At 68.6% G+C, this 57,671-nt stretch carries 52 protein-coding genes (2 of these 52 only partly in view); 41 read left to right on the forward strand and 11 right to left on the reverse strand.

What is annotated here, in order from left to right; genetic code table 11:
• From ABD134_RS09710 to ABD134_RS09795, 18 genes are all read left to right on the forward strand, one after another.
• Positions 1–398, forward strand: partial view of a gluconate 2-dehydrogenase subunit 3 family protein gene (locus tag ABD134_RS09710; protein ID WP_344228996.1) — the 3' portion only. The gene continues 589 nt to the left of window position 1, outside the view; only the last 398 of its 987 coding nucleotides appear in the window; its start codon lies beyond the left edge, outside the window; it ends in the stop codon at positions 396–398.
• A gap of 15 nt (positions 399–413) precedes the next feature.
• Positions 414–2,183 carry a GMC family oxidoreductase gene (locus ABD134_RS09715; RefSeq protein WP_344228997.1) on the forward strand — a complete coding sequence of 590 codons (1,770 nt, stop codon included), beginning with the start codon at positions 414–416 and terminating at the stop codon, positions 2,181–2,183.
• Between the two features lie 49 nt (positions 2,184–2,232).
• Entirely contained in the window at positions 2,233–2,661 is a 429-nt protein-coding gene (locus tag ABD134_RS09720; protein WP_344228998.1) for a cupredoxin domain-containing protein, read from the forward strand.
• Positions 2,658–3,746, forward strand: a complete 1,089-nt coding sequence (gene coxB / locus ABD134_RS09725) for a cytochrome c oxidase subunit II (RefSeq protein WP_344228999.1) — start codon at positions 2,658–2,660, stop codon at positions 3,744–3,746. Before ABD134_RS09720 ends, coxB begins: the two co-directional genes overlap by 4 nt.
• Positions 3,747–3,749: 3 nt before the next feature.
• Complete coding sequence (gene ctaD, locus ABD134_RS09730) at positions 3,750–6,257, forward strand: cytochrome c oxidase subunit I (RefSeq protein ID WP_344229001.1); 2,508 nt, start codon at positions 3,750–3,752, stop codon at positions 6,255–6,257.
• Position 6,258: 1 nt separating this feature from the next.
• Positions 6,259–6,648, forward strand: coding sequence for a hypothetical protein (locus ABD134_RS09735; protein WP_344229002.1), 390 nt, complete (start codon positions 6,259–6,261; stop codon positions 6,646–6,648).
• Complete coding sequence (locus ABD134_RS09740) at positions 6,648–7,034, forward strand: c-type cytochrome (RefSeq protein WP_344229004.1); 387 nt, start codon at positions 6,648–6,650, stop codon at positions 7,032–7,034. Before ABD134_RS09735 ends, ABD134_RS09740 begins: the two co-directional genes overlap by 1 nt.
• Positions 7,031–7,744 (forward strand): cytochrome c biogenesis protein CcsA, encoded by a 714-nt coding sequence (gene ccsA, locus ABD134_RS09745; protein WP_344229005.1) that lies wholly within the window; start codon positions 7,031–7,033, stop codon positions 7,742–7,744. The genes ABD134_RS09740 and ccsA overlap by 4 nt, the downstream gene beginning before the upstream one ends.
• Positions 7,741–8,157, forward strand: a complete 417-nt coding sequence (locus ABD134_RS09750) for a cytochrome c maturation protein CcmE (RefSeq protein WP_344229006.1) — start codon at positions 7,741–7,743, stop codon at positions 8,155–8,157. Before ccsA ends, ABD134_RS09750 begins: the two co-directional genes overlap by 4 nt.
• Complete coding sequence (locus ABD134_RS09755) at positions 8,154–10,199, forward strand: heme lyase CcmF/NrfE family subunit (RefSeq protein WP_344229007.1); 2,046 nt, start codon at positions 8,154–8,156, stop codon at positions 10,197–10,199. Before ABD134_RS09750 ends, ABD134_RS09755 begins: the two co-directional genes overlap by 4 nt.
• On the forward strand, positions 10,196–10,729 hold the full coding sequence (locus tag ABD134_RS09760) for a TlpA family protein disulfide reductase (RefSeq protein WP_344229008.1): 534 nt from the start codon (positions 10,196–10,198) through the stop codon (positions 10,727–10,729). Before ABD134_RS09755 ends, ABD134_RS09760 begins: the two co-directional genes overlap by 4 nt.
• Complete coding sequence (locus ABD134_RS09765; protein WP_344229009.1) at positions 10,726–11,661, forward strand: cytochrome c-type biogenesis protein CcmH; 936 nt, start codon at positions 10,726–10,728, stop codon at positions 11,659–11,661. Before ABD134_RS09760 ends, ABD134_RS09765 begins: the two co-directional genes overlap by 4 nt.
• On the forward strand, positions 11,658–12,131 hold the full coding sequence (locus tag ABD134_RS09770; protein ID WP_344229010.1) for a cupredoxin domain-containing protein: 474 nt from the start codon (positions 11,658–11,660) through the stop codon (positions 12,129–12,131). Before ABD134_RS09765 ends, ABD134_RS09770 begins: the two co-directional genes overlap by 4 nt.
• Positions 12,128–14,068: a bifunctional copper resistance protein CopD/cytochrome c oxidase assembly protein gene (locus tag ABD134_RS09775; RefSeq protein ID WP_344229011.1), complete on the forward strand. Its 1,941-nt coding sequence runs from the start codon at positions 12,128–12,130 to the stop codon at positions 14,066–14,068. Before ABD134_RS09770 ends, ABD134_RS09775 begins: the two co-directional genes overlap by 4 nt.
• Positions 14,065–15,036, forward strand: coding sequence for a CPBP family intramembrane glutamic endopeptidase (locus ABD134_RS09780; RefSeq protein ID WP_344229012.1), 972 nt, complete (start codon positions 14,065–14,067; stop codon positions 15,034–15,036). Before ABD134_RS09775 ends, ABD134_RS09780 begins: the two co-directional genes overlap by 4 nt.
• The gene (locus ABD134_RS09785; RefSeq protein WP_344229013.1) at positions 15,033–16,391 is read left to right on the forward strand and encodes an MATE family efflux transporter; all 1,359 of its coding nucleotides are present in this window, start codon (positions 15,033–15,035) and stop codon (positions 16,389–16,391) included. Before ABD134_RS09780 ends, ABD134_RS09785 begins: the two co-directional genes overlap by 4 nt.
• Before the next feature lie 23 nt (positions 16,392–16,414).
• Positions 16,415–17,014, forward strand: a complete 600-nt coding sequence (locus ABD134_RS09790; RefSeq protein WP_344229014.1) for a hypothetical protein — start codon at positions 16,415–16,417, stop codon at positions 17,012–17,014.
• A gap of 173 nt (positions 17,015–17,187) precedes the next feature.
• Positions 17,188–17,739: a hypothetical protein gene (locus ABD134_RS09795; RefSeq protein ID WP_344229015.1), complete on the forward strand. Its 552-nt coding sequence runs from the start codon at positions 17,188–17,190 to the stop codon at positions 17,737–17,739.
• Positions 17,740–17,742: 3 nt separating this feature from the next.
• Here the strand turns inward: ABD134_RS09795 and ABD134_RS09800 are convergent, their stop codons facing one another.
• Both ABD134_RS09800 and ABD134_RS09805 read right to left on the reverse strand, forming a co-directional pair.
• Positions 17,743–18,702, reverse strand: coding sequence for an HpcH/HpaI aldolase/citrate lyase family protein (locus ABD134_RS09800; protein WP_378108231.1), 960 nt, complete (start codon positions 18,700–18,702; stop codon positions 17,743–17,745).
• Between the two features lie 157 nt (positions 18,703–18,859).
• Positions 18,860–19,588 carry a CGNR zinc finger domain-containing protein gene (locus ABD134_RS09805; RefSeq protein ID WP_344229017.1) on the reverse strand — a complete coding sequence of 243 codons (729 nt, stop codon included), beginning with the start codon at positions 19,586–19,588 and terminating at the stop codon, positions 18,860–18,862.
• A 309-nt stretch (positions 19,589–19,897) separates the two neighbouring features.
• Between ABD134_RS09805 and ABD134_RS09810 the strand changes: the two genes are divergently transcribed.
• Together ABD134_RS09810 and ABD134_RS09815 are read left to right on the forward strand one after the other, a co-directional pair.
• The gene (locus ABD134_RS09810) at positions 19,898–21,553 is read left to right on the forward strand and encodes a thiamine pyrophosphate-dependent enzyme (RefSeq protein WP_344229019.1); all 1,656 of its coding nucleotides are present in this window, start codon (positions 19,898–19,900) and stop codon (positions 21,551–21,553) included.
• A 29-nt stretch (positions 21,554–21,582) separates the two neighbouring features.
• Entirely contained in the window at positions 21,583–21,849 is a 267-nt protein-coding gene (locus ABD134_RS09815; RefSeq protein ID WP_344230947.1) for a hypothetical protein, read from the forward strand.
• 213 nt (positions 21,850–22,062) lie between these two features.
• Here the strand turns inward: ABD134_RS09815 and ABD134_RS09820 are convergent, their stop codons facing one another.
• Complete coding sequence (locus ABD134_RS09820) at positions 22,063–22,629, reverse strand: SRPBCC family protein (protein ID WP_344229021.1); 567 nt, start codon at positions 22,627–22,629, stop codon at positions 22,063–22,065.
• Between the two features lie 80 nt (positions 22,630–22,709).
• Between ABD134_RS09820 and ABD134_RS09825 the strand changes: the two genes are divergently transcribed.
• Positions 22,710–24,293, forward strand: coding sequence for a SulP family inorganic anion transporter (locus ABD134_RS09825; RefSeq protein ID WP_344229023.1), 1,584 nt, complete (start codon positions 22,710–22,712; stop codon positions 24,291–24,293).
• A 4-nt stretch (positions 24,294–24,297) separates the two neighbouring features.
• On the opposite strand, the gene ABD134_RS09830 is transcribed toward ABD134_RS09825, so the two are convergent.
• The gene (locus ABD134_RS09830) at positions 24,298–25,209 is read right to left on the reverse strand and encodes a LysR family transcriptional regulator (RefSeq protein ID WP_344229025.1); all 912 of its coding nucleotides are present in this window, start codon (positions 25,207–25,209) and stop codon (positions 24,298–24,300) included.
• 113 nt (positions 25,210–25,322) lie between these two features.
• On the opposite strand from ABD134_RS09830, the gene ABD134_RS09835 reads away from it, so the two are divergent.
• The 15 genes from ABD134_RS09835 to ABD134_RS09905 all read left to right on the forward strand — a co-directional run bounded on the left by ABD134_RS09835 (position 25,323) and on the right by ABD134_RS09905 (position 43,574).
• Positions 25,323–26,705 carry an aminomethyl transferase family protein gene (locus ABD134_RS09835; protein ID WP_344229027.1) on the forward strand — a complete coding sequence of 461 codons (1,383 nt, stop codon included), beginning with the start codon at positions 25,323–25,325 and terminating at the stop codon, positions 26,703–26,705.
• A 146-nt stretch (positions 26,706–26,851) separates the two neighbouring features.
• Positions 26,852–27,985 carry a TRAP transporter substrate-binding protein DctP gene (gene dctP / locus ABD134_RS09840; protein ID WP_344229029.1) on the forward strand — a complete coding sequence of 378 codons (1,134 nt, stop codon included), beginning with the start codon at positions 26,852–26,854 and terminating at the stop codon, positions 27,983–27,985.
• A gap of 69 nt (positions 27,986–28,054) precedes the next feature.
• Positions 28,055–28,672, forward strand: coding sequence for a TRAP transporter small permease (locus tag ABD134_RS09845; RefSeq protein ID WP_344229031.1), 618 nt, complete (start codon positions 28,055–28,057; stop codon positions 28,670–28,672).
• Positions 28,669–30,021, forward strand: a complete 1,353-nt coding sequence (locus ABD134_RS09850) for a TRAP transporter large permease (protein WP_344229033.1) — start codon at positions 28,669–28,671, stop codon at positions 30,019–30,021. Before ABD134_RS09845 ends, ABD134_RS09850 begins: the two co-directional genes overlap by 4 nt.
• A 17-nt stretch (positions 30,022–30,038) precedes the next feature.
• Positions 30,039–30,518 carry an Lrp/AsnC family transcriptional regulator gene (locus tag ABD134_RS09855; protein WP_344229035.1) on the forward strand — a complete coding sequence of 160 codons (480 nt, stop codon included), beginning with the start codon at positions 30,039–30,041 and terminating at the stop codon, positions 30,516–30,518.
• 166 nt (positions 30,519–30,684) lie between these two features.
• A complete protein-coding gene (locus ABD134_RS09860; protein WP_344229037.1) occupies positions 30,685–32,547 on the forward strand; it encodes a thiamine pyrophosphate-binding protein in 1,863 nt (620 codons plus the stop codon).
• Positions 32,548–32,874: 327 nt separating this feature from the next.
• Entirely contained in the window at positions 32,875–34,482 is a 1,608-nt protein-coding gene (locus ABD134_RS09865; RefSeq protein ID WP_344229039.1) for a fumarylacetoacetate hydrolase family protein, read from the forward strand.
• Positions 34,479–35,225, forward strand: coding sequence for a GntR family transcriptional regulator (locus ABD134_RS09870; protein WP_344229041.1), 747 nt, complete (start codon positions 34,479–34,481; stop codon positions 35,223–35,225). The genes ABD134_RS09865 and ABD134_RS09870 overlap by 4 nt, the downstream gene beginning before the upstream one ends.
• A 17-nt stretch (positions 35,226–35,242) precedes the next feature.
• On the forward strand, positions 35,243–36,781 hold the full coding sequence (gene hpaE, locus ABD134_RS09875) for a 5-carboxymethyl-2-hydroxymuconate semialdehyde dehydrogenase (protein ID WP_344229043.1): 1,539 nt from the start codon (positions 35,243–35,245) through the stop codon (positions 36,779–36,781).
• Between the two features lie 85 nt (positions 36,782–36,866).
• Positions 36,867–38,033 carry a 3,4-dihydroxyphenylacetate 2,3-dioxygenase gene (hpaD, locus tag ABD134_RS09880; RefSeq protein ID WP_344229046.1) on the forward strand — a complete coding sequence of 389 codons (1,167 nt, stop codon included), beginning with the start codon at positions 36,867–36,869 and terminating at the stop codon, positions 38,031–38,033.
• A 19-nt stretch (positions 38,034–38,052) separates the two neighbouring features.
• The gene (locus ABD134_RS09885; protein ID WP_344229048.1) at positions 38,053–38,838 is read left to right on the forward strand and encodes a fumarylacetoacetate hydrolase family protein; all 786 of its coding nucleotides are present in this window, start codon (positions 38,053–38,055) and stop codon (positions 38,836–38,838) included.
• Positions 38,823–39,653 carry an HpcH/HpaI aldolase family protein gene (locus tag ABD134_RS09890; protein WP_344229050.1) on the forward strand — a complete coding sequence of 277 codons (831 nt, stop codon included), beginning with the start codon at positions 38,823–38,825 and terminating at the stop codon, positions 39,651–39,653. The genes ABD134_RS09885 and ABD134_RS09890 overlap by 16 nt, the downstream gene beginning before the upstream one ends.
• A gap of 22 nt (positions 39,654–39,675) precedes the next feature.
• Positions 39,676–41,571, forward strand: a complete 1,896-nt coding sequence (locus ABD134_RS09895; RefSeq protein WP_344229052.1) for an FAD-dependent monooxygenase — start codon at positions 39,676–39,678, stop codon at positions 41,569–41,571.
• Between the two features lie 57 nt (positions 41,572–41,628).
• A complete protein-coding gene (locus ABD134_RS09900; RefSeq protein WP_344229054.1) occupies positions 41,629–43,020 on the forward strand; it encodes an MFS transporter in 1,392 nt (463 codons plus the stop codon).
• A gap of 104 nt (positions 43,021–43,124) precedes the next feature.
• Entirely contained in the window at positions 43,125–43,574 is a 450-nt protein-coding gene (locus tag ABD134_RS09905) for a hypothetical protein (RefSeq protein ID WP_344229056.1), read from the forward strand.
• A gap of 12 nt (positions 43,575–43,586) precedes the next feature.
• Here the strand turns inward: ABD134_RS09905 and ABD134_RS09910 are convergent, their stop codons facing one another.
• The 6 genes from ABD134_RS09910 to ABD134_RS09935 all read right to left on the reverse strand — a co-directional run bounded on the left by ABD134_RS09910 (position 43,587) and on the right by ABD134_RS09935 (position 49,143).
• The gene (locus ABD134_RS09910; RefSeq protein ID WP_344229058.1) at positions 43,587–46,088 is read right to left on the reverse strand and encodes a heavy metal translocating P-type ATPase; all 2,502 of its coding nucleotides are present in this window, start codon (positions 46,086–46,088) and stop codon (positions 43,587–43,589) included.
• A gap of 74 nt (positions 46,089–46,162) precedes the next feature.
• Positions 46,163–46,402, reverse strand: coding sequence for a heavy-metal-associated domain-containing protein (locus ABD134_RS09915; RefSeq protein ID WP_344229060.1), 240 nt, complete (start codon positions 46,400–46,402; stop codon positions 46,163–46,165).
• 53 nt (positions 46,403–46,455) lie between these two features.
• On the reverse strand, positions 46,456–46,839 hold the full coding sequence (locus ABD134_RS09920; RefSeq protein WP_344229061.1) for a metal-sensitive transcriptional regulator: 384 nt from the start codon (positions 46,837–46,839) through the stop codon (positions 46,456–46,458).
• 78 nt (positions 46,840–46,917) lie between these two features.
• Positions 46,918–47,844 carry a cation diffusion facilitator family transporter gene (locus ABD134_RS09925; protein ID WP_344229063.1) on the reverse strand — a complete coding sequence of 309 codons (927 nt, stop codon included), beginning with the start codon at positions 47,842–47,844 and terminating at the stop codon, positions 46,918–46,920.
• A 100-nt stretch (positions 47,845–47,944) separates the two neighbouring features.
• Positions 47,945–48,724 carry an arsenate-mycothiol transferase ArsC gene (locus ABD134_RS09930; protein WP_344229065.1) on the reverse strand — a complete coding sequence of 260 codons (780 nt, stop codon included), beginning with the start codon at positions 48,722–48,724 and terminating at the stop codon, positions 47,945–47,947.
• Between the two features lie 26 nt (positions 48,725–48,750).
• Positions 48,751–49,143, reverse strand: a complete 393-nt coding sequence (locus tag ABD134_RS09935; RefSeq protein ID WP_344229067.1) for a three-helix bundle dimerization domain-containing protein — start codon at positions 49,141–49,143, stop codon at positions 48,751–48,753.
• 194 nt (positions 49,144–49,337) lie between these two features.
• Here ABD134_RS09935 and ABD134_RS09940 point away from each other — a divergent pair, with 194 nt between their 5' ends.
• The 5 genes from ABD134_RS09940 to rlmN all read left to right on the forward strand — a co-directional run bounded on the left by ABD134_RS09940 (position 49,338) and on the right by rlmN (position 56,496).
• Positions 49,338–50,717: a hypothetical protein gene (locus tag ABD134_RS09940; protein WP_344229069.1), complete on the forward strand. Its 1,380-nt coding sequence runs from the start codon at positions 49,338–49,340 to the stop codon at positions 50,715–50,717.
• Entirely contained in the window at positions 50,714–51,574 is an 861-nt protein-coding gene (locus tag ABD134_RS09945) for an oxygenase MpaB family protein (protein WP_344229071.1), read from the forward strand. Before ABD134_RS09940 ends, ABD134_RS09945 begins: the two co-directional genes overlap by 4 nt.
• Before the next feature lie 23 nt (positions 51,575–51,597).
• A complete protein-coding gene (locus tag ABD134_RS09950) occupies positions 51,598–52,815 on the forward strand; it encodes an MFS transporter (RefSeq protein ID WP_344229073.1) in 1,218 nt (405 codons plus the stop codon).
• 241 nt (positions 52,816–53,056) lie between these two features.
• Positions 53,057–54,880, forward strand: a complete 1,824-nt coding sequence (locus ABD134_RS09955; protein ID WP_344229075.1) for a hypothetical protein — start codon at positions 53,057–53,059, stop codon at positions 54,878–54,880.
• Between the two features lie 323 nt (positions 54,881–55,203).
• Positions 55,204–56,496: a dual-specificity RNA methyltransferase RlmN gene (rlmN, locus tag ABD134_RS09960; RefSeq protein WP_344230837.1), complete on the forward strand. Its 1,293-nt coding sequence runs from the start codon at positions 55,204–55,206 to the stop codon at positions 56,494–56,496.
• Between the two features lie 85 nt (positions 56,497–56,581).
• On the opposite strand, the gene ABD134_RS09965 is transcribed toward rlmN, so the two are convergent.
• Positions 56,582–57,671 carry the 3' portion of an MFS transporter gene (locus ABD134_RS09965; protein ID WP_344229077.1) on the reverse strand. Its footprint extends 317 nt past the window's final position, so the window shows 1,090 of its 1,407 coding nt (coding positions 318–1,407); its start codon lies beyond the right edge, outside the window; its stop codon occupies positions 56,582–56,584.

Genomic DNA, 57,671 nt, shown 5'->3' on the forward strand with positions numbered 1-57,671 from the left:
ACGGGGTGCGGCAGCGCAGCGAGGGGGGCGGAAGCGGTGCGGACCCCGGGGCCGATGCCGGTGAGGACACGGGGAGCAGCGGACCGTCGGAGGCCCAGATGGACCAGGCGGAGGACCTGTTCGGCGATGCCGACCCGGGCTCGTTCTTCAACACGGTACGCATCGACACGATCGAGGGGATGTTCTCCGATCCCGCGTACGGCGGCAACCGCAATCTGGCGGGCTGGCTGCTGATCGGTTGGCCTGGGGCCCAGCGTTCCTATTCACCGCAGGAGATGATGCACGGTACCGACAAACAACCGACGTCCATGGAGGGCCTCATTCCGATGAACCCGGACCGCGCCGGTGCCGGCCGTGAGGCCCTCGAACAGCCGCGCGACGGCGTGCACAGCCACTGAGCGGTCAGGAGGGCCATGAGAACACACGACCCGGTCGACATCGTGACCATTGGCGGCGGCATGACGGCCTCGATCCTCGCAGCCCGGATCCTCCCCAGCACGAGTCACCGCATGGTGTCCATCGAGCAGGGTCCGGCGCAATGGACGTATCCCGACTTTGCCCATAATCACGACAGTCTTCGGTTCAACAACCGTTACGCCCTGATGCAGGACCTGAACCGCTCCACGTGGACGTGGCGGCCGAACGCCAACGCTCCGTCACTGCCCTACCGGCAGTACGGCAGCTTTCACCCAGGGCAGGGGCTAGGTGGTGCGATGGTGCACTGGACCGCGCTGACCTGGCGATTCCTGCCCGACGACTTCCACGTCCGGAGCGTCAACGAGGAACGGTACGGACGCGACCGCATCCCCGCCGAGATGACGATCCAGGATTGGCCGATCGACTATGGCGACCTGGAGCCCTACTACGACGCCCTGGAGTACGACATGGGGGTCTCCGGAAAAGCGGGCAACTTGGACGGCCGGATCCTTCCCGGAGGCAATCCCTTCGAGGGGCCGCGCAAGCGGCCGTACCCGAACCCGCCGTTGGAGCGGACGGCCTTCGGCGAGCTGTACATGGAGGCCTGCCGAGACCTCGGCCTGCATCCCTTCCCGACGCCGGCCGGCATCCTCTCACGGGGCTGGACCGACCCATATGGAAACGTTCGATCCGCCTGCCTGTACTGCGGATTCTGCACCCGCTATGGCTGCGAGGTCGGTGCGAAAACCAGTCCGTTGACCACCTGGCTTCCTCCGGCGCTGGCCACCGGACGCTATGAGGTGCGCACGGACAGCCGGGTGCTGGGTATCGACACCGCTGACGATGGCCGGGCCACGGGCGTGCGCTACGTGGATTCGCGCGGCCGCGAGCACTTCCAACCGGCCGAGATCGTGGTGTGCTCGGCGTTCACCCTCGAGAACGTGCGAAACCTCTTGCTGGCCCGCAGCAACGCCCATCCGGAGGGCATCGGCAACGATCAGGGAATGGTCGGACGCAATTACACCTACCAGATCAACCAGGCGCCGGTCCGCGGGCTGTGGCGGAACCGGAAGTTCAACCTGTTCACCGGCAACGGATGCACCAATGCCCAGATCCACGACTTCAACAGCGACAACTTCGACCACGGGGATCTCGACTTCATCGGTGGTGCGCGCCTCCAGTCCGAGGGGGGACAGCGCGAGCCGGTCAGTTCGATCGATGGTCTGCTCGAGGGCTTCGCCGACCGGGAATGGGGGGCGGGTTGGAAGGCCATGTTGGCACAGTCTTGGGACAGCGTCGGCGAGCTCAGCTACGAGGGCTGGAGCCCGGCCTACGAGGGCAATTTCCTGGATCTCGACCCCACCTACAAGGACGAGTGGGGACTGCCCATGCTCCGAATCACCTTCGATTTTCGGGACAACGAACGCAATATGCACCGCTTCCTCGCCGACCGCTCCGAAGAGATCGTCCAGGCGATGGGAGCCGACGAGGTTGTCGTGGAACGTGAACTCGGCGATTACCGGATCGACCAGTACCAGAGCACGCACCCTACCGGAGGGGCGATCATGGGCACCGGCCCGGGCGACAGCGTCACCAACAGCTACGGCCAGGTCTGGGACACACCCAACGTCTTCGTGACCGGTGCGGCGCTGTACCCGCAGAATCCCGGTGCCAACCCCACCGGGACCGTGGGGGCCCTCGCGTTCCGCACCGCCGAGGCGATCCGTGACCGGTACTTCGACGCGCCCGGGGAGTTGCTCGTCTAGCGCAGAAGGAAGACGACGGCGGCAGATGGGCCAGATCAGGGGAGGCACGATGAGGCAACACGACTCGGTCGACGCCGTCATGGTCGGCGCCAGACCGCGAAGCCCCCTCCTGACGCTCGTCCCCGTGGCTGTTGCCGCGCTGCTGCTGGCCGGGTGTGCCACCCCCGGGGGCCCCGAGGTCGCCGTGGTGGAGATTACCGAGAACGGCTTCTCGCCGGCCACCCTCATCGTGGCTCCCGGCACCGAGGTGCGGTGGACGAACAGCGAGCCACGAGCGCACACGGTGACCAGTGGCGGAGATCTCCTGCCCGGTCAGCAGCCCGTTCCCGGCGGCGCGGCAGAGTTCGACTCTGGACGCTTGCTGGAGGGCGAGGCGTTCGCCCACGTCTTCGAGGTCCCGGGAGAGCACTACTACGAGTGTGAGTACCACGGAGACGAGGAGCAGATGGTGGGGACGATCCGGGTGGAGCAGCCATGATCGGACGCCGCACGGTTCTCCCCCTGATCGCGGCGGCGACCGGGGCGGTCTTGCTGGGTGGTTGCGCCGCTGCCGAGGAACAGCAGTCCCCGCTCAACCCGGTGGGACGCAGTGCGGAGGCCATCGACGTGCACTGGCAGACCATGCTGTGGACTGGAGCCGCGGTGTGGGTCATCGTCGTCGCCATGATGGTGGCCACGCTGGTGCGCCGCCGTCGGAGGGACAGCGCAGGCGCCGACGACCGCCGAGGTGAAGGTGGGGGCCGGGGCTCCGTCCTCTTCGTGGCCCTGGCCGGCGCGGTGATTCCCGCCGTGATCATCGTCGGAATTACGGTGCAGTCGGTGTGGGTGCTGCAGGAGACGGATCCCGGACAAGAAGTAGACGGCACGACCATCACGGTCACCGGTCACCAGTACTGGTGGGAGGTCGAGTACCCGGAACACGGCGTCGTCACCGCCAACGAGATCCATATCCCGACCGGCGAACGGGTTCGCCTGGAACTCAGCTCGGACGACGTCGTCCACAGCGTCTGGGTCCCCGAACTCAGCGGGAAGACGGACATGGTCCCTGGCCGGGCCACGAACATGTGGCTCGAGACGGACGAGCCGGGGACGTATTGGGGGCAGTGCGCGGAGTACTGCGGCATGCAGCACGCGCTCATGCGCTTCATCGTGGTCGTCCATGAGCCGGCCGAGTTCGAGGGGTGGCTCGAGGCGCAGACGCAGCATGCAGCAGAGCCGCCGACGCCGGATCCGACTGGTGAGCCCGGCATCGACCCCGAGGAGAGACCGGCTGACCAGGACGCTGAACTGGTGGCACGGGGTCGCGAGGTGTTCATGTCCTCCTCCTGCGTGTACTGCCATGCGATCTCCGGGACGGAGGCGCAGGGGCGCGAGGGGCCCGACCTCACCCACCTCGCCAGCCGGGACACGCTGGCGGCCGGAACGCTGCCGAACAATCCCGGCAATCTGGCCGCATGGGTCGTCGACCCCCAGGCGATCAAGCCCGGGAACGAGATGCCCGGAACCGACCTGGATGGTGATGAGCTGCAGGCTCTGCTGGCCTACCTAGAAAGTCTGGAGTAGCTCATGGCTCAGGACATGGTGATCAGCGCTGAAGAGTTCGAGCGCATCTATGACAAGCCGCCCGGTCTCCGGGGCTTCTTCACCAGTGTGCAGCACAAGGTGGTTGGCACCCGGTACATGATCACCGCGTTCGCGTTTTTCCTGATCGGCGGCCTTGAAGCCATGCTGATGCGCACGCAGCTGGCCCAGCCGCAGAACGACTTCCTCAGCGCCGAGAGCTACAACGAGCTCTTCACCATGCACGGCACCACGATGATGTTCCTCTTCGCCATACCCTTCATCGAGGGGTTGGCCACCTATCTGCTTCCGCTGCAGATCGGGGCCCGGGACATGCCGTTTCCGCGGTACAACGTGTTCAATTACTGGTGCTACCTGTTCGGCGGGCTGCTGCTGTACGGCAGTTTCCTGGTCGACCTCGTCCCGGATGCCGGATGGTTCGCGTACGTACCCCTCAGCGGTCCCGAATTCGCCGACAAGTCGATGGACATCTGGCTGTTCGGTCTGACCCTGGCCGAGATCGCCGCCGTCGGCGCGGCCATCGAGATCATCGTCTCCGTGCTCAAGACCCGGGCGCCCGGAATGTCTCTGGACAAGATGCCGATTTTCGCCTGGACCATGCTCTCGGTGGCGGTCCTAATCATCGTGGCCTTCGTGCCGTTGATCGTCGCCTCTCTGCTGCTGGAATTCGACCGGTCAATGGGCACCGCCTTCTTCAACCAGGAGGCCGGCGGAGATCCACTCCTCTGGCAGCATCTGTTCTGGATCTTCGGCCATCCCGAGGTCTATGTGATGTTCCTGCCCGGCGCGGCCATCATGAGTCACGTCATCCCCATCCACGCCCGTCACCGACTGGTCGCCTACCCGTTCGTGGTGGTCGCGGTCATCGTGACGGCCATCATGAGCCTGGGTCTCTGGGTCCACCACATGTATGTGACGGGATTGCCGCCGCTGACGCTGACCTTCTTCACGGCGGCGAGCATGTCGATCTCACTGGCGAGCGGAGTCCAGATCTTCGCCTGGATCTCCACGCTGTGGTCCGGCCGGCCGAAATTCACCGTGCCCATGCTCTTCGCCCTGGGCTTCATCGTCACCTTCGTGGCCGGAGGGATCACCGGGGTCATGGTGGCATCGGCCTCGTTCGATTCCCAGGTCCACGACACGTACTTCGTCGTGGCGCACTTCCACTACGTGATCATCGGCGGCCTGCTCTTCCCGGTCTTCGCTGCCCTGTACCACTGGTGGCCGAAGTTCACTGGTCGCATGGTCAACGATATGGCGGGGTATGCCAGTTTCGCGGCGATCTTCCTGGGCTTCCATCTGACGTTCTTCCCCATGCACCTCACAGGCCTGTGGGGTCTGCCGCGCCGGGTGTACACCTATGACGCGTACATGGGCGTTGATGTGGTGAACCTCCTCTCCACCATCGGGGCGTTCGTGATGGCCGCCGGAGTCCTGACCTTCTCGGTGGCGCTGGTGTACGCGTGGCAGCGTGGCCGCCGCGCGCCGCGGGATCCCTGGGGTGGAGACACCTTGGAATGGGCGACGGAGTCGCCGGCATCCTCCTCGAACTGGCCCTCGATCCCGGTCGTCACGGACCGTCACCCGCTGTGGGCGCCGGAGCAGGACATCACCGAGTCCCAGCGGAGCATGCGGGACGCCTTCGACCACCGGCCGGCCATGGTCCGGGTCTCGCCGCTGACCACGGTGCTCACGGCATCGCCGGACGGGGCGATGCGGTTGGCGTCCCCGACCGTCTGGCCGTTGCTGCCTGCCGGAGGGCTCCTCATCATCGCCCTCGGGTTGTTGCTCGAGATATACCCCATCGCCTTCCTGGGCATCGCGGTCGTTGCCCTCGGCCTACTGGGCTGGGCGCGAACGGTGGAGAGCGACAACGACGAGGCCTCCACCGTTCCGGTGGGAGGACGCTATCCCATCGAGGCCCGAGGGCCCCGGGCGATCGGCTGGTGGGCGGCCTGGTGCCTGGTGGCCGTGCTCGCGGTCGGGATGGCGACCATCGTGTTGAGTGCACTCTTCCTCCAGGTCAACGCAGGTAATTGGCCGCAGGACCCGCTCGGTGTCCCCGTGCCGACCGCGGCCGTGGGACTGTGTGCGATCGTGGGACTGCTGGCGTGCCGCCAGGGGGCGCGCCACGGCATGGCGCAACACGCGCCCGCCGGGTCCCGGCGAACGCATCTGGTGACCGCCGGGATCGCTCTGGTGGCCGGCGTCGTGATTCTGGCGCTCCTCCTGACGATCTGGGCGCAAACTGACAAGGAACCGACCGCTCATGCCTACGACTCCTCCGTGATGCTGCTGTTGTGCACCCAGGCACTGGCGGTGCTGTTCGCGGTGGGAGCCACGGCCGCCGCGGTGTTCTCCAGGGTGCGGCAGGCGCGTGACCTGCGGCCAGCATTGCTGCTGCAGAACGCGGCCATTGTGTGGGTCGCCGTCCTGATCACCTGGGTCCTGAGCTGGGTCGCCACGGACCTGCTTCCGGTGGCGGTGATCTGAGATGCCGACTCCCACCTTCCTGCACCAGCCGGACGAGACGACGCGCGGGACCTGGCAGGCCGTCCTCCCCCTCCTGATTCCGCCGATCGCTTGGCTTGCCTCACTGGGCCTGTCCTGGCTGGTGCAGGACTTCACGTGCACCGCGTCGGTAACAGCGGGGGCACCAGCCCCGGAGCGGGCCCTGTTCGTGGTGCTGCTGGTGATGAACGCCGTGTTGCTGCTGATCACCGTCGTCAGCGGCCTCTTCAGTGCGCGGGCGCTTCGTCATGGACGTCGCGCGGGGGCACCGCTCCTGTCATTCCTGGGACTCAGCGGGTGTGCCCTCGCCATCCTGTTCGGCTTCGGCATCGTGCTGATCATGGCCATGCCCCTCGTCCTGGAGGTCTGCTGATGAAAGCCCGAAAAGTCGCCATGGCCGCGGCTGCAATCGCCACCGCAATGTGTGTGGCCGCCTGTGATGGCGGGCCCGGCGGCGCGGACGGTTCCGGCCCGGTACCGGGAGGAGATCCGGAAGCCGGAAGTGCGGCGATCATCGAGTACGGCTGCGCCTCCTGCCACACCATTCCGGGAGTCGAGAGTATCTCCCGGACCATCGGCCCCGACCTCACTGGATTCGATGACCAGATCTACATCGCCGGCCAATTGCCCAACCGCCCCGAGGAGCTCATCCGATGGCTACAGAACCCGCAAGAGATCGTGCCGGGCACGGCGATGCCGAACATGGGGGTCACCCAGCAAGACGCCCGGGACATCGCCGCCTACCTCTACGACCAATGAGTCCGGGGCAGCAGAAGGTGCTGGCGGCCGGATTGATCGTCTGCGTCCTCACTCTCCCGTTCGCGCTGCTCGTTGTCCCGGCCGATGCCGTCCAGGGTGAGGCGCAGCGGCTGATGTACCTGCACGTGCCCGCCGCCTGGAGTGCCTTCCTCTGCTTCGGAGCCGTCCTCGTGGCCAGCCTCCGGCACCTGTTCGTCCGCAATGAGCGGCCGTGGGCCATGGCCCGAGCCGCGGCCGAGGCCGGCGTCCTCCTGACCGTCCTGACCCTGCTCACCGGCAGTCTCTGGGGCGCCTTGACGTGGGGAACCTGGTGGGCCTGGGACGCGCGCGTCATCACCACCGTCGCTATGGGACTGGTGTACGTGGTCTACCTAGCGGTGAGCGGGCTGGTCCGGACCCGCCGCGGCCGCCAGCTGGGCTCCGTCATCGGCATCGCCGGATTTCTCACCGTCCCGCTCGTCCACTTCTCGGTCCTGTGGTGGCGGACCCTGCACCAGCCGCCGACGATCCTGGCTCCGAGCCTGAGCCCGCCCATCGACGCGCTCATGGCCGTCGCCCTGGCCGCGGCCCTGCTCGGCTTCACCCTTCTGACGGCGTGGGCCGTGGGATATCGCGCTGTGATACTGCGGGAGGCGGCCGCACGGGGCGCTTCCCTGCCCGAGCCGAAGACGTCAGCGCCCGCTCCCGGACGGGAGTTGCTGCGCCGATGACCGATCAGCCCAGGCCCTCATGGATCACCCCGCGGACAGTGCGGCTAGGCGTACTGCTCGCCGCCTGTGCCGGCCTGGCCGGACTCGGCGTGGCGGCTGCTGACGAGGGCATGTCCTATTTCCGGACACCCAGCGAACTGGTGGGAACCACGCGACCGGGGGATTCAGTGCGGCTGGGTGGGATGGTCATGCCGGGGTCAGTGGTCGAGGCCGTCGAGGAATCGACCGTGACACTCACCGATGGGGCCACGGATGTCACGGTCAGTTACCCCGGTCGACTGCCAGACGTCGTGCGTGAGGGGGAGGGCGCGGTCGTTGACGGAACGATGGGCGAGGACGGCGTGGTTGCTGCCGACCACATCGTGCTGCGCCACTCCAATGAGTACCGTGCGCCTGGCGAGGTGACACCATGATGTTGCTGGGTACCGTCCTGTTGGTCCTCGTGCTGGCCGCCTCGCTGACCGGTGCCGTCGTCTGGGCCGCTGCTGCCCGGGCGGTTGCCGCCCCCAGGGGAGGCAGGTCAGAAAACCGCGCGGGACACCGGACCCAGTGGGCGCGGGCCGGGCGGTGGGCTACCGGACTGGCCCTGGCGGCTGCGGTCGCCGCGGTGGTGATCGTCGAGGTCGCCTTGGTATCCCATGACACGCGCTTGAACTTTGTGGCCATGGTGTCCGGGCCGGAATTGCCGGTCTACTACCGCATTACCGCGCTGTGGTCCGCGCTGGAGGGATCGCTGCTGCTCTGGCTGCTCGTGTTGGCCTCCGTCTCCGCGCTGGCGGTCCGTGGCGTCGCCGGCACGTCGGGGCGCACCCGTGGCGTCGTCGGATCGGTCCTGAGTATCGCCACCGCGGCCTTTGCCGTCGTGGCCCTCATGGCCTCCCCGTTTGCAGTGGACGAGAGCGCCGTGTCCGCCCGGCCCAGCCCGCTGCTGCAGGACCACGTGGCCATGGGCGTGCACCCGCCGCTGCTCTACGCCGGCTTCCTCGGCCTGGCCGTTCCCTATGCGCTGGCGCTGGGCGGCTTGGCCACCCGGGAGATGGATGCCGCCTGGGCGGGCCGGTTGCGCCGGTGGACCCTGGCGTCGTGGATCCTGCTCACCGCGGGGATCGCCTTGGGCGCCTGGTGGTCCTATGCCGTCCTTGGCTGGGGTGGCTACTGGGCCTGGGACCCCGTGGAGAACGCCTCCCTGCTGCCCTGGCTGACCGCCACCGCACTGTTGCACGTGGTGGCTCCCCGGTCCCGGCTCGGCCCCTGGCGCCTGTGGGCTGCAGGGCTGGCCGGGGTCAGCTTCGTGCTCGTACTGCTGGCGACCTTCCTGACCCGGTCCGGCTTCGTGGAGAGTATCCACGCCTTCAGCACGTCGCCGCTGGGCCCGGTGCTGCTGGGGATCGTGCTGGCAGCCTTCGTGCCTTGGGCGGTGCTGGTCCACCGGCGCCGCCACGAGCTGGGGAGCACCGTGACGCCGTCGCCCGTGTCCCGGACCGCCGCGCTCCAGGCGAACCGGGTGCTGCTGGTCCTCGTCACCCTCGTGGTGTTGATCGGCACGACGCTCCCGTCGATCCTGCTCGCCCTGACGGGCGAACGGCTGTCGGTGGGCCCGCCCTGGTACCACCGGACGCTGGCGCCGCTCGCATTCATCATCCTCGTCGTGATGGTGCTCGGTCCCTGGCTGCCAGTGCGTGGCGGGACGTGGCGCTCCACGGCGCGCCGCATACGCGTGCCCGCGCTCGCCGGCCTCGCCGCCCTGGGCTCAGTCGCCCTGGTTTTCTCGGAGGTGTGGCTTGCCGTGAGTGCCGCCCTCGCCGTCTTCGCTGTCGTCAGCCTCGCAGTGGTGTCCTTGGACCGACGACGGCGCGACCGCCTGGCCATCGGCGCGTGGGTCGCGCACACAGGCATCGCCGTGGCTGCCGTGGCCGTCCTCGGCGGTGGCCTGGGCACTGTCACCCAGGAGAGCGTCCCGATCGGCGGGACGGTGACAGCTGGACAGACCACGGTCACCGTGATCGGCCTCGACGGCAGGGACGAAGGACGCCGCAGCGTGGCGGCCGCCCAGGTGGCGCTCGGCCAGGGGCAGAACTTCGTCACCGTCGTCGAGCCGGAGCTTCGCTGGTATGAAACGGAGCGCACGATGCTCGCGGGGCCGCAGATTCGCAGCGAGCTGCTGCGCGACGTCTACGTCACCCTCCTGGACGTGGATGAGGCGTCCGGGCTGGTCACCCTTCGCCTGGCGATCAACCCCCTGGTCAGCTGGCTCTGGGCTTCTGCCGGCATCATCATCCTGGGCGCCGTCATCGCCGGGTGGCCGCGCCGCCGCGGTACCGCAGCCGGAAGCCGGCTCACGTCGTCAAACCCCGAGCCGACAGGACAGTGGGCGAGCGCCACATCGTCGGTCCTCTCGATCCCGCCACCGGACCGCCCTGTTACCTCCACACGGTCCAGCGAGGCAGGGGCATGACTCGCCGCAGGCCATCGGTGCGCATCGTGTTGACAGCCGTCATCGGGACGCTCGTCCTGGCCGGCTGTGAGGGCACCGCGGACGACGGCCCCCGGCAGGCTCCACCATTGTCTGGCCCCGACCTCCAAGGGAACCCCCAAGACATCGAGGATCTTGCCGGGGAGGTCGTCGTTGTCAACGCCTGGGCTTCCTGGTGTGGCCCGTGCCGGGACGAGATGCCCGTCCTCGAAGCTGCCCTGGCTACACACGGGGATGATGGCCTGCACGTGCTGGGGATCAACACCCGGGACCAACCCGACGCCGCTCAGGGGCTCGTGGCGGAAACGGGAGTGACCTTCCCCAGCGTGGTCGATACCGAGGGGACCATCGCCGTCGAGTGGGGTGTGAGCGGTATGCCGCAGACCTTCGTGGTGGACCGGGACGGGACCATCGCAGCACACCGGTTCGGCGCGGTCGACCGGGAGTGGATCGACTCCACCATCGCCCCGCTCGTCCACGATGTCTCCGAGGCGGAGGGGGATGGACCATGAGGCGGGCGCTGACGTGGGTGGTGATGGTGGCCGTCGGGATCTTCGCGGCCGTGGGGCTGTGGTCGGCCGCGGTGGACCCTGCCCCGGTGTCGGCCGAGGAGACGGCCCGCGAGGTCTCCCAGTCCCTGCGTTGCCCGACCTGCGCCGGGGAAAGTATCGCCGATTCGTCCGCGATGCTGTCCGATGCAATGCGGCAGACGGTGGATCAGCAGGTCAGGCAGGGCAGATCAGCGGACGAGATCCGGGCCTGGTTCGCCGAGCGCTACGGGGACCAGGTCCTGCTGGCGCCGCCGCGCAGCGGCTACGGCTGGGTGCTATGGGTCGCGCCCCTCGCGCTGGTCGGCGCCGCCGCCGTCGTCGTGCTCCTGGTCGGCGGCACCTCGACGCGCCGTCGGTGGTGGGCCGCACTGCTGGTCCTGGCGGTCACCTCGCTCGCGGGCGTGTGGCTGTTGGTTCCGCAGACGACGCCGGACCCGCAGAGATTGAAGCAGGAGGACCCACCGCAGGTCAATGCCGTCGCAGTGTTGCGGGACGCCGTCGACCATGCCCCCGGGAACGCCGGGTTGCGGATCGCCTTCGCGGGCGCCCTGGAGGAGGTTGGGCAGGATGCCGAGGCTGTCGAGGCGTACGCGGCCGCCACGCGACTGCGGCCCCTGGACTCCGATGTCCGCTACCGGCATGCCTTCGCCCTCGTCCGCAGCGATGATCCGGGGGCAGCACGCGAGGTCCTGGAGGAGTCCCTGCACGTCCGGCAGGACCACGCTCCCAGTCTGTTGCTCCTCGGCGCCCTGGTGCACGGTGAGGATCCCGACCGGGCCTCCGCGCTGCTTCAGCAGTTCGTCCAGTTGGCTCCGGAGCATCCCGCCGTCGACCAGGTCACAGCCTTCCTGGCGGGCCAGCTCGACGAGGTGCCGGCGGAGGCACTGCCGTGACCCCGTTCCCGGCTCGTGGGGAGCGTCGCGGACCGGTGCTGCCCCAGGCGTCGTTGTCGGTGCTGGCCGCGATGCTGGGTTCGGCGCTGGTTCTGGGATCAGTCCTCGTCGGGTGTGGACCGGATGAACCGGTGCCCGCGCCCTCTGCCGCACCGCCCTGGACCGCACCCCCTGCCGCGGACACCGATCAGCTGCGGCTGGGTCTGACTGAGTGGAGCATCGAGACCGGTGGGGCACGGTTGATCCCCGGCGAGGTGCTGGTTGAGGTGACCAACACCGGAGGGGCCAGCCATGATGTCGTCATCCATGGTGAACAGGGTTCTTGGGCATCGCCGGAGCTCGACCCGGGCGAGACGCATGTCATGGCGATCACTGTCTCCGCCGGTGAGGAGCTCGAATTGATCTGCACGCTCGTCGGACACCACGCGCAGGGCATGCACACCACGATCACCGTGGCGGAGTCCCCATGAGCCAGATCGCCCTGCGGCGCAGCCGGCGCCAACTGTCTGCCGGAACGGCGCGGTGGCCGGCCGCCTCACTCCTGGCGGCAGCCCTGCTCATCACTCTCATGGCGGCCGCAACCGCCACCCTCCTCAGCGGTGTTGCGGTGTCCGGGCAACTCGTGGACCCCGGCGCGCTGGTGCGGTGGGGGCTGCCCCTAATCAACGCCCTGGTGCACCTGGCGGCCATGGTGACGCTCGGCGGCCTCACGCTGTGCGCCGTCGTCCTGCAGCCCGGCCAGCCACCATGGCAACGTGCGGCCAAGCTCAGCGCCGTCGCCGCCATCGCCTGGACCCTCGCGCAGGCGGTCCACCTGGTACTCGTCCATGCCTCCATCATGGGATCGGGCATCGGCGGACCCGGCTACCCGGCGTTGGTAGTCCAGTTCATCTCCGGCATCGACCTCGGCGCGACGCTGGCCTGGGCGGTGGTGCTCTCGGCCGTGACCGCAGCCCTGGCTGTGATGAGCACGACGTCGGCCGGTGCCTGCTGGGCGGCCGTCGCCGCCGGCGCGGCACTGGTCCCGCGTGCCGGCCTCGGCCACGCCTCCAGCGCCGGAGACCACGAAGTCACTGTCTCGGCGCTGTGGCTCCACCTGGTGGGAATCAGCCTGTGGGCCGGGGCCCTGGCCGTGCTGGTCTTCGCGATGCTGGGCACGAGGGACTATCTCGGGCCGGTGGTCTCCCGGTTCTCCAGGATCGCCGGCTGGGCGGTGGTGATGGTCGTCCTATCCGGTGCTGCCAGTGCCTGGATCCGACTGGAGAGTCCGTGGCAGCTGCTGACCACGACCTGGGGTCGACTCTTGACGGTGAAGCTCCTGGCCTTCACCGCGCTGGCGGCCGCCGGCTGGTGGCATCGGCGTTCCACGATCCCGCTCGTCGCGGCCACCGGTCGCCCGAACTGGCCCTTTTGGCGGCTGGCTGCCGTAGAGGTGCTCATCATGGCGGCGGTGGTGGGGGTCTCCGTCGCGCTGGGGTCCTCCTCCCCGCCCATACCGCAGGCCAGGATCACGGAGGGCGCGGATCTGGCCGGGTTGCCCGCGCCGTGGTTCGCCGGCCTGGTCACGCAGTGGAGTCTCGATCCGCTCTTCCTCCTCCTGGCGGGTGCCGGGGCGTGGGTTTACCTGTCCTGGGCGATGCGGCTCCGGCGTCGTGGTGACGCCTGGCCGGCGGTCCGCATGGTGTGCTGGCTCCTCGGCATGGCGCTGTTGGTCTGGACGACCAGCGGCGGGGTCGGTGTCTACGGCCGGGTTCTGTTCAGCGCGCACATGATGCAGCACATGATGTTGCTCTCGATGTTGCCGATCTTCATCGTGCTCGGATCGCCCCTCACCCTGGCCCTGAGAGCACTTCCACGTCGACAGGACGGAACGAGCGGACCGCGGGAATTGCTGCTGGCGGTCCTGCACGCCCGGTGGGCGCAGTTCTTCGCCCATCCGGTGGTCGCCGCGCTCCACGTGCCCATCTCGATGGCGGTCTTCTACCTGACCCCACTGTTCGAGCTGGCCATGCGGAGCCATGTGCTCCACGTCTTGATGATGGTGCACTTCTTCCTCGTGGGGTATCTGTTCACCAACATGGTGATCGGCACCGACCCCGGCCCGCAGCGGCCCTTCTTCCCGCTACGGCTGGCATTGCTGCTGCCCTCCATGGTTTTCCACACCTTCTTCGGGCTGTTCTTGCTCAGCAGCACGTCACCCCTGGGCGGAGCCTTCTTCACGGGGATGGACCTGCCGTGGACAGACCCCGTGACGGACCAACAGGTCGGTGGTGCCGTGTCCTGGGCCATGGGCGAGTTGCCGGCCCTGGTCCTGGCCATGATCGTCGCCACGCGATGGACGGCACACGATGAGCGCGCCCAGCGGAAACGAGGACACACCGTGCGCCTCGATAGCATGGGCGCATGACCGATGACCCGCGGCAGGCACCGCAGCACGAGCCACACCGCCCCGCCCACGGTCACGGGTCCTCGCTGCAGGGCCAGCCGACCATTCCGGCGGGCTGGCCGAAGCGGGGCCGGGACTACGGCCGGCCGCAGCAGGGCCAGCTCCAGCCCGCCGGGGCCGGAGCCGCTTCCCATGGTGCCGGCCCGGGTTCCGTCCCGCCGGGGTGGCCGGGCCGCCGCCCGCAGGACCGGATCGTCCTCGACCCGGGCATGCCCACCTGGATGGACCTGGTCACGGTGCTGGCCTATGTCCTCATCTTCATCCTGGGCGCGGCTGTGCTGGTGACGCTCATCCCGGGTTTCCGGGAGCAGTTCACCGAGGCGGACGGCACGCTCAACGAAGGTTCGTTCACGTTCAGCATCAACCTGATCTCCTACTCGGTCCTCACCGTCCTGGCACTGATCGCGTGCTGGAAGCCGTTCATCGCCTCGTTCCGCACGTTCAAGCAGTACGGGTGGCTCAAGATCGGGCTCATCCCGGTGATCTGGTTCGTGTGCATCATGGTCAACGCCCTCGTGGTGATGGCCGCGGGCCAGCCCATCAAGAGTGCCAACCAGTTGGCCATCGAGGAGATGACCACCCAGGTCGCGTTCCTGCCCATGGTGCTGGTGACCGTGTTCATGGCGCCGTTCGTGGAGGAGTACATCTTCCGGCACCTGATGATCGGCAAGCTCTCCCGCTGGATCAACGTCTGGGTCTGCGTGGTGATCTCCATGGTGCTGTTCGCCCTGATCCACTTCCTCAGCACCGGCTTCAACTTCGACCCCGTCCAGGTCATCCCGTACCTGACGCTCGCTGCGGCCATCACGATCGCCTACGTCCTGACCGGCAAGTCGTTGGCATATGCCACGATCCTGCACGTTTTCAACAACCTCGTCTCCATCATCGTGGCGTACACGCTCCTGCCGCTGCTGCCCGAGGGCATGTGACCGCAGCACCCCGGGACGCCCGCCCGATCTCACGGCAGATCCTGGCCCTCGCCGTCCCCGCATTCGGCGCCCTGCTGGCCGAACCGATGTTCCTGCTCGCGGACACGGCGATCATCGGCCACCTGGGTGTGGCCGAGCTGGCCGGCGTCGGGGTCGGCACCACGGTGCTGCACACCGTCACCGGACTGATGGTCTTCCTGGCCTATTCCACCACGCCGGCCGTGTCCCGGTTCCTGGGTGCCGGCAACCTGGGCGCGGCGATGGACCGCGGGCGGGACGGCGTGTGTCTGGCCCTGCTGCTCGGCACCGTCCTGGCGGTGGCCGGCTGGGTTGCCGCTCCATCGCTGGCCGGACTGATCGGTGCCGACGGTGAGGTGCGGGACCACGCGGTGGCCTACCTGCAGTGGTCCATGCCAGGGATCCCGGCGATGCTCGGCGTGCTGGCCGCCACCGGCATCCTGCGGGGGCTGCTGGACACCAAGACCCCGCTGCTCGTGGCCGGGGTGGGCTTCGCCGCGAACATCGGGCTGAACTTCGCGCTGGTCTACGGCGCGGGCCTCGGGGTGGCCGGTTCTGCGATGGGCACCTCGGCCGTGCAGTGGGCCATGTTCGTGGTCTACCTGGCCGTGCTGTACCCGAGGTTCCGCCGCGCCGGGACTCACCTGGCCCCGTCCGGGTCCGGCATGCGCGCCACCGCACAGGTCGGCTCCTGGCTGCTGTTGCGCACGGCCACCCTCCGTGCCGCCATCCTCTTCACGGTGGTGGTGGCCACCGGCCTCGGCACGGCAACGCTCGCCGCACACCAGCTCGTCTTCACGGTCTACTCGACCCTGGCCTTCGCCCTGGACGCCCTTGCCATCGCCGCCCAGGCCCTGATCGGCCGCGAGCTCGGGGCCGGCCGGAAGGAGGAGGCCCGCGCCCTGACCAGCACCATGGTCCGCTGGTCACTATGGTTCGGTGTCATCACTGGACTGCTGCTGGCCGTCCTGGCGTGGGTGCTGCCACCCCTGTTCACCCCGGAGCCCGCGGTCCAGGCCGCCGCGACTGCCGGACTCCTCGTCCTGGCCGTCTCACAGCCGTTGAGCGGTTACGTCTTCGTCCTGGACGGGGTGTTGATCGGAGCCGGCGACGCCCGCTATCTGGCGCTGGCCGGCGTGGTGAACCTGGTGGTGTACCTGCCGGCGCTCGCCGGACTCGGGTGGCTCGCCACCGGTGCCGGAACCGGTCAGGTGCCCGAGGCCGGCGCCCAACTGGCGCTGTTGTGGGCTGGCTTCGCGGGGATCTTCATGGGGGCCCGCGCGCTCACCCTCGGCTTGCGGGCGCGGTCCGATGCGTGGATGCGGACGGGCGGTTGACGGCGCCCACCTAGAATGGTCGGGTGCCTGCAGCAAAAGCCCCCGCCGAAACCGCCGCGATCATGTGGAAGCCGATCATCATACGCGCGCTGATCGCCGCGATCTTCGGCCTGACCACCGTCTTCCTCCAGGACCCCGGCCTGCCCGTGCTGAAGTACGGTCTGGCGGCCTACTTCGTGTTCTCCGGGTCCGGCCTGTGGGAGTACCTGCGCCGGGATCCGGTACCGGAGAAGATGCGCGGACCGCTCTCGATCGCCGCGGCCGTCTTCATGGCCGGTGCCATCGCCCTGCTGTTCGCCGGGACCGAGTTCGTGGCGGGAATCATCGCCGCCGCTGCCCTCATCGGCTCGGGTCTGGCCGAATTCGTGGCGTGGCTGCAGTACCGCAGGGTCTTCGTGCCGGCCCGCGACCAGCTGTACACGGGCGCGGTGGGCGCGCTGTCCGGCGTCGGGCTGTTGCTCTTCCTCCACCTGGACGCGCACGGCCTGCTCGGCATCGTGGGTGGCGGGGCCATCATCATCGCCGTGCTGCTCGCCATCTCCGGCTTCGGCTTCCGGCACGACGCCGGCCCGGCCGCACTGGCTGCCCAGAAGGACGAGGGCCCGCGCGCCCCCCGCGGCTGACCGGTGCTCTTCACGTAGCGGTCTTGCAAGGCGGTCGGCGTGGTTCTCTACAACGCGTAGAATGAAAGGGTGCGTGCCGGTCCGAGGCCCACGCACCACCACACTTTGAGCAGGTCAGGCCCTAGTTCTTCTCTCGAAACGGGCCCGGCCACCCGCAGTACAGGAGATGGTCAGTGAGCACGCCCAGCGCCGGTCAGCAGCCCGAGACGCCACGTCCCGGTGATGCCCGGACGGGCCGCGCCCCGGGACAGGCTGCCGGGACGCCGGCAGAGAAGACGTCAGCCGGAGCGTCGGGGACGGCGGCCGCCCAGCCTGCCGCGCCCGCTCAGCAGAAGGCCGGGTTCCTGGAGTCGATCAAGGGGCCACTGTGGTTCTCCTTCGTCCTGGCCCTGGTGGGCGGGGCGGTGGCCACGATGACCGCCTCCGGAGGCTCGGACAACCCGCTGCGGCTCGACCTCGGGTTGATCGCCTTCGGGATCTTCTTCATCATCTCCCTCGTGGTCGTGGCGATGCTCCAGCTGGCCGCCAAGGACAACCCCAAGCACCTCTCCCAGGGTTCCGGGGTGCACCGTTCCTCCGAGGAGCTGCACCGGCAGTCCGTCGCCCGCCGCAAGGCCGAGGCACAGCGCAAGCGGGATGCAGCCGGCCAGGGCGACCAGTCAGCCGATGGTGACCAGCCCGGCTCGGGTGACCAGCCCGGTGCAGGTAAACCGCAAGGGTCCTGACCGTCAGTAGTGGAAGGTGTCCGAGGGCGCCGGGGCATGATCGTCCTCGTCCTCGCGGATCCACTGCACCCCGAAGGCCTCGGCCAATTCCAGGATCCGGTCCGCGCGGGCCTTGCGCGGCAGGTCGGAGCCGTTGCGGATGACCCCGCCGTCCGCGGCGAAGTCGTCCAGGAACTCGTGGGCCCACGTGATCTCGTCCTGAGACGGGCTCAGACCCTCGTTGACCACGGCGCACTGCTCGGGCAGCAGGCAGATCTTCCCCGTCATGCCGAACTCCGCCGTGGTGGCGGCGGCCTCGGCCAGCTTCACGCCCGTGGTGCCGACGGTCGGGCCATCGATCGGGCCCGGCAGTCCGGTCGCCTTGGCGGCGATGGTGAACTGGCTGCGCGCGTAGGCAAGTGCCAGCGGCGACTCCCCGAATCCGGTGTCACGGCGGAAGTCGCCGATGCCGAAGGCCAACCGGTAGGTGCCCTTCGCCGCGGCGATCGAGTTGATGCGCTGCAGCCCTCGCGCCGTCTCCACCAGTGCGACCACCGGGATGCCCGGCAGCCGGGCCGCGGTCTCATTCACGTGGTCGGTGGACTCCACCATCGCCAGCACGACGCCGGCCAGGCCGCCCTCGGGGACCGGCCCGCCCGAGGCGCGGGGCAGGGTGGCGGCCAGCGCCGCGACATCCTGTTCCCACCACCTGGAGCCGTAGCCGTTGAGGCGCACCCAGGCCGAGTGTCCGCCGGTCAGCCACTCCACCGCATTCTCCCGCGCGGTGCCCTTGTCCTTGGGCGCCACCGCGTCCTCGATGTCCAGCACCACGATGTCCGCCGGGGAGTCCTCGGTCGCCGGGAACTTCTCGGGGTGGGCGGCGTTGACCAGCAACCACGAGCGGGCCAGGACCGGGTCGATCCTCTGGCCGGGAGTGGGCGTGAACTGGTGCGGGATGGCGGGGATCAGGGGCGTGGAGCTCACGGTATCTTCCTCACGTGGACGGCGATCAGGGGCCAGCCCACGGGTCCGGTCGGGGGACCGGCCAGTGGCGGGCAACAACGGTCGACGGGTCAGTCGGGCCTAGACGGCACCGTCCGGGTGAGACGGGAGCAGTGTCCCGGGTGGGGACGTGACGAGCCTACTTCTTCTTCTTGCCCTTCTTGGACTTCTTCTTCCCGGGCTTGTCCTTCCTCTCCGACGCGTCCTCCAAGGAGCCGTCCTTCGAGGACATCCCGTCCGGTTCGGTCTCATCATCAGAGTGGTCACCGTGGGGAGAGTGCTCGCCGTGGTCCGGGAACTCGGCGGCACGGCGGGCACGGTAGGCCTTGACGTGGGCGCGGTTGGCACAGTTGGCCTCGTCGCAGAACTGCTTGGAACGGTTGCGCGTCAGGTCCACGAAGGCATTGGTGCAGTCCTCGCCGGAGCAGGTCCGCAGCCGTGTCAGCTCGCCTGCCAGGGCCACCTCGGCCAATGCCAGGGCCAGAGAGGTGGAGAGGGTCTTCTCCGGGACGTCACTGTCCTGCCCGGCAGTCAGCACCGCGGGGGTGCGGGCCGTGGCCGGTTCGGGTGCGACCACGTGCACGGGCCCCGCTGAGGCCAAAAGATGGTTGATGCCCTCGAGAGCGGCATCGATGTCCAGGGCATGGGCGTCCTGCCAGATGCCCGCGACGGCGGCGCGCAGCTTGCGGACGGAACGCAGGGTGGCGCTGGAAGGATCGTCGTCGAAGTCCCAGCCGGGCAGGGCGGCAGGGAGCTCGGCCGGCTGGTCGAGTCGGTCGGGGAGGAGGCGACCGCCGCGGGGACCGGGGGCCGTGTTGGCAAGCGTCGCGGCCTGGGCCAGGCGACTGGTGGTGGTTGCTGAGAACATGATGCGTTTCGTCCTTTTGAGGCTGTCCGGAATTCGGGGATGAATACTTCGGACGGTGACAGCACTGTACGTCCGCTTGGGGGTGCTGGTCTGCCGGCTGGCCCCGAAACGGGTAGTGGACAGGAACTCACCAGATGGCGTTCAAGGAGGACCGCGTGCTCGGTGCGGACGACATATCGTGCCACAGCGCGGGATGGGGCTCTACAGCTGGGGTACTTTGTACAAAGTTTGACCTGCGCGCCGTCCGAGGACCATCTCGGGCCGCGGAGTCGGCATGTCCGGCACCGCCCACAGTCCAAGGAGTACTGCATGAGCACTGAACAGACCACGGCCACCACGAAGTCGGCCGGACACGTCATCGTCGACACCCTTGAGGCGCACGGCGTCAAGCGGATCTATTCCGTTCCGGGTGAGAGCTACCTCGATGTGCTGGACGGCTTGCACCACTCCTCCATCGAGAACATCATCTGCCGCCACGAGGGCGGTGCCGCGTACATGGCCGAGGCCGACGGCAAGATGAACTCTGTTCCGGGCATCGCCATGGTGACCCGTGGCCCCGGTGCCGCCAACGCGCATGTGGGTCTGCACACTGCGTGGCAGGACTCGACCGCGATGGTCCTGTTCGTGGGCCTGATCCCGTTCGAGCACCGTGGCAAGGAGGCATTCCAGGAGTTCGATCCGCAGATGTGGTTCGAATCCGGTGCCAAACGCGTGATGATCCTGGACCACGCCAGCCGTGCCTCCGAGATCGTGGCCGAGGCCATGTTCGCCTCCACGTCCGGCCGTCCCGGGCCGGTGATCGTGGGCCTGCACGAGGACATCATCAAGGAGCAGGTCAGCTCCGAGCTGCACCCGAACATCCCCGTGGCCACCGGCGGCATGACCGTGGAGGACTGGAAGGCGCTGAACGAGGCCCTGCAGGAGTCCGACAAGCCGTTGTTCATCACCGGTGGCAACGACTGGACCACGGAGGGCGCCGAAGCCCTGACGACCTGGCTCGAGGAGCACAACATCCCCGCCGCGGCCGAATGGCGCACCGAAGGCACCGTGCCGTTCACCTCCCCCTCCTACGTGGGCCCGATCGGTTACGGCCGCCCCAAGCCGACCTATGATCTGCTCGAGGAGACCGATCTCATCGTCTTCGTTGGCACCGTCCCCGGTGACGTGGTCACGGACGGCTTCACCATCCGTCAGAATTGGGACAAGAAGAACTTCCTCGTCACCATCGACCCCTCGCTGCGCGGCCGCTCCGGCCCCGTGTCTCACCAGATCGTGGCCAAGCCGGACGTGTTCGTGAGGGATCTCGTCCGCATGGACCTGGCCGTCAAGGACTCATGGAAGGAATGGACTTCCCGCATGCGCGGTGAGCAGGAGAAGTTCGCCGCCCTGCCGTCTGCCGAGCCATCCGAGGGTCAGGCCCGCATGGACACCCTCATGGCTCACCTGGTGCCGTCGCTGCCCGAGGACGCCATGATCACCCTGGGCGCCGGTGAGCACACCAACTGGGCCCACCGTTACTTCCCGACCAACTCCTACGCCGCCATGGTCTCGGCCCGCAACGGCTCCATGGGCTACTCGGTGCCCTCCGCCGTAGCCGCGTCCCTGAACCACCCGGGCCGCCGCGTGGTGACCATCGCCGGTGACGGCGAATTCCTCATGAACGGTCAGGAGCTGGCCACCGCCGCCCAGTACGGTGCCACCCCGCTGGTGGTCGTGATGGACAACCAGGAGTACGGCACGATCCGCACCCACCAGGAGCGCGACTACCCCAACCGGGTCTCCGGAACGCAGTTGAAGAACCCGGACTTCGCGAAGATGGCCGAGGCCTTCGGTGGCTTCGGCGTGCGCGTGGAACTGGACGCCGACGTTCCGGCCGCAGTCGAGGCCGCCCTCAAGGCGATCGACGAGGAGGGCAGGTTCGCGCTCATCCACCTGATCGTGGACCAGCGGGTCAAGGCCTACTGAGCACCAGGGCCGTCGAGGCCCGCCGGCAGTTGGGGAATCTGACGCTCAAGACCGATGGTCTTTGGCGTCAGATTCCCCAACTGCCGTTAACGGCCGCCGCCATCGGTGCCGTGCTGAGCTCGGACCCACTGGACCCACTGGACCCGGATGGGTACCCGGTGCTGCACGTGGCCATCCATGCCGCCGGTAGTGACGTGGGCCACGGGCGGGAGAACCACAAGATGATGCTGGACCACTACCAGCAGACCAAGAACCTGCTCGTCTCGTACACCGAGAGCAAGCAGGGCTTCTTCTAGGCCGAACCGGTCGCCGCGGGCATGACGAGACCCCGGGTGATCCGGCTGCGTGAGGGGGACGCTGTATGCCGGGGCCCGGGGCCTCTTCCTGTCATCACTCGCACCTTGATGAGGTGCTTCCCACTGTAGGGAGCAGACCTGTTCATGGACTTGGTCGCCGCTGTGAAGGGGCTGGCAATCCGGAGGGGCGCTGGCAGGGGGTAACGGCCGGGGTTAGAGGTACCGGCCGGCCAGGCGGGTGAGGGAGGCGCGGATTCCGTTGGCGTTGTCCTGGGGGCGGCGCGTCAGCTCGAACACGCGGGCCACGGCGGGCCGGGTCCAGGAGTAGTCGAAGGTCTCGGTGACCACGGTGCTGCCGTCGCCCTGGTCCTCGAACTGCCAGCGCCAGCGGTGCCCGCCGGGATGCTGCCATTCCACCAGCTCGTTCTCGTCGGCGGCGGTGACCACGAGCTTCATGGTGTACGGGATGCCCATCATCTTCATGGCCACCGAGAACTGGTTTCCCACGGACACCAGTGAAGGCCCGCTCTTCGTGTATTGCACCGTGGCCGAGCCATCCACCTCGTGATGCCGGTGCGGGTTGGCCAGGATCTGCCACAGTTCTGCGGCGGGGGCCTGGACGCGGATCCGGTAGCTCACCTGCCGCGGCCCGGTCTCCACCGGCTCCGGCCAGCCGGCCTGCGGGGCCGACGTCGGAAGGCCGGTCTCCGTGTTGACGGCGGCTTGGGCGTCAGCCCGGCTGGTGTTCGGCTGCGGGGTGTTCTGTGGCTGGTTGCTCATGTACCCAGTGTAGGAACACCTCCGGGCTGGCGCCGCGGCTACTGTGGAGGCGTCACCCTCGAACACCCGGAGTCCTTGCCATGCCCGACGACGTCCCCGCGCCACCGCTGTTGCCGAACCATCCAGAGGTGGCCCAGAACCTCGCCTTGGGCCACGGCGGGGCGACCCCTGAGCAGCGCCAGTCGGTGTGGCTGACCCTGCGCCGGCCCGGGTGGCTCAAGACCGAGGTGCTCTCCGGGCTCGTGGTGGGGCTGGCGCTCATTCCCGAGGCCATCGCCTTCTCGCTGATCGCCGGGGTGGACCCGGCGGTCGGGTTGTTCGCGGCCGCCATCATGGCCATCTCCATCTCCTTCCTCGGGGGCCGGCCAGCCATGATCTCGGCGGCCACCGCCGCCACGGCGCTGGTCATCGCCCCCGTGGTGGTGAGTCACGGGGTGGAGTACCTCTTCGCCACGGTCATCCTCGCGGGCATCCTGCAGGTGGCGATGGGCCTGCTCGGCGTCGCCAAGCTGATGCGGTTCATCCCGCGCAGCGTGATGACCGGATTCGTCAACGCGCTCGCGATCCTCATGTTCCTGTCCCAGCTGCCGGATCTGATGGATGTCCCCTGGCTGGTCTACGTCCTGGTGGCCCTCGGCCTGGCCCTCATCTTCCTGTTCCCGCTGCTGACCAAGGCGGTGCCGGCGACCCTGGTCTCGATCATGGTGGTGACGGGCCTGGTGATCGTCACCCAGATGGCCGTGCCGACCGTCGGGGACAAAGGTGAGCTGCCACAGGCCCTGCCGGTACTGGTGCTGCCGGAGGTGCCGTTCACCCTGGAGACGCTCCAGGTGATCGCCCCCTATGCGTTCGCCATGGCCGTCGTCGGACTGATGGAGTCCCTCATGACCGCCAAGCTGGTGGACGATGTCACGGACACCGGTTCCTCCAAGACCCGGGAGTCCCTGGGTCAGGGCGGGGCGAACATCATCTCCGGGTTCTTCGGCACCATGGGCGGGTGCGCCATGATCGGCCAGACCATGATCAACACCAAGGCCAATGGGGCACGCACCCGGCTGTCCACGCTGACGGCCGGCGTCATGCTGCTGGTGCTCTCCGTGGTGCTGGGCGAGCTGGTCGGGATGGTCCCGATGGCCGCCCTGGTGGCGGTGATGGTCTATGTCTCCTGGGCCACCTTCGACTGGCACTCGATCCGTCCCTCCACGCTGCGGGCCATGCCGCTGTCCGAGACGCTGGTCATGCTGGTGACCGTGGCCGGTACCGTGGCCACCGGAAACCTCGCGGTGGGTGTGGGTCTCGGCGTGCTCGCCGCCATGGTGCTCTTCGCCCGGAGGGTGGCGCACTTCGTGACCGTCCGGCGGAGCGTCGGCCCAGAAGACCACACGCACGACGGCGGCGGGAGGGTCACGTACACCGTGGACGGTGAGCTGTTCTGGGCCTCCTCGAACGACCTCTACACGCAGTTCGACTACCTCGCGGACCCCGATCGCGTGGTCATCGACCTGACCCGGTCCCACCTGTGGGATGCCTCCACCGTGGCCAGCCTGGAAGCCATCACGGAGAAGTACGCGCGCTACGGCAAGACGGTCGAGGTGGTGGGTCTGAATGAGGCCAGCAGGGCCATGCGCGCCCGCCTCCGGGGCAAGCTTGAACGGGGTGGGTAGGCGATCACCGCCCCGTGGCCGGTCCGAGGTCGGCGACCACCTCCGCCACTGCTCGGTGACGGGCGGTGGCTTGCGAGCCCAGGGCCCGGGCCAGGACGACATCGGTGGCCGGGACCGGGTCTGCGAGGGGGAGGGGCACGACGGCATGCCCGTCGTAGGAGGTGGGCATGGCTGCTACCTGGAACATCACCGCATACCCCAACCCCCGGCCCACCAGGCCACGGGCAGTCTCGAAACCCGGGGTCCTGAAGCCGATCCGCGGTTCCAGCCCGAGGGTGGAGAAGAGTTGCTCGGTGTTGTGCAGGGTGGGTTGGACGTCCAGTGCGATGAGCGGGTCGGCGGCAATGTCGGCCAGGTGGATCCGCCCTCGCCCGGCCAGCCGGTGGCCTGCATGCACCAAGACGCTGGGCCAGTAGGCATGAACGGTCTCAATGTGCAGTTGCGAAGAGACGTCAACCCGGTACATCAGCGCGGTATCAATGCTGCCCTGTAGGAGCCGTCGGTGTAGTTCCGGGGCCGGGGCCTCGACGATCTCGAGTTCCAATCCTGGATACCGCGTTCCACAGGCGTCCATGACGGCGGGGACGTAGAACGGCGCGAGGGTGGGGAAACAACCCAGTGTAAATCGACCTGTCAGGCTGTCGCTGGTGTTCGCTGCCTCCTCGGCCAGCCGTTCTGCGCCGGAGAGTACGCCTTGGGACAGGGCAAGCACGCGGGAGCCGGCCCGGGTGAGGGTGGCGCCGTGTCCGCGGCGGCGGACCAGCAGTTGCAGACCGAGATGCCGCTCGAGGTCATCCAAGGCGAGGGCCAGAGCCGACGCGGTGACGTGGCTACGTTCCGCGGCGGCCGCCATCGAGCCCTCGCTGGCCACGGCATGGAAGTACTCAAGCTGGCGCAGGGTGAATCCAAGGGGCATAACCAATTTCCTCTGGGGTGGCTAGCGTAGAAAACATGCTAGGCATGTGAGGTGGGCCACGTCCACACTGGAGGTAAGCCGTTCCGCGCGGTCCGCATCCATTTGGAGGAACCATGCCCGAAAACCTCGAAGAAGCCATTGCCGCTGCCGGTGGAGCGGTCCCGCTGCTCTGGGAATCGCAGACCCCGCCGTCCGTGGTCCCTCGGTTGGCCCCGGAATTCACCAACTGGCGTGACGAGCAACTGGCCTGGCGGCGCACAGCGGTCATCTATGACCAGTCCCACCACATGGTGGACTTGAACCTCGCGGGCCCGGACGCGCTGAAGCTCATCAGCGACCTCGCCATCAATAGCATGAAGAATTTCCCGGTGGACAAGGCCAAGCAGTTCGTGGCCGTGAACCACCAGGGTCAGATCATCGGTGACAACATCCTGTTTCACCTGGCCGAGGACGAGTACCACGCTGTCGGGATCCCGCCGTCGATCAATTGGATGCAATATCACGCCGAGACCGGCGGGTACGACGTGACGGTCCGGCGTGACGACAGCTCTGCCGTGCGCTCCGGCCCGCCGAGGCTGTACCGCTACCAGGTCCAGGGCCCCGGGGCAATGGACGTCATTCGGGACGCGACCGGCCAGGAGCCGCCGAAGCTGAAGTTCTTCGGCATGACCCGGTTCACCATCGGTGGCAAGGAGGTCAGGGCGCTCCGCCACGGCATGGCGGGTGAGCCCGGCTTCGAGCTGTGGGGCCCGTGGGAGGAGAACGACGCCGTCCATGGCGCCCTGCTGGAGGCGGGCGCGGCCCATGGGTTGGTCCAGGTGGGGGCCCGCGCCTACCACACCAACGCCCTCGAGTCCGGGTGGCTGCCCCGCCCGCTGCCGGCCATCTACACCGACGAGCGGTTGGCCGACTACCGCCGCTGGCTGGATATGAACGCCTATGAGACGATCTCCCCGCTGGGCGGCAGCTTCCGATCGGAGAACATCGAGGACTACTACCTCACGCCGCAGGAGCTGGACTACGGCCGGATCATCGCCTTCGACCACGACTTCATCGGCCGCGAGGCCCTGGAGAAGAGGGCTGCCGCGGGAGCCGGCGGGGACCGTCGCAAGGTGACCCTGGTCTGGAACGGTGACGATGTAGCGAAGGCCTACGGATCCATGTTCCAGGAGGGGCCCGGGGCCAAGTTCATCAACCTGCCCATGGCCCTGTATGACACCTTCCACTACGACCGCGTCGAGGCCGATGGCCGGACCGTCGGGCTGTCCACCTGGACCGGCTACTCGTCCAACGAGCGGGCTATCCTCTCCCTGGCCGTGGTGGACCCCGCCGTGGCCGAGCCGGGCACCGAGGTGACGGTGCGCTGGGGCGAGGACACCCCGTCATCGAAGGCCCAGGTGGAGGATCACGTCCAGGTCTCCATCCGGGCAACGGTCCAGCCGGCACCGCTGACGGAGTATGCCCGCACGGCCTACCGGGACGACGCGACGTCTTGACCCGGCTGCCCCCGTGCCAGAAGCGGCCCGGCCCCGCCACCGTGCCGGGGCCGGACCGCTGGGGCTGTGATCCACATCACTTGTTAAGTACAATCGTCCTGGACGTCAATCACTCGCATCCGTTCACCGTCTGAAGGAGCACCGTCATGCCCGTCCGCCGCACCGAGGGGACCCCCCGCCCTCGTCGAATGCTCGCATCCGTGGCCGGAATCGCCGCCGCCGGACTCTTCCTGACCGCCTGTGCCGGCGGCGAGGCCGGGGGAGGTGGGGACGGCGAGGAATCGGTGAACCTGACCGTGGCCTCCTGGGCCAATCCGGGCAGTGTGGACGAGGCCGTCATGGAGTACTGGACCGGGGAGGTCGAGAACCGCTCGGAGGGTCGCATCACCTTCGACATCTCTTATGCGGCGTCTCTCTGTAGCGCCGACGAGATCCCCGAGTGTGTCCGTGACGGCCGTGCCGACGTCGGGCAGACGATCGCCGACTATGCCCCGCAGCTCTTCCCGCAGACCACCGTGGTGAGCATCCCGTTCCTCACGCAGAACAATCAGGCGTTCACCCAGGCGATCTGGGAGTTAAGCACCGAACACGAAGGTGCGGCGGGCCTCTGGGAGGGCAACGGTCTGAAGATGATCGGCCACAACCCCGCCGGCCGCCTGTTGCTGGGCAGCAAGGAGCCGGTCGAGTCGATGGACGACATCGCCGGCAAGCGGTGGCGCATGGCCGGGCCGTACACGCAGATGGCGATCGAGTCGGCCGGCGGGAGCAACGTCGCCCTGACCGCCCCGGAGACGTATGAAGGCGTCGAGCGCGGCATCGCCGACGCAGCGGGGTTCCCCATGGACGGGTTGATGTCCTTCCAGCTCAAGGACATCCTCCCCAACTGGACCGACCCCGGCCTCGGCCAGTACACGAGCACGGGACTGTGGATGAACCTCGACACGTATGAGGGGCTTCCGGATGACCTCAAGCAGATCGTCGATGAGGTGAACGAGGACTATAACCACGGAGGTGTGGCCACCGTCTTCGAGGAGATCACCCTCGAGCAGTGTGACCCCGTCCTGGAGACGATCGGGCAGATCGAGGAGTGGGACGACGCCGAGTCCGAGCGCTGGCGCGAGGCCTTGGGGACCGCACCCGAGGAGAAGTGGATCGCGGATGCCGAGGCCGCTGGCCTCGAGGACGCCGAGGGCTACCTGGAGATGTACAAGGAGAAGATGGACTCCTTTGAGGGCGAGACCCCGAAGGACCCTTCGCTGGTCTGTTCAGACCGCGCCTGACCACTCCACCCTCCATGCGGGCGTGGACGCCGTCCTTCGGTGCCCCCGTCCGTTCCGGGAAGGAACGCCATGCCGACCACACCCACCGCCAGACGTCCGGGCGTTCTGCGCAGGATCGCCCGGGGCATCGCCGTGCCCCTCGGGGCACTGGCCTCACTGTCGACGATCGCGATCATGATCGCGATCGCCATCGACGTCATCGTCCGCAACACCAGCGGGCAATCGGTCCCCGGATTGCTCGAGATGAGTGAGAGCGCCCTCGTCGCCACGGTCTTCCTCGGCCTGGCCTATGCCGGGGTCACCAACTCCCATGTCGCCGTCGATCTGCTCACCGAGGCGTTGCCCCGGGCGGTGTCCCGCGTCCTCATCGGTGTCGCCTGGATAATCGGAGTCCTCGTCTCAGCCGGGTTCGTGCTGGCGACCTTCGAGCGGGCCGTCGAGAGCACCGTGTCCAATGAACTGCGCCAGGGCCTGGTGGACTGGCCCCTCTGGCCGTCGCGTTGGCTGGTGGTCATCGGTTTTGCGGCCTTCCTGGTGGTCGCCGTCGTCAACGTCGTCCTGATCGTGCGCGGGGAACCTCTGCTCGGCGAGGACCGGGTGGACCCGGACCTCGCCGCCGCCCAGCAGGCGCGGCAGCAGGTTCCCGAGCGGGGACCCGAGCAGGCTTCTGAGGGTGGGCAGTCATGACCACTGGATTCATCGTTCTCCTGGTCCTGGTCCTACTGGTGGCCCTGTTGGCGATCCGGATGCCGGTGTGGCTGGCCCTGGCCACTTCTGGGGGCGTGGGCCTCCTGCTGCTCCGTGACGAGGTCTTCGTCACCCGCACGCTGGCCTCGGTCCCCTTCGAACAGACCTCCACCTTTTCGCTGACGATCATCCCGATGTTCATCCTGATGGGCATCTTTGCGGTCAAGGCGAGGATCGCCGGCCAGGTCTTCGAGATCGCCCGGCGGGTTTTCCTGCGTGTTCCCGGTGGACTCGGGATCTCCACCGTGGCCGCTTGTGCCGGGTTCGCCGCCGTTTCCGGTTCCAGCATCGGCACGGCAGCCACCATGTCGCGGTTGTCCATCGGGGAGATGCGGAAGGCGGGCTACCCGCCGAGCCTGGCCGGCGCCTTGGTAGCGGTGGCGGGGACGCTGGGCGCGATGATCCCGCCGAGCGTGTTCCTCGTGCTCTACGCGATTCTGTCCGGTGAGTCGATCGGCCAGATGCTGGCCGCCGGAATCATCCCCGGCGTCCTCTCCGCCGTGGCCTACATGATCTACATCCTGTTCCGAACCCGGAACTTGGCCTTGGGTGCGGTCGAGACCGGCGGGTTGTCCACCGAGCTGGAGGCCGCGGCGGCCGATCGGAAGAAAGTCCTCTGGGCCGAGCTGCCCTACCGGGGCCTGGTCCGTCTGGCCGTTCTGTTCATCATCATCATGGGCGGAATCTACTCCGGGTTGTTCACCCCCACGGAGTCGGCTGCCATCGGCGCGTTGGCCGCTGCGGTCATGCTTGTCCTCGAGTTCCGCAAGGACGGACTGCGCACGGCGGCCAGGGAGTTCATCGATGCCCTCAAGGAGACGGCGCAGACCACCTCCATGGTGTTCGCCATCATCGTGGGCTCCGGGGTTCTCTCGCTGTTCTTCGTGGTGGCCCGGGTACCTCAGACCTTGGCCGGGTCCCTGACAGGATTGGAGCTGCCCGGGTGGGTCATCCTGGCCGGGTTGTTGGCCTTGCTGATTCCCATGGGAATGGCATTGGAATCCATCTCCATCATGGTCATCACGGTCCCGCTGATCTACCCGGTGGCCATGGACTTCGGATTCGACGGGGTCTGGCTCGGCATCCTCATCGTGAAGCTGATCGAGATCGGCATGGTGACCCCGCCCGTCGGTATCAATGCCTTCGTGGTGGCTGGCACCTCAGGCCTTCGCTCCAGTGAGGTGTTCCGTGGGATCTGGCCGTTCATTCTCATGGAGCTTGTGATGATCGTCGTGCTGTTCGCGGTGCCGGACATCGTCTTGTGGCTGCCGTCCCTGGTCGTGGAATGAGTGCGAGGATAGCGCCCATGAGACCCGACGACCTCGACGCCCGTCTGATCCAGCTACTCACGGACGAACCACAACTGCCCGTTCTGGAATGTGCCCGGCGGCTGGGTGTGGCCCGCGGCACCGTGACCAGCCGGCTGGCCCGCCTCCACGCGAGCGGCGTGGTCTCTGCGATCGTCCCCCAGGTCGATCCTGCGGGATTCGGCTATGACCTGGTGGCCTTCTGCTTCGTGGACATCATCCAGAACGTGGGGCATGGGCCGGTGACGGAGGCGATCCTCTCGGCCATCCCCGAGGTCACCGACCTCTACACGGTCACCGGAGACCATGACCTGCACTTGCGCGTGGTGGCCCGCAACGGCCAGGACCTGCAGGACGTGCTGGACCGGATCTCCCAGCTGGCCGGCGTGGCCCGCACCTCGTCCTCCCTGGCCCTGCGCACCCACATCCAGGGGCGCACGCTGCCTTTGCTGCACGCGGTGGCCGACTCGGCGTCGTGAGGTCGTGCGGGCGGGGCATCGCTGGTCAGGCTGTCCAGTGGATGGCCCAGAGTGACGGTCAGAATGTACAGGGTGTTCAGCTGGAACGGGCTCGATTGCGTAGCGCGAGGTCGGCGGACACACTACTCGGCAAGACCTGACTTCCATCTCGCCGAGGAGATCCACCGTGACAGCTGCACCCGCCCCGACCGCCTCGCGCACCGAGCCCGCCGCACTCACCGCGACGGCTGAGCCTGCCGACCTCGCAGGGACCTTCGGTGACTCCACCAGCTCCGCCGACTCCTCTGGTTCTGCCCTGCGTGCCACCGTCCCCCAGGCCGTGGCCGGCGTGGTGCGGGGGAACGCCGACCTGCTCTTCGGCCTCATGGGCAACGGCAACGCCCACCTGATCAGTGAGCTGACCAGTACGGGGTTCCCGCTTGTCACCGTGCGCCATGAGGCCGGGGCCGTGGCTGCCGCTGATGCCTATCACCGAGCCTCGGGCCGCATCGGGACTGCGACCGTCACCTACGGTGCCGGCTTCACCAATACCCTCACGGCACTGGCCGAGGCGTCACTGGCCCGGATCCCGCTGGTGCTGATCGTGGGCGATGCCCCCACCACGGGGCCCCGCTTCTTCGACATCGACCAGGTAGGGATGGCCGCTGCGGCCGGCGTGGAGACCATCCGCCTGGATGACCGGGATCCGGCTGCGCAGGTGCGGGACGCCTACGCCCGCGCAGCGTCCGAGCGGCGGCCCGTCGTCGTCGCGATCCCGTACGACCTCGTCGAGACTCCGGTGCGCACCTCGGCGGGGAGTGCCGGGGCAGTGGCGGTGGACGACTCGCCGATCGGTGGCTCGCCGGAGGGCGGCGGGCCCACCGAGGCTGAACTGGAGCCGCTGGCCGCCGCCTTGCGCGCGGCGGAGCGGCCACTGCTCGTCGCCGGCCGGGGCGTACTGGACTCCCCGGGCGGGCCGGAGGAGCTGCGGAACCTGGCTGACCGATTGGGTGCCCTGCTGGCGACCTCCGTGATGGCCCGCAACGTGGCCGGACCCGAGGGCGACCTGGGCATTGCCGGTGGCTTCGGCCGCCTGGAGCGGGTGGAGATCATGCGCCAGGCCGATGTGGTGCTGGTGGTCGGTGCCAGCATGAACCCCTTCCAGATGCGCTATGGCACGGTCTTCAGTCCTGAGGCCACCGTGCTGCAGATCGACCTCGATTCGCAGCGCCGTCATCAGTGCACCGAGCACTTCCTGTTGGCCGACGCCGGCCGTGCCCTGCGGTCGCTCGGTGATCGCCTCGGTGTCGACCCGATGGAGAGCGGCGGGGCCGGCGGCGGCTGGCGGGCCCGCCAACCGATTCCGCCTGCTCCGCGCCTGGGTGCGTCACTCGAGACGCAGCAGGTGGGGGCCGGCGTCGCGCCCCGGGGGTTGGCTCCGGATGGCCGGCTGGACCCGCGCGCCATGTCGCTGGCCCTGGAGGAAATCCTCCCCGAGGAGCGGACCTTCGTGCAGGACGGCGGGCACTTCATCGGCTGGGTCCCGCTCATGTGCTGCGTCCCGGACGCTCGCTCGCACCTCTTCGTCGGCACCGCCTTCCAGTCGATCGGCCTCGGGTTCCCCTCCGCCGTCGGTGCCGCGGTGGCCCGGCCGGACCGGACCACCGTGCTGGTGACGGGGGACGGGGGCGGACTCATGGCCCTGGCTGACCTGGAGAGCTTCGTGAAGCAGGCCCGCTCCGGCGTCGTGGTGGTCTTCAACGACGCCGCCTACGGGGCCGAGCTGCATCAGTACGCCGCCCGAGGGCTGGATGATCAGGCCATGCTCATCGATGAGGTCGACTTCGCCGCCGTGGGACGCGCCTTCGGGGCCGAGGGGATCAAAGCACGGAGCCTGCAGGACCTGGATGCCCTGCGTGACTGGGTGGACCGGGGTGCCGAGGGCGTGTTCGTGCTCGACCTGCCGATCTCCCAGGACGTCGTGGCCGAGTACATGGCCGAGTCCATGGCGGGTGCCGTGCCGGCACCGCGCCCGCTGCCCGTCGGCTGACTCCGGCGCGTTGATGGTGCTTTCGCTGGCCGCCTGACCAGGTACTGAGAACGATCTGGCCGGAGGGTCGTCAGGACGACTCATGTCGTCGAAAACAGGGCTGGGGCCGGGACAGGATGTCCCGGCCCCAGCCCTGTATGTCGGCACGCGATGCACGCTCCGGCGGGGCGCCTGCCGCGCCGGGAAAACCTGGGGTGTTCAACGTCACGCTGAATCGTATACGATCAGAGGTGAACGAGACGGGCGCCACAGTGGGCCCGGAGTCCAGAGGGCCGGCGTCACGCCGGTGGAGCACCTGGACTCGGACGCCGACAGGAGCAAGAGACCATGACCGAGACCCCCGCAGTGGACCATCAGGCCGGCCAGGCCCCGGGCCCGGTGGACTTCTCCGACCGGAGCCACCGCCCCGGCAAGATCATCGCCCTGCACCTGAACTACCCCTCCCGCATCGCCCAGCGCGGACGGTCACCGAAGTTCCCGGGCTACTTCCTCAAGGCCGGCTCCTCCGTGGCCCGCAGTGGAGACGCCATCGAGCGCCCCGAGGGCACCGAGCTGCTGGCCTACGAGGGTGAGATTGCGCTGATCCTTGGCGAGACCTGCCGCCGGGTGTCCCCCGAAGAAGGCTGGTCCAAGGTCTCCGGCATCACCGCGGCCAACGACTGGGGTCTCTACGACCTGCGCCATGCGGACAAGGGCTCCAACCTCAAGAACAAGTCCGGAGACGGATACACCCCGCTCGGTCCGAACGTCATCCCGGCTGCCGGCCTGGACCCGGCGGGGCTCCGCGTGCGCACCTGGGTCAACGGCGAGCTGACGCAGGACGACACCACGGAGGGACTCGTGTTCCCCTTCGGCCAGCTGATCGCCGACCTCTCCCAGCTGATGACCCTCGAGACTGGGGACGTCATCCTGACCGGCACCCCGGCCGGCTCCTCCGTGGCCCAGCCCGGGGACGTCGTCGAGGTGGAGGTGGACGCTCCGCAGGCACCCGGTGCCCCCAGCACCGGCCGCCTCGTCACCCCCGTGCGCTCCTCCGGCCAGGCCCTGCCCGACTTCGGTGCCCAGCCGCAGGTGGACGACACCCAGCGTGCGGAGGCCTGGGGCTCTCGCGAGGCCGCCGGGCTGCCAGCCACCGAGAGTGCCGAACCGTCCACCGGGACGGACGAGGCCGGCGTCGAGCCCTACCGCTATGTGCCGAACACGCCCGCCGCGGACCGCACCCTGCTGACCGCCGAGCTGCGGGCCAAGATCGAGGAGACCGCGGTCGCCACCCTCACCGCCCAGCTGCGCAAGCGCGGCATCGACAACGCCACCATCGATGGCGTGCGCCCCACCCACCCGGGCCAGCGCATCCTCGGCTACGCCAAGACTCTGCGCTACGTGCCCAATCGCGAGGACCTGTTCAAGCGTTTCGGCGGCGGGTTCAACGCCCAGAAGCGCGCCATGGACACCGTGGAGCCGGACGACGTGGTCGTCATGGAGGCCCGCGGTGAGACGGGCACCGGCACCCTCGGAGATGTCCTGGCGTTGCGCGCCCAGGTCCGCGGCGCAACGGCGGTGGTGACCGACGGCGGCGTGCGGGACTCCGCGGCCGTCGCCGAGGTCGGCCTGCAGGTCTACGCCAACGGCGCGCACCCGGCCGTGCTCGGCCGACGCCACATCCCCTGGGAGGTGGGCGGCACGATCGCCTGCGGCGGCACCACCGTCCAGCCCGGGGACATCATCATCGGCGACGACGACGGTGTGGTGGTGGTTCCCCCGGCCCTGCTGGAGGAAGTCGTCAATGACGCCTATGAGCAGGAGCAGCAGGACGCCTGGGTGTTTGACCGCGTGGCCGAGGGGCACCCGGTGGACGGACTGTTCCCGCCGAACGCCGAGTGGAAGGCGAAATATGCGGACTACCGGGCGAGCCGTGTGAACCGGGACGAGCGATGACCACGATCACCGCCGACACGGCCGGGCGAGACCCAGGGGACCGGGGGACAGGCGATCAGGACGCCGGGACGGGTTCGTCCAAGGCGGACTTGGCCTACCAGCGGATCCTGTCCGGCATCAACGCCGGCCGTTACGCCCCCGGTGCCCGCCTGGTGCTCGCCCAGCTCGCCGCCGAACTCGAGATGTCCGTGGTCCCCGTGCGGGAGGCCATCCGGCGCCTGCAGTCGGAGTCGGTCGTGGCCTACACGCGCAACGTCGGGGCGACCGTGATCGGGATCGATCCGGAGATCTACCACGACACCATGGAGACCCTGGCGCTGGTCGAGGGATACTCCACGGCACTGTGCGCCCCCCTGATCACCCCCGAGGAGATCGAGAGGGCGCGAGCCATCAACGAGCGGATGCGAGGACTCCTGGCGGACTTCAACGCCGTGGAGTTCACCCGCCTCAACAAGGAATTTCACTCCGTGCTGTTCGAACACCACCAGAACAGCCACATCCTGGACCTCGTCCACCGTGGCTGGGCCCGCCTGGCGGCACTGCGTTCCTCGACCTTCGCCTACGTGCCCCACCGTGCCGACCGCTCGGTGGCCGAACATGACCACCTGCTGGACCTGATCGCCGCCGGCGCCGAGTTCGGAGCGGTGGAGCAGGCCGCCCGTCACCACCGACTCAACACCCTGAACGCCTACCTGGACCACGTCGCCGCCAGCAGCGGCGACGCCGACTCATCATCTGTCTGACGACCGAGAGGACCATCATGACTGCCCAGAGCAATGACTTCGTTCCCGCGAACCTGCCTTCATCGATCCAGCACTACATCGGTGGCCAGCACGTCGACTCCATCGATGGGGACACCTTCGACGTGCTGAACCCGGTCACCAACCAGCCCTACCTGCAGGCCGCCTCCGGCAAGGTCGCGGACATCGATGCCGCCGTGGCCGCCGCCAAGGACGCCTTCGAGAACGGCCCGTGGCCGACCATGCTTCCGCGCGAGCGCTCCCGGGTGCTGCACAAGATCGCGGACATCGTGGAGACCCGCGGCCAGGAGCTGGCTGAGATGGAGTGCTACGACACCGGATTGCCGATCTCCCAAGCCCTGGGCCAGGCCCGCCGTGCCGCCGAGAACTTCCGCTTCTTCGCGGACCTGATCGTGGCGCAGCACGATGACGCGTTCAAGGTCCCCGGCCGCCAGGCGAACTACGTCAACCGCAAGCCGATCGGCGTGGCCGGGCTCATCACCCCGTGGAACACCCCGTTCATGCTCGAGTCCTGGAAGCTCGGCCCGGCCATCGCTACCGGCAACACCGTGGTGCTCAAGCCGGCGGAGTTCACCCCGCTCTCCGCCTCCCTCTGGCCGGGCATCTTCGAGGAGGCCGGGCTGCCGGCCGGTGTGTTCAACATGGTCCACGGCTACGGCGAGGAGGGCTTCGCCGGGGACTCCCTGGTGAAGCACCCGGACGTGCCGCTGATCTCCTTCACCGGCGAGTCCCGCACCGGACAGATCATCTTCGGCAACGCCGCCCCGTACCTCAAGGGCCTGTCGATGGAGCTGGGCGGCAAGTCCCCCGCCGTGGTCTTCGAGGACGCGGACCTGGACGCGGCGATCGACGCCACCGTCTTCGGGGTCTTCTCCCTCAACGGCGAACGCTGCACCGCGGGCTCCCGCATCCTGGTCCAGCGCGGCATCTACGACGAGTTCGTGGAGCGCTACTCGGCCCAGGCGAAGCGCGTGAAGGTCGGCTTGCCACATGAGGAGTCCACCGAGGTCGGTGCCCTGGTCCACCCGGAGCACTTCGAGAAGGTCATGTCCTACGTGGAGATCGGCAAGTCCGAGGCCCGCCTGACCGCCGGCGGCGGCCGCCCGGAGGAGTTCCCCGAGGGCAATTTCATCCAGCCGACCGTGTTCGCGGACGTCTCCCCGGAGGCCCGCATCTTCCAGGAGGAGATCTTCGGCCCGGTGGTGGCCATCACCCCGTTCGACACGGACGAGGAGGCTCTCGAGCTGGCCAACAACACCAAGTACGGCCTGGCCGCATACATCTGGACGAACGACCTGAAGCGCTCCCACAACTTTGCCCAGAACGTTGAGGCGGGCATGGTGTGGCTGAACTCCAACAACGTCCGCGACCTGCGCACCCCCTTCGGCGGCGTGAAGGCCTCCGGCCTGGGGCACGAGGGCGGTTACCGCTCGATCGACTTCTACACCGACCAGCAGGCCGTTCACATCAACCTCGGTGAGGTCCACAACCCGGTCTTCGGCCGGCAGGAGCAGGCCGCCGAGGAGCTCCAGGCGTGACCGGCCGCGGCCTCTCCACACCGCATCGGCTGACTGCACCGTCTTCGCCGTCTTCCCCGTTGTCCCCCACAGAGTAAGGACCATCATGACCCACCTTGACGACCGGACGATGACGTCCTCCGGCTTCTATGTCTCTCAGGAAGCCCCCATCGTGTCCGACAACCCCGTCCCGACCCCGCAGGCCCCGGCCCCGGACATCCTGCGCTGCGCCTACATGGAGCTGGTGGTCACGGACCTGCAGCGCTCCCGCGAGTTCTACGTGGACGTGCTCGGCCTGACCGTCACCGAAGAGGACGAGAACACGATCTACCTGCGGTCGCTGGAGGAGTTCATCCACCACAACCTGGTCCTGCGCAAGGGCCCGGTGGCCGCCGTCGCCGTCTTCTCCTACCGTGTGCGCAGCCCGGAGGACCTGGACAAGGCCGTGGCCTTCTACGAGGAGCTCGGCTGCCGTGTGGAGCGCCGCAAGGAGGGATTCACGAAGGGCATCGGTGACTCGGTGCGCGTGGAGGACCCGATGGGCTTCCCCTACGAGTTCTTCCACGAGGTGGAGCACGTCGAGCGTCTGGCCTGGCGCTATGACCTGTACACCCCGGGTGCGCTGGTCCGGCTGGACCACTTCAATCAGGTCACCCCCGACGTTCCGAGGGCCACGAAGTTCATGCAGGACCTGGGCTTCCGCGTCACCGAGGACATCCAGGACGACGAGGGCACCGTGTATGCCGCCTGGATGCGCCGCAAGTCGACCGTGCATGACACGGCCATGACCGGCGGAGACGGCCCCCGCATGCATCACGTCGCCTTCGCCACCCACGAAAAGCACAACATCCTGGCGATCTGCGACAAGATGGGCGCCCTGCGCATCTCGGACCGGATCGAGCGCGGTCCCGGCCGGCACGGCGTGTCCAATGCGTTCTACCTGTACATCCTGGACCCGGACGGCCACCGGATCGAGATCTACACCCAGGACTACTACACCGGCGACCCGGACAACCCGGTCGTCACGTGGGACGTGCATGACAATCAGCGCCGCGACTTCTGGGGCAACCCGGTCGTCCCCTCCTGGTACACCGAGGCCTCCCTCGTGCTGGACCTGGACGGCAACCCGAAGAAGGTCACGGCCCGGGAGGACAAGTCCGAGATGGACGTGACCATCGGCGCCGACGGCTTCTCCTACACCCGTCCCGGCGACGAGGACGGCACCTACCAGGGTGAGGCCGCCAAGGGATTCAAACTCGGACACCAGCTGTAGAGGCAAGGGACGCACGGACATGCTTGACCACTCAACACACACGGCGATCGCCGATGAGCTGCACCGGGCCGGTGAGGACCGGATGCCGGTTCCGCTGCTCACGGCGCGGTACCCGAACATGGGGATCGAGGACTCCTACGCGATCCAGGGGATCTGGGCCCAGCGGCAGATCGATGCCGGCCGGAAGAAGGTCGGTCACAAGATCGGCCTGACCTCCAAGGCCATGCAGGATGCCACCGGGATCGATGAACCGGACTACGGGGTGATCTTCGACGACATGGTGATGGAGTCCGGCCACGTGTTCGAGTGGGCGCGCTACACGCATCCGAGGGTGGAGATGGAGCTCGCCTTCGTGCTGAAGGAGACCCTGGCCGGGCCCGGGGTCACGCTGTTCGACGTCCTGCGTGCCACGGAGTACGTGGTCCCGGCACTGGAGGTGCTGGACTCCCGGATCGAGATGGCGGGGCGCACGATCACGGACACCATCAGTGACAACGCCGCCATGGGCGCCATGGTGTTCGGGGGCCGCCCGGTGGCACCGGATGCCGTGGACCTGCGCTGGGTGGCGGGGATGCTGTCCCGCAACCAGGAGATCATCGAGACGGGCGTGGCCGCCGGGGTGCTCAATCATCCGGCCAACGGGGTGCACTGGCTGGCGAACCGGATCGCCGGGCACGGGGACGTGCTGGAGGCCGGGGAGATCATCCTGGCCGGTTCCTTCACCCGTCCCATGTGGGTGTACGCCGGGGACACCGTCTACGCCGACTACGGAAGCCTGGGGACCGTGACATGCCAATTCGCCTAGATCCACAGCCCAGCCTCAAGGACCTGTTCAGCGTGCAGGCGCGCGCCGACCGGGACGGCCGGGCCCCGGCCGGGATGTTCGTCAACTCGGCGGACCCCTCCGTCACCGAGATCTGCGCCTCCGCCGGCCTGGACTTCCTTCTGATCGATGGCGAGCACGCCCCACTGGGCCTGGAGACCATCCAGTCCCAGCTGCGGGCCATGGCCGGATACCCGACCATTCCCGTGGTCCGGGTGCCCGCCCTGGACCCGGTGCTGGTCAAGCAGTACCTGGACCTGGGTGCACAGTCCCTCGTCATCCCGATGGTGGACAGCGCCGAGGACGCCGAGCGGGCCGTCCGCGCGATGCACTACCCGCCGCGAGGGATGCGCGGGGTCGGGTCCGCCCTGGCGCGCTCGGCACGCTGGAACCGGGTGCCGGACTACCTGGCCCGCGCCGGGGACCTGGTGACCCTGGTGGTGCAGATCGAGTCCGCGGCCGCCGTCGCCGCCGCCGGGGAAATCGCGGCCGTGGACGGTGTGGACGGGATCTTCATCGGCCCCTCCGACCTGGCCGCCTCCATGGGACTGCTCGGGCAACAGAACCACCCGGACGTCGTCGCCGCGGTGAAGACCGTGATCGGGCAGGCCCGGGAGGCCGGCACGTTCGTCGGCGTCAACGCCTTCGCCCCGGAGCAGGCCCCGGAGCAGGCCCGGGAGTACCTGGATGCCGGCGCCGATTTCGTCAACGTCGGGGCCGACGTCGCCCTGTTGGCCCGCGCCACCGAGGCCCTCGCCGACACCTGGTGTGCCACCGGCACCACCGAAGAACGCTAGAACATCTGTCAGAGGAGACCACATGCTGTTTCACCACAACGGGTACGTGTCCGGGGACCCGCGGGTCCAGCCCGCCGCCGGCGTGGGCGTGGACCGTTCCCCCGAGCTGCCCGAGACCATGGACGTCCTGGTGGTCGGCGCAGGACCGGCTGGCATGACCGCCACCGCCCAGCTGGCCAGCTTCCCCGAGGTCATGACCTGCCTTGTCGACCGCCGCCCGCAGCGGCTGGAGATTGGCCAGGCCGACGGTATCCAGGCCCGAAGCGTGGAGACGTTCCAGGCTTTCGGGTTCGCCGAGGAGATCGTCGCCGAGGCGTACCACCTGACCGAGATGAACTTCTGGAAGCCGGACCCGCAGGAGAGCGGCCACATCATCAGGACCGCACGGGCCGTGGACGATCCGGCCGGTGTCAGTGAGTTCCCGCACCTGATCGTCAACCAGGCCCGCGTGCTGGACTACTTCGCCCGCTTCGCCCGCCACGCGCCGTCCCGCACCGAGCCCTACTGGGGCTGGGAGTTCGTGTCACTCGAGGTGGGCGAGGGCGAGTACCCGGTGACCGTGACGTTGAAGCGCACCGGTGAGACGCCCGGCGGCGGCGTGAGCCCGGGTGAGACCCGGACAGTTCGCACCAAGTACGTGATCGGCGGGGACGGCGCGCACTCGAAGGTCCGCCGGGACATTGGCGCCCAGCACGTCGGCGCCGTGTCCTACCATGCCTGGGGCGTCATGGACGTCATCGCGGAGACCGACTTCCCGGATATCCGCACCAAGTGCGCCATCCAGTCTGAGCATGGCTCGATCCTGCACATCCCGCGCGAGGGGGGCTTCCTGTTCCGGATGTACGTGGACCTCGGCGAGGTGGACCAGAACGATGCCGGCGCCGTGCGGAAGACCCCGATCGAGTCGATCATCGCCCAAGCGAACCAGATCGTCTCGCCCTACACCGTGGACGTGAAGGACGTGGCGTGGTGGAGCGTGTACGAGGTGGGCCACCGCGTGACCGACCGGTTCGACGACGTCCTGGCCGAGGACGTCGGGCAGCGCCACCCCCACGTGTTCATTGCCGGCGACGCCTGCCACACGCACTCGGCGAAGGCTGGCCAGGGAATGAACGTGTCCATTCAGGACGCATTCAACCTCGGCTGGAAGCTGGGCCACGTGCTGACCGGACTCAGCCCGGAGTCGCTGCTATCCACCTACTCGGCCGAGCGGCAGCCGGTGGCCCAGAAGCTCATCGACTTCGACCGCGAGTGGTCTGCGATGATGGCCGCCAAGCCGGAGGAGCTGGAGAGTGCCACCGCGCTGGAGGACTTCTACCAGAAGACCGCGGAGTTCCCGGCGGGCTTCATGACGGAGTACCCGGCCGGGTTGCTCGTGGCCGAGGCGTCCCACCAGGCGCTGGCCAGCGGATTCCCCCTCGGCAAGCGCTTCAAGGCGCACCCTGCCAAGCGCGTCTCCGACACCACTCCGCACCGCTTCGGCCACCAGCACACGGCAGACGGGCGCTGGCGGATCTACGCCTTCGCCGATGCCGCCGTGTCCTCGGCCCAGGACTCGCCACTGCGGGCCTGGGCCGAATGGCTGGACTCCGAGGACTCCCCGGTCCGCCGCTTCACCCCCGCTGGCCGGGACCTGGACGCGCTGTTCGACGTCCATGTGGTCTACCAGCAGCCCCACGAGGAGGTGGAGCTGATGGAAACGCCCTCGATCTTCCGCCCGCAGGTCGGTCGGTTCCAGATCTCCAACCTCAACAAGGTCTGGGGCGTGGACCCGGAGGACGACTTCTTCGAGGCGCGTGGACTGAGCCGCGACGGCGTGATCGTGGTGGTCCGTCCGGACCAGTACGTCTCCGCCGTGCTCCCGCTGAGCGCCACGGACGAGCTCACGGACTTCTTCGAGCCGATCTTCACCACGTGATGCCGGGATGATCCTTTAGCCACGCACATCTTCTCAGCAACACCCAACGAGGTACCCATGACTGAAACCCGACACTCTGACCGGGCCAACCAACGCCGCGTCGCAGCCGCCACCCTGGTCGGCACCACCGTAGAATGGTATGACTTCTTCATCTACGCCACCATGGCCGGCCTGGTCTTCTCCCAGCTGTTCTTCGAGCCGGCGGGGGAGTCGATCGGCCTGCTGCTGTCCTTCGCTTCCGTGGGCATCTCCTTCCTGTTCCGCCCCCTCGGCGCTTTCCTCGCAGGGCACTACGGGGACAAGCTGGGCCGCCGTGTCATCCTGGTCGTCACGTTGATCATGATGGGCGGCGCCACCACCCTGATCGGCCTGTTGCCGACGTACGCGTCTGCCGGGGTCATCGCCCCGATCCTGCTGATCCTGCTCCGCGTGCTCCAGGGGGTCTCCGCCGGTGGCGAGTGGGGTGGAGCGGCGCTGATGGCCGTGGAACACGCCCCAGCCAAGCGCCGCGGTCTGGCCGGCTCCATGCCCCAGCTGGGTGTGCCCCTGGGACTGTTGCTGGCCACCGGGGTGACCGCCCTGATGACCGGTGTGATCTCCCCCGGGGACCAGTTCATCGAATGGGGCTGGCGCATCCCCTTCATCGCCTCCGTGGTGCTGATCGCGGTCGGCTACTTCGTGCGGTTGGCCGTGGACGAGTCTCCGGTGTTCAGGGAGATGGCGGAGAAGAAGGAGCAGACGAGTGTCCCGATCGTCGAACTGTTCCGCAAGTACTGGCACCTGGTGCTCCTGGCCTCGCTGATCTTCGTAGGCAACAACGCGGTGGGCTATATGTCGACGGGCGGGTTCATCCCCTCCTACGCGACCTCTGACGACATCGGGCTGGACAACACCGACGTGCTGATCGCCATGACGTTCGCCGCCTCGGTGTGGTTGCTCTCCACTCTCGGGGCTGGGATCCTCTCGGACTACATCGGGAGGAAGCGGACCTATCAGATCGGCTATGTCTGGCTGATCCTGGCGGTCTGGCCGCTGTTCCTGCTCATCGATTCCGGCAGCCTGGCCAACCTCTACCTGGGCCTGGGGATCGTCTGCATCGGCACCGGGCTGACCTATGGACCCCAGGCCGCCCTCTACTCGGAGCTGTTCCCCGCCTCCATCCGGTTCTCCGGGGTGTCCATCTCCTATGCGATCGGCGCCATCCTGGGCGGGGCATTCGCGCCCATGATCGCCCAGGCGCTCCTGGACGCCACCGGCTCCTCCGGGGCCATCGCCGTCTACCTCATCGGGATGTGCGTGGTGGCGCTGATCGCCGTGTCCCTGGTCCGGGACCGCTCCGGGATCGATCTCTCCATCCACAACCAGGCCGAACAGGAGGTCGGTTGCACGGTGTTCGACCAGCGCCCGGTGCCCGAGCCGGCCGCCGTCCCAGAAAGGACCTCCGTCTAGGCTGAGCTCGACTGGGCCGTTCAACCCGAGCAGGGGCTCTCATGATCCCGGAGTGCCGGACCGAGGCCGCCGGCTCGTCAGTGCGGCTCTCGGAGACGTCGGACATGCCCGTCCCTCCCTTCGTCGAGGTGGCGGTCTCCGTGCTCGCATTGGTGTTCTTCATCGCGGCCGTCTTGTTGTCCGGGGAGTTCTCGGACAATGGGCGACTGTTCCCCCTGGCCGTCGGGGCGGTGGGTATCCTGCTGGCCCTGATCAGTCTCGGACGCGATGTCGTGCGGGTACGGGACCACGGTGGCCTCGGTCGGTTCGACGATGCCTGGAAGAACCGGCTCAGGATCGTCGGCTGGTCCATCGCGTGGATTCTGGCCTACATCTGGCTGGTCTTCATCTTGGGCATGCTGGCGGGATCAGGCGTCTTCGCCGCCGTCTTCCTGCTGGTCGTGGCGAGGATGAGGGTCATTCCCACGGTGGTGTACACAGTCTGCATCGTGGGTGCGATGTACCTGCTGGCCGAGTTCGCCCAGCTGGTGCCGCCCGCAGGGTACCTGTTCTAGCAAGGGACCCGGTCAGCGCCCGAACCGCGTCAACCGCAGGGAGTTGGCCACCACCAGGACGGAGCTGGCCGCCATGGCCGCGCCGGCCAGCATCGGGTTGAGCAGGCCGAGGGCGGCCACCGGGATGCCGAGGGTGTTGTAGGCGAAGGCCCAGAACAGGTTCGACTTGATGATGCCCAGCGTCTTGCGGCTGAGCTGCATGGACTGGACCACCTGGCCCAGCGACGAACCCATCACGGTGATGTCGGCGGCCTCGCGGGCCACGTCCGTGCCGGAACCCATGGCGATCCCGAGGTCAGCCTGCGCCAGGGCCGGGGCGTCGTTGACGCCGTCGCCCACCATGGCCACCACGCGGCCGGCCTCCTGGAGAGCGGTCACCTTGGCCACCTTGTCCTCAGGGTGTACCCCGGCGAACACGTCCTCCGCGGAGATCCCGACGGCGGCCGCCACCTGGGCGGCGACCTCCGCATTGTCTCCGGTCAGCAGGATGGGGCGCAGTCCGAGTCGCTTGAACTCAGTGATCGCCGGAGCCGACGATTCCTTGATGGTGTCCTGCAGGGAGATGATCCCGGCGACCCGACCGTCCACGGAGACCCAGATCGCGGTGGCGCCCGCGGCCTCGGTGTCGGCGAGCTGCTGCTCCTCAAGGGGCGTCAAGGCGCCGGAGTCCAACTGGGTTGCGATGTAGCTGGACCGCCCCGCGGCCACCGTGTGGACCCGAGTGCCGCGCTCCCCTGAGTCCTCCTGCGCATCCCCGTGTGGTGGCACCTTTGGGGCTGATGTGGTCCCCATGGCCCCCAACGGTGCCACCACACGATGGGGAGCGTGAGCGGTGTGCTGGACCGTGCCCAGGACGCCGCCGCCGGCGGCTGAGGTGAATTCGTCCACTCCGGGGAGGGTGGTGCCGGCGGAGGCGGCAGCACCGCGGGCCGCTGAGGTGATCGCGGCGGCGATCGGGTGCTCGGAGTGCGACTCGACGGCCCCGGCCAGGCGCAGGACCTGATCGGCATCGTGGCCGTTGAGGGGCGTGATGGAGGTGACGGCGAGGTCGCCGGCTGTCACGGTGCCGGTCTTGTCCAGCACGATCGTGTCCACGGTGCGCGTGTCCTCCAGGACCTCGGGGCCGCGGATGAGGATGCCCAGCTGTGAGGCCCGGCCGGTGCCGGCCAGCAGGCCGATGGGAGTGGCCAGGCCCAGCGCGCAGGGGCAGGCGATGACCAGGACAGCGACGGCGGCGCGGAAGGCCGCGTGCAGGTCACCTGAGAGGAGAAGCCAGAGGGCGAAGGTGATCACTGCGATCACGAGCACGATCGGCACGAAGACCGCGGAGATGCGATCCGCCAGCCGGGCGATCGGGGCCTTGCCCGTCTGGGCGTCGGAGACGAGCCGGCCCATCTGGGCGAGCGTGGTGTCCGTGCCGGTGCGGGTGGCACGGACCAGTAACCGTCCGGAGGTGTTGACGGTTGCGCCGGTGACGGTGTCCTCCGGGCCGACCTCCTCGGGGACTGACTCTCCGGTGATCAGCGAGGTGTCCACGGCGGAATGGCCGGAGACCACGAAGCCGTCCGTGGCGACCTTCTCACCCGGACGGACCACGAACTCGTCACCGGGCACCAGTTGGGCAGCCGGAACGGTGACCTCCACTCCGTCACGCAGCACCGTGGCGGTCTTGGCACCGAGGTCCAGCAACGACTTCAGGGCATGGCCGGCCCGCTTCTTGGCGCGTGCCTCCAGCCAGCGGCCGAGGAGCAGGAACGTCGTGACCACGCCAGCTGTCTCGAAGTACAGCTGGTGATCGGCCATGGAGGCCATGCCTCCGCCGCTCATGGCGGCACCCGCATGGGCGGTCATGACCGGCTCCAGCAGGAGTTCGGCCGTGGAGAAGCCCCAGGCGGCGAGCACGCCGATCGAGACGAGGGTGTCCATGGTGGACGCGCCATGGCGGGCGGCCTTGAAGGCGGCGGTGTGGAATGGCCAGGCGGCCCAGAAGGTCACCGGTGTGGCCAGCGCGAGGGCCACCCATCCCCAGTGCGGAAACTGCAGGGCCGGGAACATGGAGATCAGGAAGAGCGGGATGGTGAGGACCGCGGCCCCGATGAGCCGAGGCTTGACCACGTCACCCGAGGGGCCGTGGTTCAGGTAGTCCTCGTGTCCGGCGTGATCGTGGTTGGTGCCGTGCTCTCCGTCGCTCGGCACCTCTCCGTGGATGGTCGTAGGGTGACCAGGCCTCGTGACGGCAGGGGTGGTGGTGTGGTCATGTGGTGCGCGGCGGATCGAGGCGGAGTAACCGGCCCGGTCCACGGCGGCGATGACCTCCTCGTCCGAGACGGAGGCCGGGACCGTGACGGCGGCGGCCTCGAGGGGCAGATTGACCGTGGCGGTGACGCCCTCGAGCTTGCCGAGCTTGCGTTCCACCCTTCCGACGCACGATGCGCACGTCATGCCGGCGATGTCCAGATCCACCTGGCGAGTACCGCTGTCCTCGGTTGCTGCGCTCTTCACTGTTCCGCTCATCGCAAGCTCTCCTGTCCCTCTCGTCTTCCCTGCGGGCTGTCGCCCGGCTGACACTCCGGCCGAATCAAACCGGATCAGGCCAGGTCGAGACCGGGGGTGGCCACGGCGTAGCCGGCCTCTTCGACGGCGGCCTTCAAGTCCTCGGGGGCCGGGGGGCGTCCCTCGGAGGCGACGGTGGCAACGGAGGTTCCTCCAGCCACGAGGGTGACGTCGACGCCGGTGACGCCCGGCAGTTCCTGGAGTTCCTCGGTGACGCTCGCCACGCAGTGGTTGCAGGTCATGCCGTTGATCTTGATGTCTGTGGTGGTGGTCATGGTCGTCCTCCGTGGGGTGGTGATCTGGTGTGGGGCGGGCGGCGGCGAGCCGGTCAGCGCATGAGCCGGGCGATGGCGGCGGCGGCCTCGGCGACCTTGGCCTGCACGGCCTCGTCATTGCCGGTGTCCCGGGACTCGCGGGCGGCGTCGGCCACGCAGTGACCCATGTGGTCCTCGAGCAGGCCCAGGCTCACGGCGTGCAGGGCCTTGGTGGCGGCGGCCACCTGGGTCAGGATGTCGATGCAGTACTTGTCCTCGTCCACCATCTTGGAGATGCCGCGGACCTGCCCCTCGATGCGGCGCAGCCGCTTGAGGTAGGCGTCCTTGCTGGGGCTGTAACCGTGGTGCGCCTCGCCTGCGGTGTCCGTCCTTGCGGTCGAAGCAAGCTGTGGGTCCAGGCCGGATCGGCCGTGAGGGTCCGTGATGTCAGTGCTCATGACTCGAACATATACCCCACCAGGGTATCAAGTCAACTACCCCTAGGGGGTATGCGGCACCGGCTGTTCCGAGGTGGGTCAGGAGTGCAGGTGCCCTTCCTGGTCCCGGTGGCCGGGTGGCTCCAGTTGGAACGTGCTGTGGTCCAGGGGCAAGGCGAAGTGCTCGGCCACGCAGTCCTGCAGTGACCTCAGGATCTCCATGGTGTGCCCATCCCCGAAGCAGCCGTGCTCCACCACCACGTGGGCCGTGAGTACGGCCGTCCCGGTGTCGATCCGGGAGACGTGCAGATCGTGGACCTCGCGCACGTGGGGTTGCCCGAGCAGATGGGTCCGGATCTCCGTGAGTTCCAGCTCCCGTGGAACGGACTCGAGCAGGACGCTGCCGGCCTCCCGCAGGATCACGAACGCGCGCGGAAGGATGAGTGCGGCGATGGCCATCCCGGCCAGGGCGTCCGCACGGGTCCAGCCGGTGGTCGCGATGACCACGGCGCTGATGATGACGGCGACCGAGCCGAGGGCATCATTGACGACCTCCAGGAAGGCGGCCCTCAGGTTCAGTGACCCGTCCCGCCCGCCCGCCAGGACGGCCAGTGCTGCCAGGTTGCCGGCGAGGCCGATGATGCCGAAGGCCAGCAGTCCGTCGGCGTCGACGTCGGCGGGCTCTGCGAGGCGCCGGAGGCCCTCGGCGAGCGCGTAGATACCGACGGCGAGCAGCACCGTCGCCTGGGCGCCGGCGGCCAGCACCTCGGTGCGGAGCAGCCCCCAGGTCCGGCGGTCGTTGGGCGGGCGCAGCATCAGGTTGGCCGCGATGAGCGCGACCAGGAGGCCTCCGGCGTCGGTGAGCATGTGGCCTGCGTCCACGAGCAGGGCCAGGCTCCCGGTCAGCCAGGCGCCGATCACCTCGGCGATGAGGATGCTGGCGGTGATGCCGAAGGCGATCGCGAGTCGGCTCCGCGAGGATCCGGCACCGTGCTGGTGGCCGGGCCCGTGCGTCGAGTCAGTCATGCCGTGATGATAGGCCGCGGGTCTCCGGACTGCACCGCAGGCCAGTGCGGAGCCGGTGCCAGCGCGTGATGCGGCGTGCCCACGAGTCTGGGTGGGAGTGTCAGGCGCTCATCTGCAGGGGTGGATGGCCGCGGCGATCGGTCCCCGTCCCAGTGTCGGCGCCAGCTTGGGGCCCGGACTCGGCCATGGTGGGGGTCTCGGCACCGACCTCGCGTATCAGATCCAGCACCCGCGCCTCGAGGTCGTCTCGCATGGCCCGGATGTCCTCGAGGGACCGTCCCACGAAGTTGGGGATGTCCCACTCGCGGTAGTCCTTGCCCGGCAGCTGCTCCACCTGGTCGCCGCAGGACAGGGTGACCACGTGCTGGGCGGCGGTGTGGACATCCCCGGAGAGCGGCTTGGGGTAAGCCCGGTCCAGGGGGATGCCGATCTCAGCCATGACGGCCACGGCGTCCTCATAGAGGTGGCCCACCGGTGCCAGACCGGCGGAGCGGGCCGTGACCCGCCCCTCCGAGTGCTTGAGCATCAGGGAGGCGGCCATCTGGGACCGGCCGGCGTTGGCGTCATCAATGAACAGCACGCGGGGCAAGGGTGATTCGATGATCCCCTGGGCGATCCCGAGGGCGCGCAGCTGGCTCTCCGCGAAGTGGCCGGCCAGTAGGGGCAGGAAGGTCTTCACGGCGGCCCGGCGGTCCATCTCCCGGTAGGTCTCCTCCAGGATCCGGTCGATCGTGGCGCGATCAGCCACCTGGGCATACCGCTCGTGCAGGTGGGCCGCCGTCCGCTCCAGGACGTGGCGGTCCAACCCGGGGGCCGCCTCGGCCGCAGCAAGTCCACGGTCGTCCGAAGCTGTGTCCAAGGAATTCTGGTGCGTGGTCATGGCTGCTCCTGGGTGGGAGAAGGGGGTCAGGCGGCTGCTGTCATCCCGTCAAGGGTCTCGGCCTCGGGAGTGCCGGCCGCGGCGGTGCGGTCGGCGATCTCGCGCAGACGCGTCTCGGCTCGGTTCAGGGCGAGGGTGGGCAGGTAGGTCTTCAGGCGGGCCGTGCGGTTCAGCTCGCGATAGGCGGCGTGGACGGTGCGGCGGATGAGGCCGTCGTCCAGGACCTGGGCGAACTTCGCCTGCAGGGCATCAACCCCACGGGACAGCACGCGGGCATGGACGATCTGATTGGCCCCGGTGGGCAGTGCGCCGTTCATGCCATTGCCGGTGGCGGGGGCCATCGCATGGCGGCCGGCCGTTCGGGCAGAGCGGGTTGTGGCCTCGGTGGCCAGGTTCTCGGTCATGACATGGGTGGTCATGGGCACCTCCTTCTGTGGTCCCGCCGACCCTTCGTCGGTGGGGCCGTCTCCTTCGCTAGGTGAACAAAAGGTAAACGGAGTATGAATCAGCATAGTCCAGTCGGCATCGAAAAGGTAGAAGGTCCTTCCGTGCGTCCGTCCACGACGCGTCGGGCATTGGGCCCGGGTGAGCATCGCGTGCCACCATCATCAACGTGACGGACTTCAGCGCAACCCCAGCAACCGCCACCGGTCGACCGTCGGTGACCAGGGTCCCGGAGGGCCATCCCCGCCCGCTCGGAAGGCTCCTGTCGGTTCGCCGGCTCACCAGCCCGGTGGCCCGCGAGTCCCTGGCCATCTGGGTGGCCATCGCCGCCGGAGCCGCGGGAGCCGGCGTCGGGCTGCTGGTGTTCCTCGGGCGCCGTGCGCCGCTGTCCGGCGACTGGTCGGTGGGTACCGCGGCGGCCATCCTGACCGCCGTGGCCGCCGGGCTCGCCTGCCTGGTGGGGCTGGCTCGTTCCACCCGCACCACGCACCAGTGGATGACGCAGCGGCACTGGGGCTGGATGGTGGCGGACGCCGTCGGGCTGGTGGTGGTCCACGGGGCAATCGCGGTCATGGCCTGCCTGGCCTTGTTTCGCCTGTTCCAGGAGGCCTTCACCGGCCTGACCGTAGACGGCATCGCCTCTACGGTGTTGCTGACCCTTACCGGCACCGTGGCCGGCTATCTCGGGTTCAACTCCTCGGCGCGGATCTCCACCCGGTCCCTGTCCACCCTGCTGGCGCTGTTCATGGCCTCCGGGATGATCGTCTCCATGCTGCTGGCGGAGAACCCGTTCTGGTGGCACGCCTTCTTCTCCGAACTCGGCACCGGGCAGGCCGGGATCCTCTCTTTCTGGACGTTCAACACCACCCTCACGGTCTCCGGGCTGGTGCTGACCACCCTGTCCTCCTTCATCACCCAGGACCTGTTCACCTGGGCCCGGGCCCGGGTCCGGCTGGGCATCCGCAAGGCGAGGATCGGCGTGCTGCGCTGGTCCCTGTTCGTCATCGGCCTGTGCATGGTGGGCGCCGGGGTGGTCCCGATCAACTTCTCCGACCCGGTCCACTCCACATTCATCCGCCTACTCGGCGTGGTGTTCATCGTGCTGTTGGCCAGCATCCAACTCTGGCTCCCCGGTTTCCCGGCCGCCGTCTATGTGGGCACGTACCTCATGCTCGGCCTGGGCATCATCGCCACCCTGCTGTGGTTCCCGCTGCGGTACTACAACCTGACCGGTTTCGAACTCGCCATGGGTGGGGTGATCTACGCCTGGCTCGTGGTCTTCATCCGGAACCTCGATGCCGTGCTCACCGAGGCCGGTATGGGCGACCGGGCCCGGGATGCGGCCGTCCAGGAGGCCGTGGATGCTGTGGACGCGGCTCAGGAGACTGACGAGGTTGCTCGGCCAAGGCCCCAACGGCCCGCCACCGTTGCCGTCTCGGTCTCCACCGCATCCTTCACGACGCCGGCCCGGCAGCCGGGCGACCGGCCCGCCTACCGTGGGTGGACGGTTGGGCCAGGTGGGCCGGGCGGCCCCGGGGGACGGCGGTGACCGCCGCCGGCGACCGGCATGGTCGGAGCCGGTCCGGCGGACACCGCGCCACTCCGACCACCACGGAGGACCTGGCCCGGGAAGCCGTGGTGCTGGCCGGCGCGGGGGCGGCGATCCTGCTGCAGGTATCCCACCCGTCTGTGGGCGCTGGAGTCGCGAGGCACTCAGAGTTCGCGGCCGATCCCCTGAAACGTCTGCGCCACACCCTGCAGTTCGTCTATGCCGCCGTGCTCCCGGAGGCAGGGGCAGCGAGAGAGCGGGTCGCCGGCTGGGTGGGCGCTGCGCACGGACCGGTCCGCGGCACGGATGCCGCTGGACGTTCATACTCCGCCGCCGATCCGCAGGCCCAGCTCTGGGTCACGGCCACCCTCTACTGGGTGGCTGAGCAGGCGCGGTGGCGGATCTGGGGCGAATGGCCGGACACGCCCACCGAACGGCCCGCAGACCCTGCAGGCCCAGGAGGCGAGGCCGACGCGGTCTATCGCGACTACGCCGTCCTGGGGACTCTGCTGGGCATGCCCGCCGATCTCTGGCCCGAGGACCGGGCGGCCTTCGCACGGTACTGGGACGCCGCCGTCGGGAACCTGGAGGTGACGGATGACGCCCGGGAGATCTGCCGAGACCTGTTCGCCGCTGAGGCGGCGCCGTGGTGGCTCCGGCGGTTGATGCCGTTGGTGCGGTTCGTCTCGGCCGGCATGCTGCCCGTGCGGATCCGTCACGAGCTCGGCCTCGAATGGGATGGGGCCGACTCCCGGCGGGAGGATGCACTGTGGGGCCTGCTCCGGGCGGTGTACCCGAGGCTTCCCCTGCGCTGGCGTCAACTGCCCGCACGGTTGGTGGTGCGAACCCTGGGCTGACCCGACGCTGGCACAATGCTGGGATGACCACTCCACCGGCATCCGGGTCGTCGAGCCGTCCCTCGGCGGTCTCGTGGATCTACTTGGCGCTCTGCGTGGTCTTCGTGTCCCTCAACCTGCGGACCCTGTTCTCGAGCTTCTCGGCCATCCTCCCGGAGGTTGTCGCCGCCACCGGCCTGCCGGCCTGGGGCGCCACCCTGCTGACGACCGTTCCGGCCACCCTGCTCGGGGTCTTCGCGCCGCTCGCACCGGCCCTTGCCCGCCGCTTCGGAACATGGCAGGTCCTGGCCGGTGCGCTGGTGCTACTGACGCTCGGCCTGGTACTGCGCTCGCTCCCCGTTCCCGACGCCGTTGCGATGCTCGCCCTCCTGGCCGGCACCGTGGTCTCCGGAGCGGCGATCGCCCTGGCCAACGTGGTGCTCCCCAGCATCGTCAAACAGGATTTCGCCGCGCATCAGGGCCTGATGAGCGGGCTGTACACCACCGCGATCTGTGGTTCCGCGGCCTTCGGCGCCGGGTTGACGTTCCCCTTCTACGAGGCGGCGGGGGACTGGAACCTGGCCCTGGGCATCTGGGCTGTGCCCGTGGCGGTGGCCGCGGCACTGCTCATCCCCGTGATCCTGCGGCACCGCTCCTCCGCCCAGATCTCCACCTCGACCACGGGGCGCAGCCCGTTGACCTCACCGGTGGCGTGGCACATCACCGCCATGATGGTCTGCCAGGCCATGACCTCCTTCACCTGCTTCGCCTGGCTCGCTCCGATCCTGCGGGAACGGGGGATCGATGGCGGCCTGGCCGGCGGGATCGTGGCCTTCTCCATTGTCCTGCAGATGGCCGGATCGCTCCTGGGTCCGGTCTGGGCGACGCGGTTGCGCTCGCAGTCGTGGCTGAACGTGGCCGCCGCCGTGCTCACGGGCGGCGGATTCATCCTGGCCATCCACGGCCCGTTGCCCGGGATCTGGTGGTGGACCGGCATCCTCGGTGTGGGGCAGGGCGCCCTGACCGCGTTGGCCCTGACCATGATCACGCTGCGCAGCACCACGCCCCACATGGCGATCCGGGTCTCCGGCATGATGCAGGGCCTGGGCTATGGCCTGGGCTCGGCCGGAACCTTCATCACCGGCCAGATCTTCGCCACCACGGGATCCTTCGGGCCGGCGGCCTGGCTGTTCGCCGCCTCCGGACTCGGCGCCGCGGCCTCCGGCTGGCTCGCGGGCCGGGATCGGACGATCGCGGACTGAGCGGGACGCCTCGCTGCCCGATTCACTGGGGTTGGGCCGGGGCTGACCAGCGGACTGGGTGGCCGGCTGACCGGCCGGCTGGGCGTGGGCCCGCGTTGCGCAGGCTGCCCGGCGGGTCATGGTCGTTATCCTTCTTGATGACTCACAGGCCAATCCGCCTGTGGTGCCTGGGCAGGGGTTGGCCTGCGGAATTCCCGGACTCGTGTTGACGCGGGCACCGGGCGAAGGGAAACCACACCACGTGACCGTTCTTCTGAGTATCGTGCCGCGCGGCAAGGTGGCCAAGGCCGGCCTCCAGGCCGTCTGCGCCGCGGCCGTCGAGTCCTATACGCCCTTCCTGGGCCCCCGCTACGGGCAGGAGCCCGTGATCCACCGGTCCCTGTCCTCCGGTGCGATGCTGATCGAGTGGCCGGCATCAGCGGCGCGCCACACCCGCCGCATAGGCACTCGGTGGGCCTCGGCGACGTTCCCCGGCGTCGGAGACGAGCTGCTGCGTTCGTCCGGGCTCTTCGGCCGTCCGATGGAGATGCGCACGCCCGTGGGGGGCTCCTACATGGCACTCGCCGGAAACCGGCAGGAGATCTTCGCCTGGAACACGGTTCCGGCCCTCGAGGCCGTGCACTACGGCGAGAACGCCGATTACCTGTACGTCTCCAACCGCCCCCTCGCCATCGCCCTCGCCATGGCCGGCGGCGACGTCGACGCGGTCGAGACCAGTGACGACTACCTGGCCGAGGCCCTCAACTTCGGCTTCTCGATGTCCGGCCAGACCCCGTTCGCGGGCGTGACGACCATCCCCACGCGGAGTGCGGTGAAGATCTCCGGGGGACGGCTGGAGGTGGTGGACGGGCCCGCTCGGCCCCCGGCCGCAATCGCCCCGACCGAGGACCCGTTCAGCCCGGGTGTGGCCGAACTTGAGGCGGCGCTGAACAGTTCCACCGACCGTCTCCTGGCCGCCTTGCCCGAGAAGACCATCCAGCTACGTCTGAGCGGCGGCAAGGACAGCCGCCTGCTGCTGGGGCTCCTGCGGAACCGGGGCGTGAAGGACCTCCATGCGGTCACCCAAGGTAGCGAGTCCAGCGAAGAGGTGATGGTGGCCGCGCAGTTGGCCGAGATGACCGGCATCCAGCACTCCGTGGTCCGGCCGGCCATGAGTGTTCCCAGTAGCGTCATCGACTCCTTCACGCAGTCCCTCCGGGATGGCCAGGGATATTTCCTGTCCGAGGCCCTCGGCGCCCCCTATGCCTTCGCGGACCCCTTCGTGGTCGGGGAGGGCTATGCCTCCGGGCAATGGCCCACGTTCAAGGGTCTCTATCAGCGCAAGAAGAGCATCGTGCAGGAGGACCTGGACCACGAGTGGGCGGCGCACAATGCCCAGATCCTGACCCCGGAACTCAACGAGAAGACGGCGAAGGCGTTGCTGGACTGGGCGGAGTCCATGCCGGGCAGCACCCCGGCCGAGATCCTCTACGCCTACGGCAGGGACATCCGCGCCAGCCGGTACATGCAGGCCAGCACCGTGGTGGTGGACGCGTACTCCCAGGTGTTCTTCCCCTTCGCGGACTCCGAGGTCACCGCCGTCTCGGATGCCCTGGTTCCCTACCTGCGGTTCTCCCACATCGCCATGTTCCTGGTGATGCGCAAGGTGTGGAATGAGTCGCTGGCCGTCCCCTTCGCCCGCGGCGGCCGGTTCCGCTTCGAGCGGGACGGACCCTCCGAGAAGCTCAGCGGTCCGGACTTCGCCCAGCGCACGGCCGCCCCCGAACCCCGGCCGGTCACCGTGCTGGGCGCTGATCGGATGGCGGAGGTCCCGGACCGGGCGCTCGTCGAGGAGCCCCTGACGGCCAGTTCCCGCTACCTGCTGGAGTGCGCCGCCTGGCCGCGACTGGAACAGATCCTGAGCCCCGGCTTCGTGGCCCTGATCCGCAGGCTGGCCGCCATGGAGACAGAACACGAGGCGCTGATGACCCTGCGGACGGCGAAGGGCCGAGTCCATACCCGGGTCAACCTGGCACGCGCGATCCTGGCCGACCGTTGGCTGTCCCGGGAGTGGCTGCGTCCCTAGGATCGCCTCATCAGTCTCCTGTCCACCGATGGGACACTCATGGGAGAATGGCGGGGATGGCTGAGACTTCTCGTCCCCGCGGAGGGGACCACGGTACGGACCGCACTGACCGGACCCCGGCACGCCGGAAGGCGCCCCAGGCCCGGCACGCGGCTGGCCCCGCCGCCGATCCCTCGGACGCCCACCTGGAGCACGCACGGGATGGCAAGCTCAAGCTGAACCGCCCGAAGCGCGGCCTGATCGACGAGACCGAGGCCCAGCAGATCGCCGAGGACCGTGCCCGGCTGCAGCAGCAGGGGATCGGCGGGCCGCTGGACGGGCGGATGCTCTCCAATCCGGCCGCCACGGACGGGGACCGTCCTCAGGTCCGGCCTCAGGCCGAGGGCTGGAAGCAGCAGACCACCGAGGACGGCCGGCCGCTGCTGCAGTTCAAGCAACCCCGCGTGGCGCAGCCCAAGACCCACCTGGCGGATCTGACCCTCGCCGAGCGCCAGGCCAAGGTGGCGGAACTCGGATTGCCGGCGTTCCGCGCCAAGCAGCTCTCCACTCACTACTTCACCCACTTCACCTCCGATCCGGACCGGATGACGGACCTGCCGAAGGATGCCCGGGAGAAGCTCGTGGCGGAGATGATGCCACCGTTGCTGACGGAGGTCCGGCGCCTCACCACGGACAACGGGGACACCATCAAGTTCCTCTGGCGCCTGTTCGACGGAGCCCTCGTGGAATCGGTGCTCATGCGCTATCCGGGCCGGGTGACCCTGTGCGTGTCCAGCCAGGCCGGTTGCGGCATGAACTGCCCCTTCTGTGCCACGGGCCAGAACGGCCTGACCCGCAACATGTCCACGGCCGAGATCGTGGAGCAGGTGGTCCGCGCCAATGAGGTCATCGCCGAGGGAGCCCTGGGCGGGCTGCGCAAGGACGGCGGCCACAATGCCGAGCGCGTCACCAACATCGTGTTCATGGGCATGGGCGAGCCGCTGGCCAACTACAAGCGGGTCATCGCCTCGGTGCGCCGCATGGTGGATCCTGCTCCCGAGGGGCTTGGCATGTCCGCCCGCCACATCACCGTCTCCACGGTGGGTCTGGTGCCGGCCATCAACAGGCTGGCCGAGGAGGGCATCCCGGTCACCTTCGCCCTGTCCCTGCACGCCCCGGACGACGAGCTGCGGGACGAGCTCATCCCTGTCAACTCGCGGTGGAAGGCGGACGAGGCGATCGATGCGGCGTACAACTATTTCGTCAAGACCGGCCGGCGAGTGTCCATCGAGTACGCGCTGATCAAGGACATGAACGACCACGCCTGGCGCGCTGACCTGCTGGGCAAGAAGCTCAACGCCCGCGGCCGCGGCTGGGTGCACGTGAACCCGATCCCGCTGAACCCGACGCCGGGCTCGATCTGGACCTCGTCTGAACCGGACGTCACCGACGAGTTCATCAACCGCCTCGAGGCTGCCGGCATCCCCACCACCCTGCGGGACACCCGGGGCAAGGAGATCGACGGCGCCTGCGGGCAACTGGCAGCCGAGGGGGACGAGGAGCCGGACGGGGCCGTGACCGAGGCCGGTGGGCACACCGGCGCAGGGACCTCCGGCACGATCGACATCCGCGGATAGCGCCTCTGTAGGGCCTCAGGGGTCGCGCGGATCGGGCGGGGCTGCCGCGCCGCACCTTCTGGGCACAGCGCGGCAGCCTGCGCTGCTACCCGGCCGGCGACTGCCCCACCGCGATGGCTGACGAGCGGGAGATGACCACGGCGCCGGCGGTCAGCCCGATGACGGCGAGTACCGCGGCGATCACGAACGGGTCTCCGGCATGCAAGGCTGGGGCGAACCCGAGGCCTACGTAGATCGCCACGCCGGCTGCTCCGCCGAGCTGGTCTGCTGCTCGCTGGACGCCGGACGCGATCCCGGCGTCCTGGTCAGTGGTCCCGCTGACCGCGATGTACTGCAAACCCACGAGTCCGAAGCCCATGCCCGCTGCGATCAGCAGCATCGCCGGGAGGAGCCATGCCGCCCCGCCGCCCAGAACTGCTGCGAGCGCGATCACGGCCATGGCACCGGCAGCAGCCGCGAGCCCGACCAGCACGCACGCTCGTGCGCCCCAGCGTCCCAGCAACCGGGGCACAAGCACTGATGCCGCGATCAGCGCCACGGCCAGGGGCAACATCGTGAGGCCCGCCCCCAGCGGCCCGATACCGAGCCTGTCCTGCAGGTAGAACGTGAACAACAGGAACGACGTCGACAGCGCCCCGCTGAGCAGCATCGTCGTCAGGTTCGCCCGCAGCCGAGGGCGGTCCGCGAAGAACGTCATCGGAACCAGCGGGTTCCGCGACCTCGACTCGACCCGCACGAACCCGAGAGCCGCCATCACCGCGCCCATCAACGCAGCGACGCTCACCCACGGAGCTGTCCCAGGTTCCCCCGCCTCGACCGCGGCGTAGACGAACAGCAGCGGGCACGCCGTCAGCAGGAAGGAACCCGGAAGGTCCAGACGGACTCGCGCACGGGGCGCGGACCGGTCTGCCGGGACCAGGAGGAGCGCGGCCACGATCACGACCAGGATGAATGGCACCGAGATCAGGAAGATCCAGCGCCAGCCCAGATGAGCGGTGATGATTCCCGACAGGGCGAACCCGAGGACCAGGCCGCAGCTGGCCACGGCGGCCCACACGCTCAGGGCGCGTGACCGAAGCGGTCCCTCGGGGAACAGCAGCACGATGGTCGCCATCGCCGCAGGCAGCGCGACGGCCTCACCGGCTCCCTGGAGTAGGCGCGCGGCGACCAGGACA

The organism is Citricoccus alkalitolerans, assembly GCF_039528175.1.
Classification (GTDB): domain Bacteria; phylum Actinomycetota; class Actinomycetes; order Actinomycetales; family Micrococcaceae; genus Citricoccus; species Citricoccus alkalitolerans.

Bases quoted from the DNA above. Each gene is read 5' to 3' on its own strand.
- ABD134_RS09810 (WP_344229019.1), top strand. From the start codon at position 19,898: ATGAGCACTGAACAGACCACGGCCACCACGAAGTCGGCCGGACACGTC.
- ABD134_RS09890 (WP_344229050.1), top strand. From the start codon at position 38,823: ATGCCAATTCGCCTAGATCCACAGCCCAGCCTCAAGGACCTGTTCAGC.
- ABD134_RS09740 (WP_344229004.1), top strand. From the start codon at position 6,648: ATGAAAGCCCGAAAAGTCGCCATGGCCGCGGCTGCAATCGCCACCGCA.
- ccsA (WP_344229005.1), top strand. From the start codon at position 7,031: ATGAGTCCGGGGCAGCAGAAGGTGCTGGCGGCCGGATTGATCGTCTGC.
- ABD134_RS09910 (WP_344229058.1), bottom strand. From the start codon at position 46,088: ATGAGCGGAACAGTGAAGAGCGCAGCAACCGAGGACAGCGGTACTCGC.
- ABD134_RS09935 (WP_344229067.1), bottom strand. From the start codon at position 49,143: ATGACCACCCATGTCATGACCGAGAACCTGGCCACCGAGGCCACAACC.
- ABD134_RS09885 (WP_344229048.1), top strand. From the start codon at position 38,053: ATGCTTGACCACTCAACACACACGGCGATCGCCGATGAGCTGCACCGG.
- ABD134_RS09735 (WP_344229002.1), top strand. From the start codon at position 6,259: ATGCCGACTCCCACCTTCCTGCACCAGCCGGACGAGACGACGCGCGGG.
- ABD134_RS09760 (WP_344229008.1), top strand. From the start codon at position 10,196: ATGACTCGCCGCAGGCCATCGGTGCGCATCGTGTTGACAGCCGTCATC.
- ABD134_RS09865 (WP_344229039.1), top strand. From the start codon at position 32,875: ATGACCGAGACCCCCGCAGTGGACCATCAGGCCGGCCAGGCCCCGGGC.
- hpaD (WP_344229046.1), top strand. From the start codon at position 36,867: ATGACCCACCTTGACGACCGGACGATGACGTCCTCCGGCTTCTATGTC.
- ABD134_RS09720 (WP_344228998.1), top strand. From the start codon at position 2,233: ATGAGGCAACACGACTCGGTCGACGCCGTCATGGTCGGCGCCAGACCG.
- coxB (WP_344228999.1), top strand. From the start codon at position 2,658: ATGATCGGACGCCGCACGGTTCTCCCCCTGATCGCGGCGGCGACCGGG.
- ABD134_RS09805 (WP_344229017.1), bottom strand. From the start codon at position 19,588: ATGTTCTCAGCAACCACCACCAGTCGCCTGGCCCAGGCCGCGACGCTT.
- hpaE (WP_344229043.1), top strand. From the start codon at position 35,243: ATGACTGCCCAGAGCAATGACTTCGTTCCCGCGAACCTGCCTTCATCG.
- ABD134_RS09925 (WP_344229063.1), bottom strand. From the start codon at position 47,844: ATGACTGACTCGACGCACGGGCCCGGCCACCAGCACGGTGCCGGATCC.
- ABD134_RS09765 (WP_344229009.1), top strand. From the start codon at position 10,726: ATGAGGCGGGCGCTGACGTGGGTGGTGATGGTGGCCGTCGGGATCTTC.
- rlmN (WP_344230837.1), top strand. From the start codon at position 55,204: ATGCTCTCCAATCCGGCCGCCACGGACGGGGACCGTCCTCAGGTCCGG.
- ABD134_RS09750 (WP_344229006.1), top strand. From the start codon at position 7,741: ATGACCGATCAGCCCAGGCCCTCATGGATCACCCCGCGGACAGTGCGG.
- ABD134_RS09895 (WP_344229052.1), top strand. From the start codon at position 39,676: ATGCTGTTTCACCACAACGGGTACGTGTCCGGGGACCCGCGGGTCCAG.
- ABD134_RS09755 (WP_344229007.1), top strand. From the start codon at position 8,154: ATGATGTTGCTGGGTACCGTCCTGTTGGTCCTCGTGCTGGCCGCCTCG.
- ABD134_RS09915 (WP_344229060.1), bottom strand. From the start codon at position 46,402: ATGACCACCACCACAGACATCAAGATCAACGGCATGACCTGCAACCAC.
- ABD134_RS09850 (WP_344229033.1), top strand. From the start codon at position 28,669: ATGACCACTGGATTCATCGTTCTCCTGGTCCTGGTCCTACTGGTGGCC.
- ABD134_RS09950 (WP_344229073.1), top strand. From the start codon at position 51,598: ATGACCACTCCACCGGCATCCGGGTCGTCGAGCCGTCCCTCGGCGGTC.
- ctaD (WP_344229001.1), top strand. From the start codon at position 3,750: ATGGCTCAGGACATGGTGATCAGCGCTGAAGAGTTCGAGCGCATCTAT.
- ABD134_RS09715 (WP_344228997.1), top strand. From the start codon at position 414: ATGAGAACACACGACCCGGTCGACATCGTGACCATTGGCGGCGGCATG.
- dctP (WP_344229029.1), top strand. From the start codon at position 26,852: ATGCCCGTCCGCCGCACCGAGGGGACCCCCCGCCCTCGTCGAATGCTC.
- ABD134_RS09855 (WP_344229035.1), top strand. From the start codon at position 30,039: ATGAGACCCGACGACCTCGACGCCCGTCTGATCCAGCTACTCACGGAC.
- ABD134_RS09870 (WP_344229041.1), top strand. From the start codon at position 34,479: ATGACCACGATCACCGCCGACACGGCCGGGCGAGACCCAGGGGACCGG.
- ABD134_RS09900 (WP_344229054.1), top strand. From the start codon at position 41,629: ATGACTGAAACCCGACACTCTGACCGGGCCAACCAACGCCGCGTCGCA.
- ABD134_RS09830 (WP_344229025.1), bottom strand. From the start codon at position 25,209: ATGCCCCTTGGATTCACCCTGCGCCAGCTTGAGTACTTCCATGCCGTG.
- ABD134_RS09820 (WP_344229021.1), bottom strand. From the start codon at position 22,629: ATGAGCAACCAGCCACAGAACACCCCGCAGCCGAACACCAGCCGGGCT.
- ABD134_RS09835 (WP_344229027.1), top strand. From the start codon at position 25,323: ATGCCCGAAAACCTCGAAGAAGCCATTGCCGCTGCCGGTGGAGCGGTC.
- ABD134_RS09825 (WP_344229023.1), top strand. From the start codon at position 22,710: ATGCCCGACGACGTCCCCGCGCCACCGCTGTTGCCGAACCATCCAGAG.
- ABD134_RS09780 (WP_344229012.1), top strand. From the start codon at position 14,065: ATGACCGATGACCCGCGGCAGGCACCGCAGCACGAGCCACACCGCCCC.
- ABD134_RS09775 (WP_344229011.1), top strand. From the start codon at position 12,128: ATGAGCCAGATCGCCCTGCGGCGCAGCCGGCGCCAACTGTCTGCCGGA.
- ABD134_RS09920 (WP_344229061.1), bottom strand. From the start codon at position 46,839: ATGAGCACTGACATCACGGACCCTCACGGCCGATCCGGCCTGGACCCA.
- ABD134_RS09845 (WP_344229031.1), top strand. From the start codon at position 28,055: ATGCCGACCACACCCACCGCCAGACGTCCGGGCGTTCTGCGCAGGATC.
- ABD134_RS09930 (WP_344229065.1), bottom strand. From the start codon at position 48,724: ATGACCACGCACCAGAATTCCTTGGACACAGCTTCGGACGACCGTGGA.
- ABD134_RS09905 (WP_344229056.1), top strand. From the start codon at position 43,125: ATGCCCGTCCCTCCCTTCGTCGAGGTGGCGGTCTCCGTGCTCGCATTG.